59 protein-coding genes, 1 tRNA gene and 1 riboswitch (2 of these 61 running past the window's edge) are annotated in these 54,826 nt (G+C 74.8%); of the genes, 23 read left to right on the forward strand and 37 right to left on the reverse strand.

Annotated elements, in window-relative coordinates; all coding sequences use genetic code 11:
* Together ACGF7U_RS17970 and ACGF7U_RS17975 are read left to right on the forward strand one after the other, a co-directional pair.
* Positions 1-69, forward strand: partial view of a tyrosine-type recombinase/integrase gene (locus ACGF7U_RS17970; protein ID WP_393107851.1) — the 3' portion only. It extends 942 nt beyond the left edge of the window; only the last 69 of its 1,011 coding nucleotides appear in the window; its start codon lies off the left edge, out of view; it ends in the stop codon at positions 67-69.
* Positions 66-1,079 carry a hypothetical protein gene (locus tag ACGF7U_RS17975; RefSeq protein WP_393107853.1) on the forward strand — a complete coding sequence of 338 codons (1,014 nt, stop codon included), beginning with the start codon at positions 66-68 and terminating at the stop codon, positions 1,077-1,079. The genes ACGF7U_RS17970 and ACGF7U_RS17975 overlap by 4 nt, the downstream gene beginning before the upstream one ends.
* Positions 1,080-1,397: 318 nt before the next feature.
* Here ACGF7U_RS17975 and ACGF7U_RS17980 read toward each other — a convergent pair whose 3' ends face one another.
* Together ACGF7U_RS17980 and ACGF7U_RS17985 are read right to left on the reverse strand one after the other, a co-directional pair.
* A complete protein-coding gene (locus ACGF7U_RS17980; RefSeq protein WP_393107855.1) occupies positions 1,398-2,264 on the reverse strand; it encodes a bifunctional 5,10-methylenetetrahydrofolate dehydrogenase/5,10-methenyltetrahydrofolate cyclohydrolase in 867 nt (288 codons plus the stop codon).
* Positions 2,265-2,361: 97 nt separating this feature from the next.
* The gene (locus ACGF7U_RS17985; RefSeq protein ID WP_393107857.1) at positions 2,362-3,159 is read right to left on the reverse strand and encodes an endonuclease/exonuclease/phosphatase family protein; all 798 of its coding nucleotides are present in this window, start codon (positions 3,157-3,159) and stop codon (positions 2,362-2,364) included.
* Between the two features lie 213 nt (positions 3,160-3,372).
* Here ACGF7U_RS17985 and ACGF7U_RS17990 point away from each other — a divergent pair, with 213 nt between their 5' ends.
* From ACGF7U_RS17990 to ACGF7U_RS18000, 3 genes are all read left to right on the forward strand, one after another.
* Complete coding sequence (locus tag ACGF7U_RS17990; RefSeq protein WP_393107859.1) at positions 3,373-4,146, forward strand: sulfite exporter TauE/SafE family protein; 774 nt, start codon at positions 3,373-3,375, stop codon at positions 4,144-4,146.
* 56 nt (positions 4,147-4,202) lie between these two features.
* Positions 4,203-4,979: a GNAT family N-acetyltransferase gene (locus ACGF7U_RS17995; RefSeq protein ID WP_393107861.1), complete on the forward strand. Its 777-nt coding sequence runs from the start codon at positions 4,203-4,205 to the stop codon at positions 4,977-4,979.
* 266 nt (positions 4,980-5,245) lie between these two features.
* Complete coding sequence (locus tag ACGF7U_RS18000; protein ID WP_393107863.1) at positions 5,246-6,826, forward strand: VWA domain-containing protein; 1,581 nt, start codon at positions 5,246-5,248, stop codon at positions 6,824-6,826.
* Positions 6,827-6,928: 102 nt separating this feature from the next.
* On the opposite strand, the gene def is transcribed toward ACGF7U_RS18000, so the two are convergent.
* Both def and ACGF7U_RS18010 read right to left on the reverse strand, forming a co-directional pair.
* Positions 6,929-7,438 (reverse strand): peptide deformylase, encoded by a 510-nt coding sequence (gene def, locus ACGF7U_RS18005; protein WP_393107865.1) that lies wholly within the window; start codon positions 7,436-7,438, stop codon positions 6,929-6,931.
* Between the two features lie 10 nt (positions 7,439-7,448).
* Positions 7,449-8,237 carry a TetR/AcrR family transcriptional regulator gene (locus ACGF7U_RS18010; protein WP_393107867.1) on the reverse strand — a complete coding sequence of 263 codons (789 nt, stop codon included), beginning with the start codon at positions 8,235-8,237 and terminating at the stop codon, positions 7,449-7,451.
* 74 nt (positions 8,238-8,311) lie between these two features.
* Here ACGF7U_RS18010 and ACGF7U_RS18015 point away from each other — a divergent pair, with 74 nt between their 5' ends.
* From ACGF7U_RS18015 to ACGF7U_RS18030, 4 genes are all read left to right on the forward strand, one after another.
* Positions 8,312-9,295, forward strand: coding sequence for an ATP-binding cassette domain-containing protein (locus ACGF7U_RS18015; RefSeq protein WP_393107869.1), 984 nt, complete (start codon positions 8,312-8,314; stop codon positions 9,293-9,295).
* Positions 9,292-10,107: an ABC transporter permease gene (locus tag ACGF7U_RS18020; protein WP_393107871.1), complete on the forward strand. Its 816-nt coding sequence runs from the start codon at positions 9,292-9,294 to the stop codon at positions 10,105-10,107. Before ACGF7U_RS18015 ends, ACGF7U_RS18020 begins: the two co-directional genes overlap by 4 nt.
* 112 nt (positions 10,108-10,219) lie before the next feature.
* Complete coding sequence (locus ACGF7U_RS18025) at positions 10,220-12,955, forward strand: DEAD/DEAH box helicase (RefSeq protein WP_393107873.1); 2,736 nt, start codon at positions 10,220-10,222, stop codon at positions 12,953-12,955.
* Positions 12,952-13,788 carry an SWIM zinc finger family protein gene (locus ACGF7U_RS18030; RefSeq protein ID WP_393107875.1) on the forward strand — a complete coding sequence of 279 codons (837 nt, stop codon included), beginning with the start codon at positions 12,952-12,954 and terminating at the stop codon, positions 13,786-13,788. Before ACGF7U_RS18025 ends, ACGF7U_RS18030 begins: the two co-directional genes overlap by 4 nt.
* A gap of 23 nt (positions 13,789-13,811) precedes the next feature.
* Here ACGF7U_RS18030 and ACGF7U_RS18035 read toward each other — a convergent pair whose 3' ends face one another.
* Together ACGF7U_RS18035 and ACGF7U_RS18040 are read right to left on the reverse strand one after the other, a co-directional pair.
* Entirely contained in the window at positions 13,812-14,498 is a 687-nt protein-coding gene (locus ACGF7U_RS18035) for a TioE family transcriptional regulator (protein ID WP_393107877.1), read from the reverse strand.
* Positions 14,499-14,617: 119 nt separating this feature from the next.
* On the reverse strand, positions 14,618-15,100 hold the full coding sequence (locus tag ACGF7U_RS18040; RefSeq protein WP_393107879.1) for a MarR family winged helix-turn-helix transcriptional regulator: 483 nt from the start codon (positions 15,098-15,100) through the stop codon (positions 14,618-14,620).
* 52 nt (positions 15,101-15,152) lie between these two features.
* On the opposite strand from ACGF7U_RS18040, the gene pip reads away from it, so the two are divergent.
* On the forward strand, positions 15,153-16,112 hold the full coding sequence (pip, locus tag ACGF7U_RS18045; protein ID WP_393107881.1) for a prolyl aminopeptidase: 960 nt from the start codon (positions 15,153-15,155) through the stop codon (positions 16,110-16,112).
* Positions 16,113-16,145: 33 nt separating this feature from the next.
* The gene (locus ACGF7U_RS18050) at positions 16,146-16,652 is read left to right on the forward strand and encodes a pyridoxamine 5'-phosphate oxidase family protein (RefSeq protein WP_393108006.1); all 507 of its coding nucleotides are present in this window, start codon (positions 16,146-16,148) and stop codon (positions 16,650-16,652) included.
* A 161-nt stretch (positions 16,653-16,813) separates the two neighbouring features.
* On the opposite strand, the gene ACGF7U_RS18055 is transcribed toward ACGF7U_RS18050, so the two are convergent.
* Positions 16,814-17,470 (reverse strand): dihydrofolate reductase family protein, encoded by a 657-nt coding sequence (locus ACGF7U_RS18055; protein WP_393107883.1) that lies wholly within the window; start codon positions 17,468-17,470, stop codon positions 16,814-16,816.
* A 525-nt stretch (positions 17,471-17,995) separates the two neighbouring features.
* Here ACGF7U_RS18055 and ACGF7U_RS18060 point away from each other — a divergent pair.
* The gene (locus ACGF7U_RS18060) at positions 17,996-18,727 is read left to right on the forward strand and encodes a zinc-binding alcohol dehydrogenase family protein (RefSeq protein ID WP_393107885.1); all 732 of its coding nucleotides are present in this window, start codon (positions 17,996-17,998) and stop codon (positions 18,725-18,727) included.
* Between the two features lie 448 nt (positions 18,728-19,175).
* Here ACGF7U_RS18060 and ACGF7U_RS18065 read toward each other — a convergent pair whose 3' ends face one another.
* From ACGF7U_RS18065 to ACGF7U_RS18075, 3 genes are all read right to left on the reverse strand, one after another.
* Positions 19,176-20,054, reverse strand: a complete 879-nt coding sequence (locus tag ACGF7U_RS18065; RefSeq protein WP_393107887.1) for an alpha/beta fold hydrolase — start codon at positions 20,052-20,054, stop codon at positions 19,176-19,178.
* A 3-nt stretch (positions 20,055-20,057) separates the two neighbouring features.
* A complete protein-coding gene (locus tag ACGF7U_RS18070; RefSeq protein WP_393107889.1) occupies positions 20,058-22,757 on the reverse strand; it encodes an AAA family ATPase in 2,700 nt (899 codons plus the stop codon).
* Between the two features lie 74 nt (positions 22,758-22,831).
* Positions 22,832-24,028, reverse strand: a complete 1,197-nt coding sequence (locus ACGF7U_RS18075; protein WP_393107891.1) for a chorismate-binding protein — start codon at positions 24,026-24,028, stop codon at positions 22,832-22,834.
* Between the two features lie 123 nt (positions 24,029-24,151).
* On the opposite strand from ACGF7U_RS18075, the gene ACGF7U_RS18080 reads away from it, so the two are divergent.
* Positions 24,152-24,352, forward strand: a complete 201-nt coding sequence (locus ACGF7U_RS18080) for a DUF5999 family protein (protein WP_088993863.1) — start codon at positions 24,152-24,154, stop codon at positions 24,350-24,352.
* Positions 24,353-24,478: 126 nt separating this feature from the next.
* On the opposite strand, the gene gcvP is transcribed toward ACGF7U_RS18080, so the two are convergent.
* On the reverse strand, positions 24,479-27,301 hold the full coding sequence (gene gcvP, locus ACGF7U_RS18085) for an aminomethyl-transferring glycine dehydrogenase (RefSeq protein WP_393107893.1): 2,823 nt from the start codon (positions 27,299-27,301) through the stop codon (positions 24,479-24,481).
* A 73-nt stretch (positions 27,302-27,374) separates the two neighbouring features.
* A riboswitch (glycine riboswitch) is annotated at positions 27,375-27,473 on the reverse strand.
* 90 nt (positions 27,474-27,563) lie between these two features.
* Here gcvP and ACGF7U_RS18090 point away from each other — a divergent pair.
* The 5 genes from ACGF7U_RS18090 (at position 27,564) to ACGF7U_RS18110 (ending at position 30,771) form a co-directional block, all read left to right on the forward strand.
* Positions 27,564-27,926: a YybH family protein gene (locus ACGF7U_RS18090; RefSeq protein WP_393107895.1), complete on the forward strand. Its 363-nt coding sequence runs from the start codon at positions 27,564-27,566 to the stop codon at positions 27,924-27,926.
* Between the two features lie 112 nt (positions 27,927-28,038).
* The gene (locus tag ACGF7U_RS18095) at positions 28,039-28,296 is read left to right on the forward strand and encodes a hypothetical protein (protein ID WP_393107897.1); all 258 of its coding nucleotides are present in this window, start codon (positions 28,039-28,041) and stop codon (positions 28,294-28,296) included.
* A 206-nt stretch (positions 28,297-28,502) separates the two neighbouring features.
* Positions 28,503-28,925 (forward strand): hypothetical protein, encoded by a 423-nt coding sequence (locus tag ACGF7U_RS18100; RefSeq protein ID WP_393107899.1) that lies wholly within the window; start codon positions 28,503-28,505, stop codon positions 28,923-28,925.
* Positions 28,926-28,981: 56 nt separating this feature from the next.
* Positions 28,982-30,106 carry a sensor histidine kinase gene (locus ACGF7U_RS18105; protein ID WP_393107901.1) on the forward strand — a complete coding sequence of 375 codons (1,125 nt, stop codon included), beginning with the start codon at positions 28,982-28,984 and terminating at the stop codon, positions 30,104-30,106.
* Positions 30,103-30,771, forward strand: coding sequence for a response regulator (locus ACGF7U_RS18110; protein ID WP_393107903.1), 669 nt, complete (start codon positions 30,103-30,105; stop codon positions 30,769-30,771). Before ACGF7U_RS18105 ends, ACGF7U_RS18110 begins: the two co-directional genes overlap by 4 nt.
* 72 nt (positions 30,772-30,843) lie before the next feature.
* Here ACGF7U_RS18110 and ACGF7U_RS18115 read toward each other — a convergent pair whose 3' ends face one another.
* Entirely contained in the window at positions 30,844-31,716 is an 873-nt protein-coding gene (locus ACGF7U_RS18115) for an NAD-dependent protein deacetylase (RefSeq protein WP_393107905.1), read from the reverse strand.
* Positions 31,717-31,813: 97 nt separating this feature from the next.
* On the opposite strand from ACGF7U_RS18115, the gene ACGF7U_RS18120 reads away from it, so the two are divergent.
* Complete coding sequence (locus tag ACGF7U_RS18120; protein ID WP_393107907.1) at positions 31,814-32,473, forward strand: NAD(P)H-binding protein; 660 nt, start codon at positions 31,814-31,816, stop codon at positions 32,471-32,473.
* Between the two features lie 47 nt (positions 32,474-32,520).
* Here ACGF7U_RS18120 and ACGF7U_RS18125 read toward each other — a convergent pair whose 3' ends face one another.
* The 15 genes from ACGF7U_RS18125 to ACGF7U_RS18195 form a co-directional block, all read right to left on the reverse strand.
* Positions 32,521-33,237, reverse strand: coding sequence for a DivIVA domain-containing protein (locus ACGF7U_RS18125; protein WP_393107909.1), 717 nt, complete (start codon positions 33,235-33,237; stop codon positions 32,521-32,523).
* Between the two features lie 109 nt (positions 33,238-33,346).
* Positions 33,347-34,525 carry a globin domain-containing protein gene (locus ACGF7U_RS18130; protein ID WP_393107911.1) on the reverse strand — a complete coding sequence of 393 codons (1,179 nt, stop codon included), beginning with the start codon at positions 34,523-34,525 and terminating at the stop codon, positions 33,347-33,349.
* Between the two features lie 2 nt (positions 34,526-34,527).
* Positions 34,528-34,926, reverse strand: coding sequence for a group 1 truncated hemoglobin (locus ACGF7U_RS18135; RefSeq protein WP_393107913.1), 399 nt, complete (start codon positions 34,924-34,926; stop codon positions 34,528-34,530).
* A 675-nt stretch (positions 34,927-35,601) separates the two neighbouring features.
* Positions 35,602-36,192, reverse strand: coding sequence for a MerR family transcriptional regulator (locus ACGF7U_RS18140; RefSeq protein WP_393107915.1), 591 nt, complete (start codon positions 36,190-36,192; stop codon positions 35,602-35,604).
* 190 nt (positions 36,193-36,382) lie between these two features.
* Positions 36,383-36,847, reverse strand: a complete 465-nt coding sequence (locus ACGF7U_RS18145) for a bifunctional nuclease family protein (RefSeq protein WP_120730687.1) — start codon at positions 36,845-36,847, stop codon at positions 36,383-36,385.
* A 177-nt stretch (positions 36,848-37,024) separates the two neighbouring features.
* Entirely contained in the window at positions 37,025-37,726 is a 702-nt protein-coding gene (locus ACGF7U_RS18150) for a MerR family transcriptional regulator (protein ID WP_393107917.1), read from the reverse strand.
* A gap of 50 nt (positions 37,727-37,776) precedes the next feature.
* A complete protein-coding gene (locus ACGF7U_RS18155; RefSeq protein WP_393107919.1) occupies positions 37,777-38,229 on the reverse strand; it encodes an FHA domain-containing protein in 453 nt (150 codons plus the stop codon).
* Positions 38,230-38,444: 215 nt separating this feature from the next.
* The gene (gene gcvH / locus ACGF7U_RS18160) at positions 38,445-38,825 is read right to left on the reverse strand and encodes a glycine cleavage system protein GcvH (protein ID WP_393107921.1); all 381 of its coding nucleotides are present in this window, start codon (positions 38,823-38,825) and stop codon (positions 38,445-38,447) included.
* Positions 38,826-38,881: 56 nt separating this feature from the next.
* Positions 38,882-39,838: a DUF881 domain-containing protein gene (locus tag ACGF7U_RS18165; RefSeq protein ID WP_393107923.1), complete on the reverse strand. Its 957-nt coding sequence runs from the start codon at positions 39,836-39,838 to the stop codon at positions 38,882-38,884.
* A gap of 10 nt (positions 39,839-39,848) precedes the next feature.
* A complete protein-coding gene (locus tag ACGF7U_RS18170; protein ID WP_091106953.1) occupies positions 39,849-40,181 on the reverse strand; it encodes a small basic family protein in 333 nt (110 codons plus the stop codon).
* Positions 40,178-41,116 (reverse strand): DUF881 domain-containing protein, encoded by a 939-nt coding sequence (locus tag ACGF7U_RS18175; RefSeq protein WP_393107925.1) that lies wholly within the window; start codon positions 41,114-41,116, stop codon positions 40,178-40,180. Before ACGF7U_RS18175 ends, ACGF7U_RS18170 begins: the two co-directional genes overlap by 4 nt.
* Positions 41,113-41,754 (reverse strand): CDP-alcohol phosphatidyltransferase family protein, encoded by a 642-nt coding sequence (locus ACGF7U_RS18180; protein WP_393107927.1) that lies wholly within the window; start codon positions 41,752-41,754, stop codon positions 41,113-41,115. Before ACGF7U_RS18180 ends, ACGF7U_RS18175 begins: the two co-directional genes overlap by 4 nt.
* A 314-nt stretch (positions 41,755-42,068) precedes the next feature.
* Positions 42,069-42,539, reverse strand: a complete 471-nt coding sequence (locus tag ACGF7U_RS18185; protein WP_393107929.1) for a MarR family transcriptional regulator — start codon at positions 42,537-42,539, stop codon at positions 42,069-42,071.
* Between the two features lie 53 nt (positions 42,540-42,592).
* Entirely contained in the window at positions 42,593-43,771 is a 1,179-nt protein-coding gene (locus ACGF7U_RS18190) for a PP2C family protein-serine/threonine phosphatase (protein ID WP_393107931.1), read from the reverse strand.
* 140 nt (positions 43,772-43,911) lie between these two features.
* A complete protein-coding gene (locus ACGF7U_RS18195) occupies positions 43,912-44,658 on the reverse strand; it encodes an SAM-dependent methyltransferase (RefSeq protein WP_393107933.1) in 747 nt (248 codons plus the stop codon).
* A gap of 119 nt (positions 44,659-44,777) precedes the next feature.
* Between ACGF7U_RS18195 and ACGF7U_RS18200 the strand changes: the two genes are divergently transcribed.
* From ACGF7U_RS18200 to ACGF7U_RS18210, 3 genes are all read left to right on the forward strand, one after another.
* Positions 44,778-45,659, forward strand: coding sequence for a universal stress protein (locus tag ACGF7U_RS18200; RefSeq protein WP_393107935.1), 882 nt, complete (start codon positions 44,778-44,780; stop codon positions 45,657-45,659).
* 81 nt (positions 45,660-45,740) lie between these two features.
* Positions 45,741-45,953: a phosphatidylethanolamine-binding protein gene (locus tag ACGF7U_RS18205; protein ID WP_393107937.1), complete on the forward strand. Its 213-nt coding sequence runs from the start codon at positions 45,741-45,743 to the stop codon at positions 45,951-45,953.
* A complete protein-coding gene (locus ACGF7U_RS18210) occupies positions 45,950-46,429 on the forward strand; it encodes a hypothetical protein (protein WP_393107939.1) in 480 nt (159 codons plus the stop codon). Before ACGF7U_RS18205 ends, ACGF7U_RS18210 begins: the two co-directional genes overlap by 4 nt.
* Here the strand turns inward: ACGF7U_RS18210 and ACGF7U_RS18215 are convergent.
* Entirely contained in the window at positions 46,426-46,626 is a 201-nt protein-coding gene (locus tag ACGF7U_RS18215; RefSeq protein ID WP_393107941.1) for a hypothetical protein, read from the reverse strand. The genes ACGF7U_RS18210 and ACGF7U_RS18215 overlap by 4 nt on opposite strands.
* Before the next feature lie 125 nt (positions 46,627-46,751).
* On the opposite strand from ACGF7U_RS18215, the gene ACGF7U_RS18220 reads away from it, so the two are divergent.
* Positions 46,752-47,402, forward strand: a complete 651-nt coding sequence (locus tag ACGF7U_RS18220) for a hypothetical protein (RefSeq protein WP_393107943.1) — start codon at positions 46,752-46,754, stop codon at positions 47,400-47,402.
* A 46-nt stretch (positions 47,403-47,448) separates the two neighbouring features.
* On the opposite strand, the gene ACGF7U_RS18225 is transcribed toward ACGF7U_RS18220, so the two are convergent.
* The 9 genes from ACGF7U_RS18225 to fdh all read right to left on the reverse strand — a co-directional run.
* Positions 47,449-47,634 (reverse strand): hypothetical protein, encoded by a 186-nt coding sequence (locus ACGF7U_RS18225; protein WP_393108014.1) that lies wholly within the window; start codon positions 47,632-47,634, stop codon positions 47,449-47,451.
* Between the two features lie 75 nt (positions 47,635-47,709).
* Positions 47,710-48,987, reverse strand: a complete 1,278-nt coding sequence (locus tag ACGF7U_RS18230; protein ID WP_393107945.1) for a hemolysin family protein — start codon at positions 48,985-48,987, stop codon at positions 47,710-47,712.
* Position 48,988: 1 nt separating this feature from the next.
* Positions 48,989-49,186, reverse strand: coding sequence for a hypothetical protein (locus tag ACGF7U_RS18235; protein ID WP_089000292.1), 198 nt, complete (start codon positions 49,184-49,186; stop codon positions 48,989-48,991).
* Between the two features lie 41 nt (positions 49,187-49,227).
* Positions 49,228-50,991: a selenocysteine-specific translation elongation factor gene (selB, locus tag ACGF7U_RS18240; protein WP_393107947.1), complete on the reverse strand. Its 1,764-nt coding sequence runs from the start codon at positions 50,989-50,991 to the stop codon at positions 49,228-49,230.
* 3 nt (positions 50,992-50,994) lie between these two features.
* Positions 50,995-52,299, reverse strand: coding sequence for an L-seryl-tRNA(Sec) selenium transferase (gene selA / locus ACGF7U_RS18245; RefSeq protein WP_393107949.1), 1,305 nt, complete (start codon positions 52,297-52,299; stop codon positions 50,995-50,997).
* Positions 52,300-52,319: 20 nt separating this feature from the next.
* Positions 52,320-52,415 (reverse strand) — tRNA-Sec (locus tag ACGF7U_RS18250).
* A 45-nt stretch (positions 52,416-52,460) separates the two neighbouring features.
* The gene (gene nrfD, locus ACGF7U_RS18255) at positions 52,461-53,447 is read right to left on the reverse strand and encodes an NrfD/PsrC family molybdoenzyme membrane anchor subunit (RefSeq protein ID WP_393107951.1); all 987 of its coding nucleotides are present in this window, start codon (positions 53,445-53,447) and stop codon (positions 52,461-52,463) included.
* On the reverse strand, positions 53,444-54,502 hold the full coding sequence (locus tag ACGF7U_RS18260) for a 4Fe-4S dicluster domain-containing protein (protein WP_393107953.1): 1,059 nt from the start codon (positions 54,500-54,502) through the stop codon (positions 53,444-53,446). The genes nrfD and ACGF7U_RS18260 overlap by 4 nt, the downstream gene beginning before the upstream one ends.
* On the reverse strand, positions 54,492-54,826 hold the end of the coding sequence (gene fdh / locus ACGF7U_RS18265; RefSeq protein WP_393107955.1) for a formate dehydrogenase. The gene runs 2,962 nt beyond the window's last position; 335 of the gene's 3,297 nt are visible here — the last part of the coding sequence; its start codon lies off the right edge, out of view — the gene reads right to left on this strand; the stop codon is at positions 54,492-54,494. Before fdh ends, ACGF7U_RS18260 begins: the two co-directional genes overlap by 11 nt.

The raw sequence follows: 54,826 nt of genomic DNA on the forward strand, positions 1-54,826 counted from the left end.
GTGCGGTCCAACCGTACCAACCGGGCGTTGGCGGCGTTGGCGCCGGCCGGGCCGGGGTCGCGGTCGTGAGGGCGGGTGCGGCGCGCGCGGTGGCGGCGGCGTGGGTGCGGCAGTACGCGGCGCGGGAGCCGGGTGTGCAGGGTGCGTTCCTGTCGGGGTCGGTGCTGGCGATGGCGGCGGACGCGGTGTTGCCGCCGTGGTCGGACGTGGACGTGCTGGTGGTGCGGGCGGAGGCGGTGGAAAAGCTGGGCAAGTTCCGCTGGGGTGGGGTGCTGCTGGAGGTCACGTTCGTGACGTGGGCGGACCTGGGTGCGGCGGAGGACGTGTTGGGTTCGTGGGTGTTCGCGGGGTGCTTCCGTGGCGACGGGGTGCTGGCGGATCCGACGGGTCGGCTGGCGGGGTTGCGGGCGCGGGTGTCGGCGGAGTTCGCGGATCCGGTGTGGGTGCGCCGTCGGTGTGCCGGGGTGCGGGCGCGGATCGAGGCGGGGTTGCGGGGGCTGGAGGGCTCAGGGCCGTTGCACGAGCAGGTGACGGCGTGGTTGTTCCCGACGTCGTTGACGGCGGTGCTGCCGCTGGTCGCGGGACTGGTGGAGCCGACGGTGCGGCGGCGGTACGTGGTGGCGCGGGAGGTGCTGGCGGCGTACGGCATGGCGGAGCGCTATGCGGCGGTGCTGGAGCTGTTGGACGGCGGTGGGGTGTCGGCGGGGCGGGTGGCGGAGCACCTGGCGGGGTTGGCGTACACGTTCGACGTGGCGGCGGGGGTGGCGCGGACGCGGTTCCCCTTCAGCGCGGACATCACGGCGGCGGGGCGGCCGGTGGTGGTGGACGGTGGTGCCGCGCTGGTGGCGGCGGGCTGGCACCGGGAGGCGATGTTCTGGATCGTGGCGACGTACGCGCGGTGTCACGCGGTGCTGGCGGTGGACGCGCCGGAGCGGGGTGTGGAGCTGGCGCCGTTGTTCGAGGCGGCGGTGGCGGATCTGGGGGTGTTGTCGGCGGCGCAGCGGCGGCGGCGGGCGGCGGAGGTGTTGGCGTTTCTGCCGGGGTGGTGTTCGGCGGTGCGGGCGATGGTGGCGCGGTGACCAGGCGCCGTGCCGGGCGCGGTGGTTGGTCGGGTTGCGGGTGGTGGCGCGGCGGCGCCGTGTGTGTGCCTCGATCGGCAGCATGGCGGCCGGCGCGGCGAGCCGGAGCGTGCGGTGCGCGACGGTGTGCTCTCCTGGCGCGTCGGTCCAGGCCGCCCGCTCGGCGGGTCCGGGCGGGCGGTGGCCGGTCGGCCCGGCGGCGGGCTGTCCGCCCACCGTCCCGCCCGCCCGGTCCCGCCCCGACGATCCGCCGGGCCGTGGCGCGGCCGTGGGCCGCCGGGGCCGGGCACCGTGGGTGGATGGCCGGAGGGGGCGGGGTCAGGCGTGGCCGGTGGCGCGGCGGGCGGCGTCGAGGGCGTTGCGGAAGAGCATGGCGACGGTGGTGGGGCCGACTCCCCCGACGCGGGGGGTGATGGCGCCGGCGACCTCGGCGCAGGTCTCGGCGACGTCGGGCAGCAGGCGTCGTCCCTCGTAGCGGACGCCGCCGCCGATGACGACGGCGCCGGGGCGGACGTGTTCGGGCTGGATGATGCCGGGGACGCCGGCGGCGGCGATGAGGATGTCGGCGCGGCGGGTGTGGGTGGCCCAGTCGGGGACACCGGTGTGCACGACGGTGACGGCGGCGTTGGCGGTGGGGCGCTTCTGGGTGAGCAGCAGGGCGAGGGGGCGGCCGAGGGTGGCGCCGCGGCCGAGGATGACGACGTCGCGGCCGGCGACGGGGATGTCGTGGAAGGCGAGGAGGGCTTCGATGCCGGCGGGGGTGCAGGGCAGTGGTCCGGGCAGGCCGAGGGCGAGGCGGCCCATGTTGAGCGGGTGCATGCCGTCGACGTCGAGGTCGGGGTCCATGGTCTGCAGGGCCCGGTCGTAGTCGAGGTGGGCGGGGATGGGGTGCTGGATGAGCAGGCCGTGTACGTCGGGTGCGGTGTTGAATTCGGTGATGACGCGGTGCAGGTCGGCCTGGGTGGCGGTGGCGGGCAGGTGGACGTGGGGTGAGTCGAAGCCGAGTTCGGCGGCCTGGCGCTGTTTGATGCGGATGTAGCCGGCGCTGGCGTCGTCGTCGCCGACGAGGATGGTGGCGAGGCTGGGGGTGGTCCCGGTGGCGCGCAGGGCGGTGACGCCGGCGGCGACGTCGGTGAGGATGTGGTCGGCGACGGGGGCGCCGGGCAGGAGTCGGGCGGTGGGCATGGTGCTCCTCCGTCAGCGGGGGCCCAGGCGGTCGACCTCCGCTCGTGGAGCTCCCCGATGGTTGTTGCCCATCCCCTGGCCGCCAGTCGCGTCGGGTTCAGCTTGCCACAGTGGGGTGGCCGAGGTCGACCAGGAGGGGTCGGTGGTCGGAGATGGTGGACAGGGGCGTGTGTACGGCGGTGACGGGCGGCAGCCGGTCGATGCCGTGGCGGTCGGCGAGGATGTGGTCGAGTTGCACGCGGGGCTGCCCGGCGGGGTAGGTGGGGCGGCGGGCGAGGGGGCGCCAGCCGGTGAGGAGCCGGGCGGGTCCGGCGGGGAGATTCAGGTCGCCGAGGAGGATGCGGGGCGCGGGCAGGGCGCGTAGGGCGCGGACGGTCTGGCGCAGTTGGTGGGCGTTCCAGCCGGGGACGAAGGACAGGTGGGTGGCGGCGACGGTGAGCTGCCCGTGGGGGGTGTCGAGGACGGCGGCGAGGACGACGCGGGGTTCGTCGTGCAGGAGGGTGAGCCCGCCGCCGGGCCCGGGGACGTAGACGGGTGAGCGTACGGGGGCGGCGCGCAGTCGGGTGACCTGCCAGCTGCGGACGCGGTAGCGGGTGACGAGGCCGATGCCGTAGCAGGGTTCGCCGTGTCCGTCGTCGTCGTGGCGCAGGGGGCGGAACTGTTCGCCGGGGGTGCCGACGACGGCGGCGGCGAAGCGGTGTTCGTCGGCGCCGAGGGCGCGGGCGGCGATGGCGGTGAGGTCGAGTTTGCCGCTGCGGCTCTGGTCGCGGTCGACTTCCTGCAGGGCGAGGACGTCGGCGTCGAGGGCGGTGACGGCGGCGGTGAGCCGGTCGGGGTCGACGAGGCCGTCGGTGAGGGACCGGCCGTGCAGCAGGTTGAAGGTCGCCAGGCGCACGCTTGCACCCTACGTGGCCGTGGGAGGGTTGCCGGGTGTTGAAGGTGTTGTGGTGTTCGGTGGTGCTTTTCGTGGCGCTGGGTGCGGTGGGTGTGTGGTTGCGCCGGCGGCGGGGGCGGTGACCGGGCGCTGGGCGGTGCTGCGGCCGGGTGCTGGTGAGGCTGGCCACAGGTGGTCTCGTCGGGCGGGCGGCGGTGGGAAGAATGGCGGCCCGTGGATCCTCTGTCGCTGACCACCCTGCTCGCTGCGGCCGCCATGGCTGGTTGGGTCGATGCCGTGGTGGGCGGTGGCGGGTTGTTGCTGTTGCCGGCGTTGCTGGTGGCGGCGCCGGGGATGCCGGTGGCGTCGGCGTTGGGCACGAACAAGCTGGCGGCGATCGCGGGTACGGCGACGGCGGCGCTGACGTACGCGCGGCGTACGAAGATCGATTGGGCGGTGGCGGGGCCGTCGGCGGGGTTGGCGGTGTTGTGCGCCGGGTTGGGTGCGGCGTTGGCGGGGGCGGTGCCGGCGTCGGCGTACCGGCCGGTGGTGTTGGTGGTGCTGGTGTCGGTGGCGGTGTTCGTGGTGTTGCGCCCGCGGTTGGGGGTGGTGGCGCAGCCGCAGCGGCGGACCCGGTGGCGGGTGGTGGCGGTGGTCGCGGTGGCGGGTGTGGGCATCGCCCTGTACGACGGGTTGATCGGGCCGGGTACGGGGACGTTTCTGGTGTTGGCGTTCACCGCGTTGGTGGGTGCGGACTTCGTGCACGGTTCGGCGATGGCGAAGATCGTGAACGCGGGCACGAATCTGGGGGCGTTGGTGGTGTTCGCGGCGACGGGGAACGTGTGGTGGCTGTTGGGGGCGGCGATGGCGGTGTGCAACGTCGCCGGTGCGGCGTTGGGGGCGCGGATGGCGCTGCGGCGCGGTTCCGGGTTCGTGCGGATCGTGCTGTTGGTGGTGGTGCTGGCGTTGGTCGGCAAGTTGGGTTTCGACCAGTGGATGGCGGCCTGACGGGTCGCCGCCCACTGGTCCGGGGCGGACTCCGCCGGGTGTGTGATCATCGTGCGATGCCGGTACGCGCCGAACACGACCGCACCGTCCTCGCCGGGTTGCTGGGGCGGGACCCGGTGCTGCACGCGTACCAGCTGGGCGACCTGGACGACTTCTTCTGGCCGTACACCTCCTGGTTTCGTCGGGGCGAGGAGGTGGCCCTGCTGTACCACGGCGCCGACCCGCCGACGCTGCTGGCGTTCGCGGCCCCGTCGCGGGTGGCGGAGCTGGCGGTGCTGCTGCGCGAGATGGCGCCGGTGCTGCCGGCGCGGCTGTGGGCGCACCTGTCCCCCGGTCTGGTGCCGGCGCTGGCCGGGGCGTACGGGATGGAGGCGGCCGGCCCGCATTACAAGATGGCGTTGACCGACCGGGCCCGGCTGGCGGCGGTCCCGCCGGCGGGGGTGGTGCTGGGTGCCGCCGACCTGCCGGCGCTGCGTCGGTTGTACGCGCAGGCATACCCGGGCAACTGGTTCGACCCGCGGATGCTGGACACCGGCCAGTACGTGGGCGTGCGCGAGGGCGGTGAGGTGGTGGCGGTCGCCGGGGTGCACGTGTACTCGCCGGCGTACGGGGTGGCGGCGTTGGGCAATGTGACGACCCATCCCCGGGCGCGCGGGCGGGGGCTGGCCAGGGCGGTGGTGGCCGCGTTGTGTGGGCGGTTGCTGGACGGCGTCGCGCACGTGACGCTGAACGTGAGGGCGGACAACGGGCCGGCCGTGCGGCTCTACGAGCGGCTGGGTTTCACCCGGGTTGCCGACTACGGTGAGTACGCGTTGACGGCCCACGGGCGGTGACCGCCGGTTGTCCCGTGGCCACGGGCCGTGCGGGTGGGGTGCTCGAGCCGGGCGGCGCGGGGGTGCCTCCGGTCGGCGGCGCGGCCCGCACGACCGGCCGAGGGCCGACGTGAGAGCTCTTTCGCCTGCATGTCGGGGCGCGGTTGCGGGTCGGGAACCCGACGCTGAGCTGCGCTGGTGTCGGACCGGTGGGACCCGGCGCTGGCTCTAGCGTCTCCCGGCAGAGGTCGCGCGTTCCACGCGCGGCGGAGCTGAAGGAGCAACGCATGGCAACAGCAGCAGTGCCCTGGCGGCGAACACGGACGGTGAGCGTGATCGCCGGCGTGACGGCGGTGGTGACCGCGCTGGCGACCCCCGCGGCGGCGGCGCCGGGGGTGAGTCCGGCCCTCGTGGACCGCGACGCCGATCCGGGCACGACGATCGGTGTCAGCAAAGTGGTGTCCACCCCACCGATTCCGCCGAAGCCCGACGTGGTGCTGCTGGTCGACACGACCGGCAGCATGGGCGGGGCGATCGCCAACGTGCGGACCAACCTGCAGCAGGTCATCACGGACGTGCGGGCGGCGCAGCCGTCGGCGCAGTTCGCGGTGGCCTCCTACCGGGACACCGGCGACGGCGCGGAGCTGTTCCGGGTGCGGCAGGACCTGACCGACGACGCGACGGCCCTGCAGAACGCGGTGAACGGGCTGGCCGCGGGCGGCGGCGGGGACGTCCCGGAGGCGTGGGTGAACGCGCTGGTCGAGGTGTCCGAGGGGGCGGTCGCCTACCGGTCGGGCAGCAGCCGGATCGTGGTGCTGGTGGGTGACGCGCCGAGCCACGACCCGAGCAACGGGCGCACCCTGGCGCAGGCGACGGCGGCGTTGCAGGCCGACGAGGCGCGGCTGCTGGCGGTGAACGTCAGCGGTGGCGGTGGCGGCCTGGACGCCACCGGGCAGGCGACGGCGGCGGTGGCGGCCACCGGCGGGCAGTTGGTGGGCAGTTCCCCCGACACGGTGACCGCCGCCATCCTGGCGGGCCTGCGGGACCTGGACGTCACGGTCACCCCGACGGTGACCTCGTGCGACGCGGGCCTGTCGGTGGGCTTCGACGCGCCGTCGCGGACGCAGCAGTCGGGCACCGACGTGCCGTTCGCCGAGACGATCACGGTGGCGGGCGACGCCGCGCAGGGCGCGCAGTTGGGCTGCACGGTGGAGTTCCGGCTCAACGGCCTGTCCGGCGGGCCGGCGTTCACGCAGCAGATCCGCGTGCGGGTCAACGACGTCACGCCGCCGACGGTGCTCGTCGACGACCGGACGGTGGAGGCGACCAGCCCCGCCGGCGCGGTGATCGACTACCCGGCCACGGCGAGCGACAACGTCGACGGTCCGCTGACCCCGGCGTGCGTGCCGCCGCCGGGCTCGACGTTCCCGCTGGGGGCGACGACGGTGACGTGCACGGCCACCGACGCGGCCGGCAACAGCGGCAGCGACACCGCGGTGATGCGGGTGGTGGACACGACCGCCCCGGCGACGGCGTGCGTGCCGACGAACAACCCGAGCGGGGACAACACGCCCGGCTCGTACAACCCGGACGGGTTCTACGAGCTGACGTCGACGGATGTGGTGGACACGGCGGTCGAGGTGTTCATCGGTGACGCGGCGGACCCGAGCGTGCGGTTCGGGCCGTTCCCGGCCGGCACCAAGATCAAGCTGGTGCAGGCGCCGGGGGCCCAGTCGCGGGTGAAGGACGGCACCGGCGACATCGACTACAAGGTGACGCTGCGCGGCGACGCGCTGATCGTCGGCGTGGACGACGCGGGCAACGCCTCGACGCCGGCGGTGTGCCTGGTGGCTCCCCCGCCGAAGTGACGCCCCGTCGCGCGGGTGAGCCCCGCGGGTGACGTTGCGGCCGCCGGGCCCGTCGGGGTCCGGCGGCCCTTCGCGTACGCGGGCGGGTCGGCGCGCCCGGGTTCAGCGGCGGCGGCTGGGCGAGTCGAAGCGGCCGGCGCGGATCTCGCGCAGCGCCCTGCGGCGGGTGTCCCCGCGCAGGGTGTCGACGTAGAGGCGGCCGGCCAGGTGGTCGGTCTCGTGTTGCAGGGCCCGGGCGAGGAATCCGCTGCCCGAGATGGTCAGCGGTTCGCCGTGCTGGTCGAAGCCGTGGGCGGTGGCGTGCATCGCCCGTGGGGTCGGGAAGTAGAGGCCGGGGATGGACAGGCAGCCCTCGTCGTCGTCCTGCAACTCCTGCGACAGCTCCAGCGTCGGGTTGACCAGGTGACCGCGTTCGCCGTCGGCGTCGTAGACGAACACCTGGGCGTTCACGCCGATCTGGGGGGCGGCGACGCCGGCGCGCCCGGGCGCGCCGAGCAGCGTGTCCATCAGGTCGGTGACCAGGGCGCGCAGTTCGGCGTCGAAGCTGGTGACCGGCTCGCTCGGGGTGCGCAGCACGGGGTCGCCGATGATCCTGATGGGCCGCATCGTCATGCCGGCAAGGTTATCCGTCGCCGGTCGCGGCGGCGGCCCCCGGGCGGCCGGTGACGAGTACCTCGATGCCGTCGAGGATGCGCGCCAGCCCGAACTCGAACGCGCGGGCGGGGTCGGCGGTGCCCTGGTACTCCTGCCCGGCGGCGGTGCCGACGCGGGCGGCGAGGGGGTAGCGGCGCGGGTCGAGGGCCTTCTCGAGGTAGGGGGCGTGGGCCTGCCACCACTGTTCCTCGGTCATGCCGGTGCGCGCGGCGGCCTGGGCGGCCTCCACGGCGCTGCGCACGGCGCCGTGGACGTACCCGGAGACGAGGGTGACCACGGCGTCCATCTCCAGGTCGGTCAGGCCGATGCCGTCGACGGCGCGCAGTTCGTACTCGTAGCGGGCGATGACGTTGGGGCCCAGCGGCGGGCGGTTGGTGGCGACCTGCAGCAGCCAGGGGTGGCGCAGGTAGAGCGCCCAGGTCTCGCGGGCGACGTGGGTGAGGCGTCCGCGCCAGCCGCCGGGCACGTCGTCGGGGCGGGCGGTCTCGCCGTAGACGGTGTCGAGCATGACGTCGAGCAGCTCGCCCTTGCCGGGGACGTACGTGTAGAGGGACATGGTGCCGACGCCGAGGCGTTCGGCGACGCGGCGCATGGACAGGGCGGCCAGGCCGTCGGCGTCGGCGACCTCGATGGCGGCGCGGACGATCCGGTCGACGGACAGGTCGGGTCGGCCCTTGCGGCTGGCGCGTTCGCGGGTGCGCCAGAGCAGGGCGAGGCTGCGCGCGGGGTCGCCGGTGCCGCTGTACTCGGTCGTCATGCTCCGGCACTCTACCGTGCGCCGTACCGTATGGTGCACCGTACGGCGTACGAAACGAGTGGGTGGGGGCACGGATGCACCGGAACGGACCGGCCGTCGAGGCCGAGGGACTACGCAAGCGCTACGGCGACACCGAGGCCCTGGCCGGCCTCGACCTGACCGTGCCCGCCGGCACGGTCTGCGGGCTGCTCGGCCGCAACGGGGCGGGCAAGACCACGGCGGTGCGGGTGCTGACCACCCTGCTGCGGCCCGACGCCGGCACCGCCCGGGTGGCCGGCGCCGACGTTCGCCGCCACCCCGAGCGGGTCCGTGCCCGCATCGGGCTGGTCGGTCAGCACGCCGCCGTCGACGAGGTGCTCAGCGGTCGGCAGAACCTGGTGCTGTTCGGCCGGCTGCACCACCTCGACCGGGCCCGGGCCCGCGCGCGGGCCGCCGAACTGCTCGCCCGCTTCGACCTGACCGACGCCGCCGACCGGCCCGCCGGCACGTACTCCGGCGGGATGCGCCGCCGGCTCGACCTCGCGGCCAGCCTCATCCTCGACCCGCCGGTGCTCTTCCTCGACGAGCCCACCACCGGGCTCGACCCACGCGCCCGGGCGCAGGTGTGGGACGCCGTGCGGGGGCTCGTCGCCGACGGCACCACCGTGCTGCTGACCACGCAGTACCTGGAGGAGGCCGACCAGCTCGCCGACAGCGTCCGGGTCGTCGACGCCGGTAGGGTGATCGCCGACGGCACCCCCGACGAGTTGAAGGCCGCCCTCGGCGGCGACCGGATCGACGTGGTGCTGTCCCGCGCCGACGAGCTGGCCCCGGCCGCGCGGGCCGTCGCCGCCGCCGTCGACGCGCCCCCGCACGTCGACGCGGCGGCCCTGCGGGTCAGCGTGCCCGTCACCGGGCGGGTCGCCGCGCTGGCGGCCGTGCTGCGGGCACTCGACGACGCCGGGCTCACGGCCGCCGACATCGCGGTGCGCCGCCCCACCCTCGACGAGGTGTTCCTGCGGCTCACCGGCGACGACTCCCCCGCCGCCCACCCCACCGACGAGAAGGTGACCGCATGAGCGCGAACGTCCACCCGCTGCCGCACCGCCTGCGCTGGGCCGTCGCCGACGGCGTCACGCTGACCGGCCGGGCGCTGGCGCACTGGGTCCACCAACCCGCGCAGGCCATCGTCGGGCTGCTGTTCCCGGTGCTGCTGGTGCTGATGTTCGCCTACCTCTTCGGCGGCGCGATGAGCGTGCCCGGCGGCGGCGACTACCGCGAGTTCCTGCTGCCCGGCATGTTCGCCATGACGATGGCCTTCGGCATCGAGTCCACGTACGCGGCCGTGGCCACCGACACCGCCCGCGGCGTCACCGACCGGTTCCGGTCCCTGCCGATGGCCCCCTCGGCGGTGCTCACCGGCCGCGCCACCGCCGACCTGCTGCACGCCGCCGCCGGGCTGGCCGTCATGCTCGCCTGCGGCGTCGCCGTCGGCTGGCGGTGGCACGCCGGCACCGCGGCCGCCCTGGCCGCCGTCGGGCTGCTCCTGCTGCTGCGCTTCGCCCTGATCTGGGTCGGCATCCACCTGGCGCTCGTGCTGCGCAAGCCCGAGTCGGTGGCGGTGCTGCAGATCCTCGTCTGGCCCGTCGGGTTCACCTCCAACGCCTTCGTCGCCCCCGACACCATGCCCGGCTGGCTCGCCGCGCTCGCGCAGTGGAACCCGCTGTCGGCGACCGTCGCGGCCTGCCGGGAACTGTTCGGCAACCCCGGCTGGGGCGGCGACTCGTTCGCCGCGCAGCACGCCGTCGCCCTCGCCGTCGCGTGGCCGCTGCTGCTGATCGCCGTGTTCCTGCCCCTGGCGGTGCGCCGCTACCGCAGGCTCGGCCGGTGAGCGGCGCCGCGACCGCGCGCGGCATCGGGATCCGACCCGGCGTGGGGCGGGTCCGCGACGACCCGCCCCACGCCGAGAACCCGACCGCCGACCCGCAGATGGAAGGACACCCGTGACAATCGGCTCCCATGCCGTCACGTTCACCCCCGCCGACCCGCCCCGCGCCGCGACGCTGCTCGTCTGGTCGCCCGACGGCGAGCCCCCGCCCGACAGCCTCGGCGAACCTGTCGAGGCGACACTGGCGACGCCGCCGCACGGACACCCCGCACCGGTGCCCGCGCGGCGGGTGTCGGTGGCATCCGGCGTAGCGCTGCTGCTCACCGCCACGGTCACCGACCCGGCGGCCGCGTTCTGGGCTGCGGCCGCCCGCGAGGCCCTGCACCTGGCCGCCCGCGGCCTGCTGCTGCCCACGGTGACCCCCGCCGGGCACGACGCCTGGCGGGTCGGGCCGCTCACCGCCGACGACGAGGCCCGACACGCGCGGCTGGCCGCCGCGATGCCCGCCGCCGCGCGCGCGACGCCGGTGCCCGGACGCACCCCGACCTGGCTGCCCGACCCGCGGCGGCTGCTGCGCGACTTCCTCGACGCCGTCGCCGACACCCTGCCCCGCGCCGACGACGCCACCGGCGCGTGGGCGGCGCAGCCACCCACGCCGGTCGGGCGGCTGCGCGACTGGGCCGCCCGGGTCGCCGAACACGCCGACACGGCGGTACGGCTGTCGCTGCGCCTGGAACACCTCGACACGCCCGACGAGCCGTGGCGGCTGGTGGCCCAGGCGCACCGCCCGGCGGCGCCGGCGCTGATCACCGACGCCGCCGCGCTGTGGCGCGCCCCGGTCCCCGGCTTCCCGTCCGGGTCCCGGGACGCCGTGCTGCTGGCCCTGCGGCACGCCGCGCGGGTGTGGCCGCCGCTGGCCGGGCTGCTGGAGTCGGCGGTGCCGGACGCGCTGGCGCTGACCGACGCCCACGTCGTCGACCTGGCCACCGGCGCGGCCGCCCGCCTCGCCGCCGACGGGATCGACACGCACTGGCCGGCCGGGCTCGACCGCGACCTCACCGCCTCGGCGGTGCTGCGCGCCCCGGCCCGCCGCGTCGGCGGTGCCGGGCTGCTCGCCGAGCCCGGCGACCTGGCGCTGCACTGGCGGCTGAGCCTGCACGGCACGCCGCTCACGCCGGCCGAACTGGCCCAGCTCGTCGACGCGCACCGCCCCGTGGTGCGGCTGCGCGAACGGTGGGTGCTGGTACCCCCGGACCTGGCCCGCCGCGCCCGCGATCCGCACGCCGCGACGCTGGCCGCGATGCCCGCGCTGCGCGCCGCGCTGACCGGGGCGGCGCACGTCGACGGCGAGCGCGTCGACGTGACCGCCGAGGGTTGGCTGGCCGACACCGCGCGACGCCTCGCCGACGGCGACACCGCCGCCCCGGTGCCCACGCCGGCCGGGCTGACCGCGACCCTGCGCGACTACCAGCGCCACGGGCTGCGCTGGCTGGCCCGACTGACCGGGCTCGGCCTCGGCGGTTGCCTCGCCGACGACATGGGGCTGGGCAAGACCGTCACCCTCATCGCCCTGCACCTGCACCGGCAGGCCGACCCCGCCACCGCCGGCCCGACCCTCGTGCTGTGCCCCGCGTCGCTGCTGGGCAACTGGGAACGCGAGATCCGCCGCTTCGCCCCCGGCACCCCCGTACGCCGCTTCCACGGCCCCGACCGCCACCTCGACGACCTCGACGGCGGGTTCGTCCTCACCACCTGGGCCACCCTGCGCCGCGACGCGGCCCGGCTGGCCGCCCGGCGCTGGCCGCTGCTCGTCGCCGACGAGGCCCAACACGTGAAGAACCCGCACTCGGAGACCGCGACGGCGCTGCGCGCGATCCCCGCCGCCGCCCGGGTCGCGCTGACCGGCACCCCGGTCGAGAACGACCTCACCGACCTGTGGGCGATCCTGGACTGGACCACCCCCGGCCTGCTCGGCACCCTGGCGGAGTTCCGCGCCCGCTGGGTGAAGCCGGTGCAGACCGACCGCGACCCCGACGCCGGGCGGGACCTGGCCCGGCTGGTCGGGCCGTTCCTGCTGCGCCGGCGCAAGAGCGACCCCGGCGTCGCCCCGGAACTGCCCGGCAAGACCGAGACCGACCAGCCGGTCGCGCTCACCGCCGAACAGGCGGCCCTCTACCAGGCGTGCGTCGCCGAACTGCTCGACCTGATCGCCGGCACCGACGGCTTCGCCCGACACGGGCTGGTCGTCAAGCTGCTCACCGCGCTCAAGCAGATCTGCAACCACCCCGCCCAGTACCTGCGCCAGAGCGCGCCGCTGGCCGGCCGCTCGGGCAAGCTCGACCTGCTCGACGAACTGCTCGACACGATCCTGCCCGGCGGCGGCGCCGTGCTCGTGTTCACCCAGTACGTCGCGATGGCCCGGCTGCTGCACCAACACCTGAGCGACCGGGGCGTCGGCGCGCTGCTGCTGCACGGCGGGCTGCCCGTCGCCGCCCGCGACGACCTGGTCCGCCGGTTCGACGCCGGCGAGGCCCCGGTGTTCCTGCTGTCGCTGCGCGCCGCCGGCACCGGCCTGAACCTGACCCGCGCCGACCACGTCGTGCACTACGACCGGTGGTGGAACCCGGCCGTGGAGGACCAGGCCACCGACCGGGCGTACCGCATCGGGCAGACCCGGCCGGTGCAGGTGCACCGGCTGATCGCCGAGGGCACCGTCGAGGACCGCATCGCCGCGCTGCTCGCCGGCAAGCGGGAACTCGCCGAGGCCGTCCTCGACGCCGGACCGGCGGCCCTGGCCGCGCTCAGCGACACCGAACTGGCCGATCTGGTGACCCTCGGAGGCAACCGATGACCCCGCGCGGCTTTCCCGCCTTCGCGCCCGGCCGGGCCCGCCGGCCCCGCACCTTCTGGGGTGCGGCCTGGAACCGGGCGTGGGAGGCCGACGCCCTCGACGCCGGGCCGCTGCGCGCCGGACGCCGGCTGGCCGCCGCCGGACACGTCGGCCCGATCACCGTCAGCCCCGGCCGGCTCGCCGCCGCCGTGCACGACGGCGACACCGAGCAGGCGTACGCCACCCGGGTGCGCGTCGCGCCGCTGGCCGACGGCGACTGGGACCTCCTGGCCGCCGAGGTGGCCGCCCGCGCCGGGCACCGGGCGGCGCTGCTGGCCGGGCAGTTGCCGCGCGAGCTGGCGGACCTGGCCGGGGTGCGGCTGCTGCCCGGCCTGGGCGAGGTCACCCCGGAGTGCGACTGCCCGGAGTGGGACCACCCCTGCCGGCACGCCGCCGCCCTGTGCCACCAAGTGTCCTGGCTGCTGGACGCCGACTCCGCCCTGCTGCTGCTGGTTCGGGGCCGCGACGCCCGGACGCTGCTCGCCGCCGCGCCGGGCACCGGTCGCGTCGACGCGCCGCCGGGCACCGGTCGCATCGACGCGCCGCCGGGCACCGCCGCCGCACCGCAGCCGGCGGCCGCAACCCTCCGGCGGCCCGACGCGCCGGATACGGCGGGGACGGCGGCCGCCGAGGCGTACGCGCGCCCGGCGCCGCCCCTACCGCCGGCGCCGGGCCCGGCGGGCGCGCCGGTCCCGCCGCTGCTGCCGCCGGGCCCCGAGGTCGACGTCGACGCGCTGCGCCGTCTCGTGGCGGTGGCCGCCGACCGGGCGGCGGCGTTGCTGCGGCAGGACTGACGGCGGGTCGCGGCGGCCAGGCGCTACGGCGTGTCCAGATAGGTGTCGAGGGCGGCCGCGCCCGTCAGCATCGCCCGGCCCCGCGCCGTCAGCCGGTCGCGCCACTGCCGCAGCGTCGCCTGCAGCGGCTCCGGTCCGCCCGCCGTGCGTACCCGCTGCAGCACCCCGGCGATCTGCTCCAGCCCGTGCCCGCCCCGGCGCAGCTGGTGGGCCAGCAGCGCGTCGCGCACGTCGGCGGAGGTGTAGACGCGGTAGCCGGTGCGCGGATCACGCCGGGGCACGATCAGCCCGGCCCGTTGCCATTTGCGCAATGTCGCCGGCCGGATGCCGAGCCTGCGCGCCAGTGGCCCGATGAACGTCTCACCCGGCTCCCGCGCGCGCGGCGGCGTCAGGTCGCGAAGCGCCTCTTCCACGGCCTGCAGGGTGCGCCGGTCGTCGGCCAGTTGCGCGTGGCTCTCGTCGATCAGCCGCAGCGCCTCCTCGACCGCGCCGCCGTTCACGGCCCGCATGATCGCCGCCGCGGTCGCGTGACCGTGCGCGGGGATCAACGCCAGGAACGTGCGCAGCGCCGCCGCGTGGCGCGCGGCGTAGACGCGGTAGCCGTGCGGCGAGCGCTCGGCCGGCGGCAGTATCCCCGCCTCCTCGTAGTTGCGCACCGCCTGCGTGGACAGGCCGTGCTCGCGCGCCAGATCGATGGGCCGCAGCCGCATGTGAAGGTACGTCCTCGCCGACAGCCGGAAATGCCGTCGAAGTTTATCGCGCGGGCGCAACGATCCGGTCGAGGCAATGACGGCCTCGACACGGGACGCCGGGCTTTCCGGGTCGCGCTTCAGGCGGGTGGCGGCAGGCCCGCGTCGGCGATGCGCTGCCGCATCGGGCGTCGGCGCACGGCGGCGAGGACCTCGTGCAGCAGGTCGGCCAGCGGCACGGACAGCTCCGCGTCCAGCCCGCGCATCGCGGCGGTCGTCGCCGCCCACTCCGCCTCGATCACCGGCAGCAGGTCGCGGGCCCGGTCGCTCAGGCGCACGATGCGCTGCCGGGCGTCCGCGCCCGGGGCGAGCTCCACCAGGCCGGCGCGCGCCATCTGGGCCACGGTCTGGCTGGCCGCCGAGTGGGTGACCCCGACCCGGCGGGCCAGGTCACGGATGGACAGCGGCCCGTCGGCCACCAGCACCCGCAGCGGCGGGGAGAACCGGGGCCGGTAGTCGGCCAGGCCCCGCTCGGCGTACACCGCGGCCACGTCGCCGTCGAGCACGTCGAGGACGTGCCGCAGCAGCGTACCCACGGCCTCCCGGTTCGGCCCGTCAGTCACCCCGCTAATGTAACAGCGCTGTTGTATCGGTCGGGACGAGGGAGGACAGGCGATGACGCAGCGGAACCCGCTGACGGAGCCGTACGCGCACGGGATGCTCGACGTGGGCGATGGCCAGCTCGTGTACTGGGAGACCTGCGGCAACCCCGACGGCAAGCCGGCGGTGGTGCTGCACGGCGGGCCCGGCTCGGGCTGCGGGTCCGGTTGGCGGACCCTCTTCGACCCGGCCCGCTACCGGGTGACCCTGTTCGACCAGCGCGGCTGCGGGCGCAGCCTCCCCCACGCCGCGGACCCGACGGTGGACCTGTCCACCAACACGACCGACCACCTGATCGCCGACATCGAACTGCTGCGCGAGCACCTGGGGGTGGAGCGCTGGCTGGTGCTGGGCGCCTCCTGGGGGTCCGCCCTCGGCCTGGCGTACGCCCAGCGGCACCCGCGGCGGGTCAGCGAGCTGGTGCTGTTCAGCGTCACGGCCGGCACCCGGCGGGAGATCGAGTGGATCACCCGGGACATGGGGCGGGTCTTCCCCGCCGAGTGGTCCCGCTTCCGCGACGGCGTGCCGCCGGCCGACCGCGACGGCGACCTGGCCGACGCGTACGCCCGGCTGCTGGCCGACCCGGACCCGGCGGTACGGGACCGGGCCGCGCGGGACTGGTGCGACTGGGAGGACACCCACGTCGCCACCGTGCCCGGACACCGGCCCGATCCCCGCTACGCCGACCCGGTGTTCCGGATGGTGTTCGCCCGCCTGGTCACGCACTACTGGCGGCACGCGTGCTTCCTGCCCGACGGCGAGTTGCTGCGCGGCGCGGGGCGGCTGGCCGGTATCCCCGGCGTGCTGCTGCACGGCAACCTCGACATCAGCAGCCCGCCCGACATTCCGTGGCTGCTGGCACGGTCCTGGCCGGACGCGCGCCTGGAACTGCTGGACCGCGCCGGGCACGGCAGCGGGCACGGCATGGCCGAGCGGGTCGTGGCGGCGCTGGACGGCTTCGCCGACCGCCGCTGACGGCCCCGCGACGCCAGCCGTCGCCGTCGGCGGCTGGCCCCTGCGGACCAACGCCCGGACGAGTCCCCCTGCCCGCCCCGTCGGCCTCGGTGGCCCGTAGGCGCGCGATGCGTCAGCTCATGGCCTTCTTCACCGGCCGTCCTCGCCCGACCTCTCGTTGCCCGCGTGGCGACGAGAGGGCCGACCGGGCGACCGGTCTGGTATCTGTGGCAGGACCACGCGTTCTGGGTCCTCACCGGCCCGTGGACGAAGCTGTTCACCCGCGTCCGCGCCGATCCGCGCCTCGCTCTGATCGTCGGCGAGTGCGACCTGGCCACCGGGGTCGTCGGGCAGGTCATCGCCCGCGGACGCGGAGAACTCCTGCCGTTCGACGTCCCGCGCGGTGGACGCACACTCGCCCGGTACCTCGGTGCCGACGAGAACCGCTGGGACGAGAGGTTTCGTCGATATCTCCATGACGACCCGGATAGCCGAGGGACCGTGTGGCTACGGGTGACCGCCGAATCCGTGATCGTCGAGGATCTCAGCTATTCGGTCTGACGCGGCCGCGCCCGCCTCGTCGCGGCCGGGTCAGGGCTGCCATGGGTCGGTGCCGGGCGGGAGGTCGGGGCGAGTACGACCCGGTGGTCGCGGCCGCCGGGGGATGGTGTCGCTACGACGGCGCGCCGGGCGGCGCGGACCTCGCTCGGGCGCCGCCGCGCTCACGCCACGGCCTCGCGGCCGTCGCGCACCACGAACTCACCGGAGGTCGTGGTGCCGAGCCCGGTCCGGCGCAGGGTCAGCGCGACCGCACCCGCGCCGCCGCTGGCCACCTCCGACTCGGTGATGCGGTACGACGCCGGCGCGGCCCCCTCGGCGAACAGGCGCTTGCCCTCGCCGAGGACGACCGGGAACTGCAGCAGCCGGTAGGTGTCGACGAGCCCCGCGTCGTGCAGCGTGCGCACCAGCCGCCAGCTGCCGTGCACCTGCAACTCGCCGCCCGGCCGCTCCTTGAGCCGGCGCACCTGGGCGACGATGTCGTCGCCGCGCAGCACGGTGGTGTTCCCCCACGCGGCGGCGGCGTCGGCGAGCGTGTTGCTGACGACGTACTTCGGCCAGGTGTTGAGGGCGGTGGCCACCAGGTTGTCGGGGTCGGTGACCTGCGGCCAGTAGCCGCGCATCAACTCGAAGGTGGTGCGGCCGAGCAGGAAGGCGTCGGCCTGCCGGAACCACCGGTCGACGCAGTCGAGCTGCCCGGCCTGGCTGTGCGGCACGAGCCAGCCGCCGCGGGTGAAGCCGTCGCTGGTGTCCTCCTCGGCCCCGCCCGGGCCCTGCATGACGCCGTCGAGGCTGACGAAGGTGTGGACGCTGATCTCCATGGCTGTCTCCCTGGTGGGTAACTCCGTGCACGCGAGCGCGGGCCGCTTCGCCGCTCCCCCGGCGGAGGAGCTGCGAGAAGCCTCGCACCGACGAGTCTAGCTGTCAAGACAAAAAATATTGTCGGTGCGCCGTACGCCGATCCGGCGACGAGTCGGATGACGGCGAGGAACAGGGCAGCCCGCGGCTTTTAGCCGGGAGCCAACGCGAGGACGTGATGTGAGAGCGCTGGGGACCGGATGGGCGCGGGCGCCCGTTGCTCCGGACGGCGCGCGCCCGTTGCTCCAGACGGCGCGCGCGGCACCCACCCCCCGGGTGCCGGTGTCAGCCCAGCGCTTTTCGCAGCAGCGCCGTCAACTGGTCCTGCTCGTCGGGTGTGAGTCGTCCGACCGCCGTACGGGCGAAGGTGAAGGCTGTCGCGAACCGGTCGGGTCCTGGGATGCGGTCGAGCGGGAGGGCCACTACGACGGCGCTTTCGGCGTCGCCTCGACCTCCCCTACGTCCTCGGCTGGGACGCGGCAGGCACGGTGGCCGCGGTCGGGCGCAACGTCACCCGGTTCGATGTGGGCGAGCGTGTCAACGCCGCGACGATGCCGGTACCGCGGGGCGGCTTCTACGCCGAGTACGGCGTCGTCGAGGCGGAGTTCGTGGCGCGCGTGCCCGAGCGGATGCCGACCGAACAGGCCGGCGCGATGGCCTGGGATGCCCTGACCGCGCTGAGCGGCGTCGATCTGCTCGGCCTGCGGCCGGGCGAGACGCTCATGGTCTTCGGCGCAAGTGGGGGCATCGGGCACCTGGCCGTGCAGCTGGCGCGGCACAGCGGCATCCGGGTGTTGGCCGTGGCCTCCGGCGACGACGGTGTCGCCCTGGCCCGGCGGCTGGGCGCCGACGACGCCGTCGACGGTCGCAAAGACGACGTGTTGGCTGCGGCTCTCGAGTTCGCACCGGGCGGGCTTGATGCGGCTCTGGTCACCGTGGGAGGCGAGACTGCCGAACGGTCGCTCCGCGCGATCAAGAACTCGGGACGGATCGCCTGGCCGAACGGTGTCCTGCCCGTGCCCGCAACGTCGCTGGGCGCGACGGTGTCCTCCTTCGACGGGGACCGAAGCCGCACCGCCACCGATCGGCTGAACGCGATCATCGAGGCGAGCTCCTTCGAGGTCCACGTCGCCCGGACGTTCCCGCTGGAGCGAGTCGCGGATGCGCATCGCGCTCTGAACGATCACTACGTCGGGAAGTTGGCCCTCGATGTCAGATAGACGCAGGAAACGGTCATCCGACGTATGACGCAGGCTGCTCAGCTCTGCACGGTCGCCGCCGTGTCGTCTGCGAGGTAGCGGTGCGGCGAGGTTCTCGGGATGCCGGTCTCGGCAGAGATCGCGCGAGACCGGTGCCTCGACCCTTGAGTAGGCGCGCGTACTCGATGTTGTCGGCGCAGTGGGCGACGGGGCGGCCCTTGGCCTCGGCGACGACGCCGGGCGTTCGCGGTGCGTTCGGCAGTGCGGGCGTGCCATCTCGGCGAACAGCGCGAGCAGCAGGAACGCGATGCGACCCAACCGTCCGACGGGCGAACGCAGGGCACCCGTACGGTCGAGGGCGGTCGCGCCGGAGTCTCTCCCTAACGACTCGGCCGGACCGCCCTCGACCGTGACCGGGACCGGGCGCGGGGTGCGAGCGCATCGCGCCCGCACCCCGTCCGGGCAGGCGTCACCCGGCCGTGTGCGCGAGGATGGCGGTGGCCAGTTCCTCGTGCACCTCCGGCGGCAACGTGTGGCCCATGCCCGCCACGATCATCAGCCGCGCCCCCGGGATCTGCTCGGCGATGACCGCGCCGTGGCCCGGCTTGACCGGCTCGTGGCTGCCCTCGATGACCAGCGTGGGCGCCTTCACCTGGTGCAGCACGCCCACCGGCTCGAAGTCCGGCTTGGCCGCCGCGGCCAGCCGGTGGTTGGCCACCGCCGACAGGTCACCGGCCCGGTCGTAGATCCGTTCCTGCAGCCGACGCGCCGCGTCCTCGTCGAACGGCAGCCCGGTGCCGTGCAGCAGGCGCTGCTCGGCGATCATGCTCTCGATCCGGGCGCGCCGGTCCTGCGCCGGTGGGGCGGCCATCAGCGCGCGGTAGAAGGCCACGAACTCCGGCGCCGGCTCGGGCAGGCTCCCCTCGGACTGCGGCTGCCCCAGCAGCGCCCGCATGATCACCTGACCCTCGCCGCCGCCGAGCGGGGAGGAGCCGATGACGGTCAGCGAGCGCACCCGCTCCGGCCGCTCCACCGCGACGTACTGGCCGAGCAGGCCGCCCGCAGAGTGGCCGACCACGTGCGCGCTCTCCAGGCCGTGGGCGTCCAGCACGCGGTACACGTCGTTCTTGATGTCGTCCCACGTGTAGGGCTGCGTCGCGAAGTCGACCGTGCCCGACATGCCGGTGTCGCGGTGGTCGTACCGGATCACCCGTCGGCCGCCGGCGACGAGGCGGCCGACGAACTCGTCCGGCCACAGGACCCCCTGCGACATCGAACCCATGATCAACAGGATCGGCGCGTCCGTGACGGCCCCGAACTCTTCACTCCAGATGTTCACGTCATGCATGCCTCAAAGCATGTCCGCTTGCGCCACCGGTGCCTTCCGTAGAACTACCAGCCGCGCCAGTTCCGTACGCGATCCGATGCCCAGCTTCGGATAGATCTTGTACAGGTGGTACTCGACCGTGCGCGGGCTCAGGAAGAGCTGGGCGGCGATCTGCTTGCTCGACAACCCGTCGGCCACCAGGCCCGCGATGCGCAACTCCTGCGGGGTCAGCGCGTCGAGCACCGCCGAGGGTGGGGCCTGCCCGCTCTCGCCCGCCGCCCGCAGCTCACCCTGCGCGCGCCTCGCCCACGGCCGCGCGCCCGCCCGCTCGAACGTCTCCCACGCCGCCCGCAGATGCGCCCGCGCCTCGCCCGGCCGCTGCGCGCGGCGCAGGCGCTCACCCAGCAGCAGGGCCGTCCTGGCCGCCTCGAACGCGTTGGTGTGCAGCCGCAACGCCTCGCCGAGGGCGTCCTCGCTCGACTCGGCCAGGCCCCGACAGCGGGCCAGCAGGGCGCGCGACTCGGGTGTGGTGGCGTGCGCCGACCACCGCTCGTACGCCTCCAGCGCCGCCCGCGCACCCACCTCGTCACCCGCGCCCACGGCGGCCTCCACGCGCTCCGGCGCCGTCCGCCACGCCACGCTGGGATGCCCGGCACCCGGTCCCGCCGCGGCGATGGCCGTGAACCGGTCGTGCGCCGCCGCGTAACGCCCCAGGCCCAGGTCGAGCAGCGCCAGCGCGTACGCGGCGACCCCCGCCCGCAGACCCACCCGATGCGGCACGGCGATGGCCAGCGCCTCGCGGGCCCGCCGTTCGCAGGTCTCCTCCTCGCCCCGCAGCGCCGCCAGCACCGCGAGGTTGGCCAGGTGCGCGGCGACGGTGTTCTCGTAGCCGGCCTCGCGGGCCAGTTCCAGGCCCTCCTCGGAGACGGCCTGGCTGTCCGCCAACCGCCCGGCGAGGCGATCGGCTGTCGCCACGAACTCCAGCACGACCGGCAGCTGTCCGGTCATCCCCGACACCCTGGCCACCCGTCCGGCCCGCTCGGCCATCTCGGTCGCCTGATCCGACTCGCCCAGTTGGCTGGCCGCGGCCGCCGCCCACAGGTACTCCGCCGCCTCTGTGAGCTCGCCGACCCGCGTCAGCGCCCGCCGCAGCAGGCCCGGCCCGGCAGCGTCGCCGTCCAGCGTCAGGCCGATTCCGGCCACCGTGTCCCGCAGGAATCCCTCCGGGTGCGCTGCCGCCCTGCGCCCGAGCGCGATGACGGCCGTCGTGTCGCCGACGTACGAGGCGGCCTCCGCGGCGTCGGCCAGCATCTCCAGGGTGTCGCCCGCCGCCAGGATCCGCACGGCCTCGGCGGCGTTGCCGGAGTTCAGCTCGAAGCGGCCGCGGAGCTGGGCGATCTCCATGGCGAGGCGGGCGTCCGCGCCGGCGTGGTCGCGGGCCTCGGCCAGCAGCGACTCCGCCTGCCCCGGGCGGCCACCGAGCCAGGCCGCGACGGCGGCGTCCTTCAGGCGGGCGGCTCGGGCGGGCGGCTCGGGGGTCAGCTCGGCGGCCCGGGCCAGCGCGGTGGCGGCGGTGCCGTACCCACCGCGCTCGCGCGCCCGCTGGGCGGCGGCCACCAGCTCGGCGGCGACCCGCTCGTCCCGGCCCATGGCGGCGCCGGCCAGGTGCCAGGCGCGACGGTCACCCTCGGTGAGCTCCGCGAGCACGGCATGCACCCGGCGGATCTCGGCGGGGGTGGCCGCCTCGTACACCGCCGAGCGGATGAGCGGATGGCGGAAGCGCACGCGCGTGCCCGAGAGCTCGGCCAGGCCGGACTCCTCCAGCTCGGCCAGCGCCGTCCGCCCCGGCCAGGTCCCCGGGTCCTCGCCGGAGGGTGTCGCCCGCTCGGCGGACAACCGGTCGGTGGCGCGCAGGACCAGGTCGAGGCCGGCCTCCACGGCGGCGACCAGCGCGAGCAGCCGGGCGGCGGCGGGCAACGCGGCCACCTGATCGCCGAACAGCCGGGCACCACCGGGCAGCGGGTCGGGCAGCGGCTCGCGCCCGGCGAGCTGCGCGGGTGTCAGGCGGGCGGCGATCTCGCCCAGGGCGAGCGGGTTCGCGCGGGTCAGCGTGACGAGTTCCCGCGCCACAGCGGGCCGTACACCGCTGCGCGACGCCAGCATCTCGGCCGCCGCGGCTGCGGGCAGGCCGTTCACCTGCACCGTCCGGGGCACGCCCTTGACCGGAGCGTCGCCGCGCACGGCGAACAGCATCGCGATGTTTTCGGTCCCCAGCCGCCTGGCGGCGAACAGCAGCGCGTCGGCCGAGGCCCGGTCGACCCACTGGAAGTCGTCGATGACGCAGACCAGCCCGTCCGGCGCGGCGGCCTCGGCCAGCAGCGAGAGCACGCCGGCGCCCAGCAGGTACCGGTCGCCGGCGGTGTCCGCGGCGAGCCCCAGTGCCGCGCGCACCGCGTCGCGCTGCGGTTCGGGCAGCGCGTCGAGCGAGCCGGTCACCGGCCACAGCACCTGGTGCAGCGCTGCGAACGCGAGGTCGGCCTCGGCCTCGACGCCGGTGGTGCGCAGCACGCGCATCGTGCCGCCTCGGGCGGCCGCCGCGTCGAGCAGGGCCGTCTTGCCCACGCCCGCCTCGCCCCGCAACACCACCGCGCCGCCGCGGCCGTCGCGGGCCCGGGTGATCACCTCGTCGAGCGCGCTGATTTCCGCGGATCTGCCGTAGAGCACGATCACCGACTGTAGGAGATCCGCCCGCGGCCCCGTCCGCACGGGGCAGCGGGGTGCCCGCCGGCGAGCGCGGGTCAGCGCCCGCCGGCGAGCGCCGCGCGCACGGGGCCGGTCTTCGCGGCGGCCTCGGCGACCTCGGCGTCGGGGTCGCTGCCCCAGGTGATGCCCCCACCGGCCCAGACGTGCACGCGGTCGGCGTCCACGGCGGCGGTGCGGATGGTCAGCCCCAGGTCGATGCGCCCCGGGGCGACCCAGCCGAGGGCGCCCATGCTCGCGCCCCGCCCGACCGGCTCGAGGGCGGCGATGTGCTCCAGCGCGGCGAGCTTCGGAGCGCCGGTGACCGAGCCGCCCGGGCAGACCGCGCGCAGCAGGTCGGCCAGGCCGAGCCCGTCGGCGGGCGCCGCCGAAACGGTCGACTCGGCCTGCCACAGGTCGCACCAGCGGCGTACGGCGAACAGCTCGTCAACCCGCACGCTGCCGGTGCGGGCGATCCGGGCCAGGTCGTTGCGCTCGAGGTCGACGATCATGACGTGCTCGGCGCGTTCCTTCGCCGAGGCCAGCAGCTCGGCGCGGCCGGCGGCGGTGGCCGGCCGGGTGCCCTTGATCGGCCGGGTGACCAGCCGCCCGTCGGCCAGCTCGACCAGCGTCTCCGGGCTCGCGCAGCCGATCGCCCAGCCCGGCCCGATCAGGGTGCCGCCGTAGCGGGCGCCGGGCAGCGCGGCCAGCCGGCCCAGGGCGGGCAGCGGGTCGCCGGTGTACGGGGCGGCGGCGTGCCCGACGAGGTTGACCTGGTAGACGTCGCCGCGGCCGATGGCGGCGCGGACGGCGGTCACGGCGTCGGCGTGCTGGCGGGGGGTCCAGCTCTCCGCCCACCCGCCCAGCCGCCACCGGACGGGCGAGGCGGGCGGCGCGCCGGCCGGACCGTGGCCGTAGACGACCACGGCGACCTCCGGCAGCGCCGGGACCGGGTTGGCCGCCCCGGGCGGCGCGCCGAGCAGGGCGGCGCCGGCGGCGGCGGAGACGTAGAGGGCCGCCCCGCAGGCGCCGGCGGGGTCGTGGCCGGTGGCGGGGCGCGCCAGGTCGTGCAGAGGCAGGCCGTGCGCGGCCAGGAACTCCTGTGCCAGCGCCGCCGGGTCGCCGCCGTCGACGGGGCGCCACTGCCAGCGGGCCCGCTCGACGAGGGTGCGGCGGCACGCGGCCGGTGCCGCCGGCACATCGACCGCAATCGTCCGTGGGAGCGTTTCCACGCCGTCCGGCCCATTCTGCCTCATCCGTTCAGTGGATTTCCCGAAAACCACGCGCATACCTGCTCGATGCCGGCCACTTTCGCTTGGTACTGTGCGTCACTGGTCATGTGAACCATGACACAGTGCCCCCACAGTCCGGAGATCCCGATGTGCCAGCACCAACCCACCTGCCCCTCCGCCGAAGCGACCGACCGGGAAGCCGCCCGGGTCATCGCCTGCTTCCCTGAGCAGGGCTGGAGCCTGCTCTGCAACGGTGTCATCGTCTTCGAGGACACCGGCGAACTGCTCCCCGACGGCAGGACCATCGCCCCGCACCGCGGCCCGGCCCGACACGCCCTCGTCGCCTAACCTGTCACGCTCCGTCACGCACCATTTTGGCGTCGACCCAGGCTAGTCCCCCGGTTCGGGACACCCGCCGCCCAGGTCGGCGCACCCGCCGGGGCGGCACCACGACCGCCCCGGCGTGACGCGATATCAGCTCTCGAACGCCTCCGGCGCCGGGCAGGAACACACCAGGTTCCGGTCGCCGTACGCGCCGTCGATGCGCCGCACCGGCGGCCAGTACTTCCCGGCCCGGTCCACCCCGCCCGGGTACGCCCCCACCGACCGCGGGTACGGGTGCGGCCACTCGTCCCCGGACACCATCGCCGCCGTGTGCGGCGCGTTGGCCAGAGGATTGTCGCCGGCCGGCCACTCCCCGGAGCCCACCTTGTCGATCTCCGCCCGGATGGCGATCATCGCGTCGCAGAACCGGTCCAGCTCGGCCAGGTCCTCGCTCTCGGTCGGCTCCACCATCAGCGTCCCCGCCACCGGGAACGACATCGTCGGCGCGTGGAAGCCGTAGTCGATCAGCCGCTTCGCCACGTCGTCCACGCTCACCCCGATCGCCTTCGTCAGGGGCCGCAGGTCCAGGATGCACTCGTGCGCCACCAGGCCCTTGTTGCCGGCGTACAGCACCGGATAGTGGGCGCGCAGCCGCGCCGCCACGTAGTTTGCCGCGAGCACCGCCACCCCGGTCGCCCGGGCCAACCCCGCCGCCCCCATCATCCGCAGGTACGCCCACGGGATCGGCAGGATCCCCGCCGACCCGTACGGGGCCGCCGAGATGGCCGGCCTGCCGTCGACGTGCGCGCCGAGCGGATCGCCGGGCAGGAACGGCGCCAGATGCGCCCGCACCGCCACCGGCCCGACACCCGGCCCGCCGCCGCCGTGCGGGATGCAGAACGTCTTGTGCAGGTTCAGGTGCGACACGTCCGCCCCGAACCTGCCCGGCTTGGCGAACCCGACCAGCGCGTTGAGGTTCGCCCCGTCGACGTACACCTGACCGCCGGCCTCGTGGACCTTCGCGCACAGTTGCGCGATGCCCGTCTCGTACACCCCGTGCGTCGACGGGTAGGTCACCATGATCGCCGCGAGGGCGTCGCGGTGCTTGTCGATCTTCGCGTCGAGGTCGACGAGGTCGACGTTGCCGTCGACGTCGCAGCCCACCACGACGACCCGCATGCCGGCCATCACCGCGCTGGCCGCGTTCGTGCCGTGCGCCGACGACGGGATCAGGCACACGTCCCGGTGCCCCTCGCCGCGACCGCGGTGGTACGCCCGGATGGCCAACAGACCGGCCAGCTCGCCCTGCGAGCCGGCGTTGGGCTGCACGCTGACCGCGTCGTAACCGGTCACCTCCGCCAGCCACGCCTCCAGCTGGGAGATCATCTCCCGGTAGCCGGCGGTCTGCGCCCGCGGCGCGAACGGGTGGATGTGAGCGAACTCAGCCCAGCTCACCGGCTCCATCTCGGTGGTGGCGTTGAGCTTCATCGTGCACGACCCGAGCGGGATCATCCCCCGGTCCAGGGCGTAGTCGAAGTCCGACAGCCGCCGCAGGTAGCGCAGCATCGCCGTCTCCGAGTGGTGGCTGCGGAACACCGGGTGGGTCAGGAAGTCCGACGTGCGGGCCAGGTCGGTGGGCAACGCCACGTCCACGTCGCCGCCGACGGCGTCCACGCCGAACGCGGCCCACACGGCCGCCAGGTGCGCCGGCGTGGTCGTCTCGTCGCAGGAGATCCCCACCCGGTCGGCGTCGACCAGCCGCAGGTTCACCCCCCGCCGCGCGGCGGACGCCACCACCTCGGCGGCCCGGCCGGGCACCGTCGCGGTGACGGTGTCGAAGAACGCGACGTCCGCCACGCCCACCCCGCCGGCGCGCAGCCCGGCCGCGAGCCGCGCCGCCATCTCGTGGGTACGCGTCGCGATGGCGCGCAGCCCGTCGGGCCCGTGGTACACGGCGTACATGCCGGCCATCACCGCGAGCAGCACCTGGGCGGTGCAGATGTTGCTGGTCGCCTTCTCCCGGCGGATGTGCTGCTCGCGGGTCTGCAACGCCAGCCGGTACGCCGGGTTGCCGTCGGCGTCGCGGGACACCCCCACGAGACGGCCGGGCAGCATCCGCTCCAGCCCCGAGCGCACCGCCAGGTAGCCGGCGTGCGGCCCGCCGAAGCCCATCGGCACGCCGAAGCGCTGCGTGGTGCCGGCGGCGATGTCCACGCCGATCTCCCCCGGCGGGCGCAGCAGCGTCAGGGCCAGCAGATCCGCCGCCACGGTCACCAGCGCCCCCACGGCGTGCGCCGCCTCGACCAGGCCGGTGTGGTCGCGCACCGCCCCCGACGCCCCCGGGTACTGCAGGTGCAGGCCGAAGAACTCCGCCGGCAGCTCGTCGCGCTCGACGTCGACGACCCGCACGTCGATGCCGAGCGGCTCGGCCCGGCTGGTGATCACCGCGATGGTCTGCGGCAGCGTGTCGGCGTCGACGACGTACACCGGGCTCCTGCTCTTCGACGCGCGGCGGGCGAGGGTCATCGCCTCGGCCGCCGCGGTGCCCTCGTCGAGCATCGAGGCGTTCGCGGTGGCCAGCCCGGTCAGGTCGGTGACCATCGTCTGGAAGTTCAGCAGCGCCTCCAGCCGCCCCTGGCTGATCTCCGGCTGGTACGGCGTGTACGCCGTGTACCAGGCCGGGTTCTCCAGCACGTTGCGGCGGATCACCGCCGGGGTGTGCGTGCCGTGGTAGCCCAGACCGATCATGGACACGGCCACCGTGTTGCGGGCGGCGAGGGCCCGCAGCTCGGCGAGGGCGTCGTGCTCGGTGGCCGGCTCCGGCAGGTCCAGGGTGCCGTGCCAGCGGATCACCTCGGGGATCGCCGCGTCCATCAGCTCGTCGATCGAGCCGTAGCCGACGGCCTCCAGCATCCGGCGCTCGTCGGCCGGTTCGGGACCGATGTGGCGGGCGGCGAACTGCTCTGCGGTCATGGGCGGCGCTCCCCTGAGGCGAGGTCGACAGGTCGGCCTCCCCCTCTGTCGCGCCGCGCAGCGCTCCACAGTGCCTGCCCACGAGGTCCTTTTGCCTGAGAGGTTCCGGGGAGGATTTGCCCCTTCGGCGCCGCCCGGGATGCTGCTGGGCGGTCTCTCCCACGTGGGTGGTACCGGCATGGTCAACGCTACCAGCGCCCCGTTCCCCGGCGGATGTCGTACCCCCGCAGGACGATCACGCTGAGCTGTAAAGGTGTGACAGATGCCCGAGTCCGCGAAGCATCCCGAACCCGCGACCACCCCCGAGGACCTCGGCCGGCTCTTCGTCGCCCGCGCCAACGCCGGTGACGTCGACGGCCTGCTCGCCCTCTACGAGCCCGACGCGGTGCTGGCCACCCCCGCCGGCCCGGCCACCGGCACGCAGGCCATCCGCGCCGCGTTCACGGCACTGCTGGCCGACCGGCCCACCTTCACCCCCGGCGAGCCGCGCCCGACCCTGCGCGCCGGGGACCTGGCGTTGACCTCCACCCGGCTCGACGGCGGCGGCCTCACCGTCGAGGTGGCCCGCCGCCGCCGCGACGGCACCTGGCGGTGGGTCATCGACCAGCCCCGCGCCGCCGGTTGAGCTGGCGACGACGGCACGTCGGGAGCTCCACCGGCGCCCCCAGCGCGTCCTGCCGCCGGGCTTGAAGACGGACAGGGCTGTCGCGGCCCACAGCAGGGCGAGGAACAGCGCCATGGCGGCGACCAGCAGGATCCCGGTCCGGCCGGGCTCGGCGGCGGGCTCCTCGGTGCGCGCCGCCAGTTCGTCGATCCACGGGCCCTCGAACGTGGCGAGGACCGGAAGGCTGAGCGCGATGATCAGCTTGGCCAGGACCCACCGGTGCTTGATCAGCCCCCAGGGCGTGCCGAGCGACACCACCGCGCCGGTGATGATCGCCAGGAAGACGCTCGGGATCGCCAGGGCGACGTTGAACGTGTCCATCAGCACGTAGGCGCCATGCCGCACCTCGTGCCGGTCCGTGCTCACCCCCACGACGGACAGGGCGAGCATCCCGAGAGAGACGCCCAACCAACCCACGCCGATGCCGATGTGCAGCGTCAGCCACACCTTGCGAGACGTCCGCCCGAGCCGCGGGAAGCGCGGTTTCAGCCCGATCGTGATCATCGTCGACAGCAGCATGCCCAGCCACGGCAACTGGTGGGCGAGCAGGAACAGGAACTGCGCGGGGATGAAGAGCAGGTGGAAGACGATCAGCAGCCGCCGAGCGCGCACGGCGGTCGCGGCGCGGCGCAACGCGAACCAGCTGCCGAAGGAGAGCACCACGGCGACCGCGTATCCCACCGTCCCGGCGCTCTGGAACAGGGGGTGATCAGCATCCTGCCGCAGCGCGATCAGCGCCCCCGCGACGAGTGCGAAGATCCCGAAGGCGAACTGCAGACTTCCGGGGCCGGACCATCGGCGCAGCCGTTCCTGGATGACCATGCGACCAGCGTTGCCAACGGTGCCGTGCCGCGGCGTCGGCCGATCCGGGAAAGCCGGTCATTGGATCGGCGGTGTTTCGCCGCCGCGGCGTACAACTTTCCGCCGACGCGCACACCGGTGCCGGCGCCTAGCCTGTGAGCACGATGAGAACGCGCGACCCGCACCCGGCGACGCCCTGGTACCGCCGCCGCCCCGTGAGCGATACGGCAATGGCGCTGCTCGTTGCGGTGTTCACGGCGACCGGTGGGTTCGGCACCAACGACTTCTTCGGTCCGACGCTCTCCGGACTCGACGACCGCGTCCCGCCGCCGTGGCTCGGCGTCCCCCTCGCGGCGGCAGTGGGGCTGCTGACCAGGTGGCGGCGCAGGCTGCCGGTGACCCTGCTGGCGGGATCACTGCTGGCGAACGCTCTCGTGTCGGCCCACACGGCCGTCGTGGTCGCCCTCTACACGCTGGGTGAGCGCAGCACCGCGTGGCCCAGGGTCGCCGCCGCCACGCTGGCGTCCACCGTCGTGGTGGCCGTGCCGATCTGGCGGTTCGCCGGCGCCGACGGCGCTATCCCGATCAGCATGGCGGTGTGCGTCGCGCCGGTGCTCCTGGGCCTGTACGTCGGCACCCGCCACGAGTTGATGCAACGCATCCAGGAGCGGGCGCAGCGCGTCGAACGCGAGCAGCAGCAGCGCATCGCCCAGGCCCGAAGCGACGAACGGGCTCAGATCGCCCGAGACATGCACGACGTGGTCACCCACCGGGTCTCGTTGATGGTGCTGCAGGCCACGGCCCTGGAGGCCACCAGCGGCGAGGACGCGGTCACCATCGCACGACAGATCGGCGCGACCGGCCGCGAGGCGCTCGCCGAACTCCGCGCCCTGGTGGCGGTCCTGCGCCACGACGACGACCTCCCGCTCACCCCGCAGCCGGGGCTCGCCGACCTGGACGTCCTGATCGAGGAGTCCCGGCGCGTCGGCATCCCCGTGACCCTCGACGTGACGAACCCGGCCGGGCGGCGGCCCCCGCTGCTTGTGGAACACACAGCCTACCGGTTCGTCCAGGAGGCGCTGACCAACGTGCACAAACATGCGCCGGGGGCACCCACCCGCGTACGGATCCAGCAGACCGCGCGACTGCTGCGGCTGTCGGTCCGCAACGGCCGGGGGCGGCCGGTCACGAACGCGCCGCTGCCCGTCGGCGGCCACGGGTTGCTCGGGCTCGCCGAGCGGGTGCGGCTCGTCGGCGGCGCGTTCACCGCCGGCCCCACCCCCGACGGCGGCTTCGAGGTCACCGCCGAGGTGCCGACCTTCCGAAGCGAGCAGCGATGACCACGTCCACCGCTGCGATCAGAACGCTGATCGTCGACGACGAGTGGATGGTGCGTTCGATGCTGCGCACCATCCTGCAGGCCGCACCCGACATCACGGTGACGGGCGAGGCGTCCGACGGCGTCGAGGCCGTCGACGTCGCCCGCACGCTGCGACCCGACGTCGTGCTCATGGACATCCGGATGCCACGCGGCGACGGGCTGACCGCGACCGAGCGGATGGCCCGACTCGACCCGCCACCACACGTCGTCGTGCTCACCACGTTCGACCTCGACGAGTACGTGCACACCGCGCTCCGCAACGGCGCCGTCGGGTTCCTGCTGAAGGACGCGTCGGCCGGCGACATGCTCGCCGCGGTACGCGGTGCGGCGCGCGGCGACGCGATGATCTCCCCGCGCGTCACCCGCAGGCTGCTGCGGACGTTCGCCGGGCCGGCACCGCAGCGGCGCAGCGACGCCGAGCAGCGGCTCACCGTGCTCACCGGCAAGGAACGAGAGGTGTTGGTCGCCGTCGGCGGCGGCCTGTCGAACACCGAGATCGCCGCCACGCTCTACATGAGCGAGGCGACGGCGAAGACCCACGTCAGCCGGATCCTCGCCAAGCTGGGCCTCGCCAACCGGGTGCAGGCGGCGATCCTCGCCCACCGCGCCGGCCTGCTCGACTGACCGCGGCACCCGCGCAGCTCCCACGCGGACTCCCCGCACCGCGTCGCTCGCCGTCACCGGGGCGCGCGCGGGCTACGGCACCACGGTCAGCCCGGCCGGCGCCACGCCCAGGCCACCGTCCCCCACCGTCCGGTCGGCCAGTGCCGGCAACAACCGGCCCAACGGCTCGTCGATGGTCAACGCCGCGTACCCGTCGCCCCGCGTCGGCCCCTGGTTGACGATCACCACCGGTATGCCGAGCTTCGCCGCCCGCAGCACGAAGCGGCGTCCCGACATCACCGTCAACGACGACCCCAGCACCAGCAGCAGCCGCGCCCGCTGCACCATGTCGAAACAGCGGGCCACCCGCGGCGCCGGCACCGTCTCGCCGAAGAACACCACGTCGGGCTTGAGCACGCCCCCACGGCAGAACGCGCAGTCGACCGTACGGAACCGGGCCACCTCGTCGTCGGCGAGATCCACGTCACCGTCCGGGTTCACCGCCGCGACCCGCGCGTCGAACCCCGGGTTCGCCTCCCGCAGCCGCCGGTCCAGTTCCTCCCGCGACGTCTGGTTGCCGCAGTCCAGGCACACCACCTCGTCGAGGCGACCGTGCAACTCCACCACCCGCGGGCTGCCCGCCGCGGTGTGCAACCCGTCCACGTTCTGCGTGATCACCCCGTCGACCAGGCCACCGCGCTGCAGGCGGGCCACCGCCCGGTGCCCGTCGTTCGGCGCCGCGCGCGCGATCACCCGCCACCCCAGGTGGCTGCGTGCCCAGTAACGCCGCCGCGCGTCCGCGTCCCGGGTGAACACCTGATAGGTCATCGGGGTGTGCCGCCGCGCCGCCCCGCTGGGCCCCCGGTAGTCCGGGATACCCGACTCGGTGGACAGGCCCGCACCGCTCAACACCACGACACCACCGCCGGCCACCAGGCCCGCCAGCGTGTCGATCGTCTCCGTCACCCGTCCATGCTGCCTCAACGACCCGCGCCCCGGCGAGCACGCCGCCGGCCCCCGCGACCCCGCCCGCCGCACCGCGGCGGCGACTAGGTTGGCAGGTATGCGCGTCGTCATCGCCGGAGGCCACGGCAAGATCGCCCAACTCACCCACCGGGAACTCGCCGGGCGCGGCGACACCGCCGTCGGCCTCATCCGCAACCCCGAGCACGCGGCCACGCTCACCGCCGCCGGCGCCCATCCCGTCGTCGCCGACCTGGAACACGTCGGCGTCGACGAACTCGCCGGCCACCTCGACGGCGCCGACGCGGCGATCTTCGCTGCCGGGGCCGGCCCCGGCAGCGGCGCCGCCCGCAAGGACACCGTCGACCGGGCCGCCGCCGTGCTGCTCGCCGACGCCGCCGAACGCGCCGGCGTCCGCCGCTACCTGCTGGTCTCCTCCATGGGCGTCGAGGACGAGCCGCCCGCCGGCACCGACGAGGTGTTCGCGGCGTACCTGCGGGCCAAGAAGGCCGCCGAGGACGACCTCACCGGCCGCGACCTCGACTGGACGGTGCTGCGACCCGGCCGGCTCACCGACGACCCGCCGACCGGGCGGATCACCCTCGCCCGGCACGTGCCGCCCGGCGCGGTCACCCGCACCGACGTCGCCCGCGTCCTGGTGGCCCTGCTCTACGAGCCCCGCACCGCCGGGCTGGTCCTGGAACTGGTCGGCGGCGACACCACCATCGCCGAAGCGATCGCCTCCGTCACCACCGGCTGACCGCCCGGGCCGGCCCCGGTGGCACGGACCGACCCGGACGACCGACGTCAGCGCTGACCGTGCCGGGGCAACGCGCCCTGCGCGGCACCCGCCCCGACGGGCGGCGCACCACCCGGCCCGACCGGCGGCGCGCCACCGTCACGGGCCAACCGCTCCATCGTCCGGGCCAACTGCTCGGTGCCGTCGTCGAGATGCCGCGCCGCCGCCTGCATGTGCGAGATCATCATCTCGCCGTAGATCCGCAGCGCCTCCCGGGCCGCCACCCCGTCGTCGAAGTTCGGCCCGGCCGCCGCGCGGTAGTCCTGCACCGCCCGCTCCGCCTCCTGCCGGGCCTCCTCCGCCGCCGCCCGCATGTAGCTCTCGTACTGCACCCGGGCGTACTCGGCGACCCGCCGGGCGTAGTCGTGCGCCTGCGCGATGATCTGCTCGGCCTCCCGCTGCGCCGCCGACAGCAGGTTCACCTCCTTCGCCGCCGGCACGGCCGCCGCCGCCGGCGCGCTCGGAAGCACCCCATGCCGGTGCAGCTCCAGATGGTCGTTGAGCCGCTCGTTCTCCGCCCGCAGATTCGCGATCTGCGCCGCGAGCAGGTCCAACTCGTCAGCCACCTGCATCCGGAACCGGTCGACATCGGCGTTGTCGTACCCCCGGCGGGTGAACGAGGCCGTGCCGAACTCCCACCGCCGCACCCGGTCGGCGGTCATCCGCACCTGCACACCGCCCGAGACGTGCACACCGTCGTACCTGCTGATCGGGGTAGCGCTCACCGGGACCGCCTCTCGTTCGCGACTGCGGGGCTCGCAAGCTCACTCCTCGCGCTCACGAGGGTCGCTGTTTCGTTCGCGACTGCGGGGCTCGCAAGCTCACTCCTCGCGCTCACCGGGCACCTCCGGAATTGTCAGGAGCGGACGCCTGCTCCATGGCCGTCCGCCACGCCGGGCCGTACCAGTGCGTGCCGAGCCCCTCGTGGTGCAACTGACCGGCGTGGTAGCCGGCCCGGGCCAGCGCCGACAGTGAATGCGACACCATCTCGTCCGAACCGCACACGTACACGTGCCGCGAGCGCCAGTCGCCGTCGGCCAACGCCCGGTCCACCGGATGCGTGAACTCACCCGGACGGTGCAGGTCCGCACCCACCACGTACGTCACGGTCAACCACGGGAACGACGACACGAACTTGTCGATCGCGTCGCTGTCGTAGAACTCGCTGCGCGAGCGGGCACCCACGTACAGGTCCACCCTGCGCCGCGAACCCTCCGCCGCGACCTGCTCCACAAGGGCCTTCACCGGCGCCCAGCCCGTGCCCGAGGCCAGCAGCAGCAGGTCCGCCGACCCGGCCGACCACAGGGTCAACCGGTCACCCACCGGCGCCGCCAGGTGGATCTGGTCCCCCACCGTGCACCCGTACACCAGACGCGACGACACCGCGCCACCCGGCGCGGCCCGCACGTGCAGCTCCAACGTGCCGTCCGCCCGGGGCGCGTTCGCCGGGGAGTAGTACCGCCACGACCGCACCGCCGGATGCGACACCCCGATCGACTGGCCCGGAGCGAACGGCAGCAGGTACTGCGGCCGCAACGTCAGCACCGCCACGTCGAAGCCCCGCCGCTCGTGACCCACGATCTCCGCCACCCACCACGGCGGGTTCACCGCCTCCGCGGCCTGCGCGGCGTCGATCATCACCTTGGACACCAACCCGTACGCGGCGGCCCAGTCCTGGGCCAGGTCCTCGGTCCACTGCTCACCGAGGAAGTGCCGCAACGTCGCCAGCAGCGCCTCCCCGACCGCCGGATAGTGCTCCGCGCGCACCGCGAACTTGCGGTGGTCGGCGCCGAGGTCGGTCAGGAAACCGACCAGCCGGTCCACCTGGTCCACGTTGGACACGATGTGACCCAGCGCCGTGACCAGACGGTCCCGCTGCCCCGCCATGTTCGTCGGGAACATCTGCCGGGTGTCGGGATGCGCCAGGAACAGCGTCGAATAGAAATAGAGCGGCACCTGGTCGCCGTGCGCCGCGACCAGGGACCAGCTCTGCTTGAGCCGGGCGGCGTCCACGCTCAGGCGCCCGACCCGTCGCCGGCGGCCACCACCTGGTCCTGCACCTGCGCCAGCACACCCTGCACGTCCGTGATGATGTCGGCCGGAACACCCAGCTCGCTCAGCGTCGCCGTCAGGTGCGCGCCCACCATCGCGTAGTGCTCCACCGGGATGTTCAGCGGCTGGTGCGCCTCGGCGAGGCCCCGCCCGGCGTACTCGTTGGGCCCGCCCAACACCACCGTCAGCATCAACGCCAGGTGCCGGCGCTGACCCACCATGTCCACGTTGGAGAAGTAGCCGGCGAGTTCCGGATCCGCCAGCACCTTGTCGTAGAACAGCTCCACCGCGGCCTTCACCGAACTGGCGCCACCGATGCGCTCGTAGTGGGAGATGGGGGTGGCCTCTTCCGTAACCGTCACGGTCGTTCCTTCCGCTTGAGGGGTTCGCGCGGGGTGGGCGCAAAGGGGCAGACGGTCCGCCCGGCGCGCGACGCCAACCGTTTGGTGACACCGGCATCAGCCGAACCGCGTGTGGGACCATAGCGTGTCGTGCCGCCGCGGTCACTGCCGCCCTATCAGATGTCCGACACCGCCGAACACGCGGAGTCACATTCCGCAGGACGTCGGTTCTACAGTGGGACCACGGCTTGACACGCTCCGTCATCGTCGGCGCGCCCCGCGCCCCGCGCCCCGCGACGCTCCACACCGGACCCGAACGGCCGGCCGACCCCAACCACGGCGTCCCCACACGGCTGACCACCACAAACACCCGGCTCGGCCGATGGCGTGACGGCGCAGACGCGCCCCGGGCGCACCACGTCGCCGCATCGAGGGGCCTGCCACGGACACAAGTCGCCCGAAAGCCGCCTACATACCCTGCGTCATCACCAAACAGGAGAAAAGCCCGGGCGGGTCAGGTCACCGGATCCCACCTGGCAGTTCGCACGACCGGGCCACACGACCCCGGCGAGCCCCACCGGTCCCGACACCGCAACCGCCAGCCCGACCGTACCCGGCCGCGCCGCAGCGACCCCGCCGCACGACCGTCCAACCGAGCGGTCGCTCAGCCCAGCGTCGCCCAGCCGCAGCGGCCGCTCAGCCAGCCCGGCGTCGGGCCCGGCGCGCCGCCAACTCGTCGCCCACCCCCGCCGACGTCACCGGCGGCCCCGCCGGCGCCGACGTCGCGGGCTCTGCCGGCAGATGCGACAGCGACCCCTGGATCTCCTTGAACGCCCCACCGATCGCGATGCCGAACACCCCCTGGCCGCCCTGCAACAGGTCGACCACCTCCTCCGGCGACCGGCACTCGTACACCGTCGTGCCGTCGGAGATCAACGTGATGCCCGCCAGGTCTCCCACCCCACGCGACCGCAGCGCCTCGATCGCCTTCCGGATGTTCTGCAACGACACCCCGGCGTCCAACAGTCGCTTCACGACCTTCAGGACCACCAGGTCCCGGAACGAATACAACCGCTGCGTGCCCGAACCCGACGCGTCCCGCACGCTCGGCACCACCAACCCGGTGCGCGCCCAGTAATCCAACTGGCGGTAGCTGATCCCCACCGCGTGGCAGGCCGTCACACCTCGATAGCCCACGGCGTCGTCACCCTCGGTCGCCGATCCCGGCGGCGCCACACCCGGCTCGTCCAGCTCCGTACCCGGATCGGGATCTCGCGGCTCGTGCATCCGGACAACCTCCCCGCCAGTGCGGTGACACGTCGTTTCCGGGACGTGCACCCCTCGACACGGCAACCCTATAGCCGCCCTCAGGAATTGCCCCGGAGAAACCGTCGCGACACGCCGCGCCACGACAACGAAGATCACCCAATGCGCCAGGGCGTCACGTTGGGTGACGCCCTGGCGGGAAGGAACGGACTCAGCCGGCGAAGTCCTCCGGACGCACCTGATCCAGGAACTCGCGGAACTTCTCCACCTCGTCCTCCTGCTCGTCGGGAATCACGATCCCCGCCTCGCTGAGGACCTCTTCGGCACAACGAATCGGCGCACCGACCCGCAACGCCAAGGCGATGGAATCACTCGGCCGGGCCGACACCCGCACGCCGTCACCGATCAACAGATCGGCGTAGAAGACGTTCTCCTTCAGCTCGGTGATCTCCACCGCCCGCAACGGCGCCTTCAACGCCGCCAACACATCCCGCAGAAGATCGTGGGTCAGCGGCCGGGCCGGCTTGACCCCCTGCTGCTCGTAAGCGATCGCCGTCGCCTCGACCGCGCCGATCCAGATCGGCAGATAGCGGTCCCCCTCGACCTCCCTGAGCAGGACGATCGGCTGGTTGCTGGGCAGCTCCACCCGAACTCCGACCACGCTCAGCTCGCGCACCGCCGCCTCCGTGTCGTTGTCACCTACGCCGCACCGTGCCCTTCCCTGCACGGTACACGGACCGCGACACGGCCGTCCCATGCGCTACCTGCACCACGCCCGCGCCAGAAAGGGGTTACCCCGGCAAGCCTACGACACGCTTCCCGGGACAGATCTTTCCCCACGACCCCCGCCGGATCACCGACCCAACGTCGACCGCAGCCCCACCCGCACCAACGCCGCGTGCAACTGCTGCGACAACGCCACCAACTCCCGCGCCGTCTCCGCCGCACGCGCCCGCGCCGCCGGATCACTCTGCCGCGCCAACGGCGCCACCAACTGCGCGAACAAACCGACCTCCCGGTCCGCCGCCGTCCGATAGGCCCGCAGATGCCGCGGCTCCAACCCGTACGCCGCCAGACCCGCCACCGCCCGAGCGATGATCAACGCATCGTCGTCGTACCAACCCGGCGGATCCGACACCAGCACACCGAGCCGCTCCAACTCACCCAGCGTCGACTCGTCGATACCACTGCGCGCCACCAGATCCGCCCGGCCGAGCCGCACCTGCGGCGACTCGACCGGCGCATCCGACGCCCGACCCGGCACCTCGCCACCCGGACCCACCGCCACCAACGTCGGCCGCTGCCGACCCGGCGACTCCCCGGACGCGTCCCACTGCGCCAACTGATCACGGATCACCCGCAGAGGCAGATACTGGTCCCGCTGCGCGGTCAGCACAAAACGCAACCGCGCCACGTCATCCCAGCTGTACTTCCGGTAACCCGCCGCCGTCCGCTGCGGCTCCACCAGGCCCTCGGCCTCAAGGAACCGCAACTTCGAAATGGTCACGTCCGGAAAATCCACCCGCAACTGGCCCAGCACCTCACCGATGCTCATCAACGGTTGGGCACGGGCCGCCCCGGGCGGCGTGGAGGCCGCAGGCTCGTTCACCCCCGGCCGGCCTCCGCCTCCGGGCGCGGACCGGCGATGAACACCACCCGGAACTTGCCGATCTGCACCTCGTCACCGTTGCTCAACGTGGCCGCCTCGACCCGCTCCCGGTTCACGTACGTGCCGTTCAGGCTCCCCACGTCCCGCACCGTGAACGTGCCACCGTCACGGTGGAACTCGGCGTGCCGCCGCGACACCGTCACGTCGTCCAGGAAAATGTCACTGTCGGGGTGCCGGCCGCTCGTCGTCACATCGTGGTCCAACAGGAACCGGGCACCCGCATTCGGACCACGGCGAACCACCAGCAGCGCCATACCCGGCGGCAACGAACCGGACATCCGGCTCGGCACCACATCGGTGTCCGGCCCTTCCAGCACTTCGTCGAGCGAACCGAGATTGAGCGTCGAAGTGACGTCGAGCGGGGGGAACTCGTCGCCTGGGCGCGTCATGGGACCACCTCACGGATCTGTTCGGTCGGCGTCGGGTAATGGCGGGTCTGGCCGCCGGGCACTCCAACACCCGGCGGCTGGCTCCCCGTGCCCGGGAAGGCAATTCCGCAACGCTCAACTATTGGGTTCTCGGTCGACTGGGCGAGCCTAGCCAGCGCCGAAATGCAGGGCAACCGGACGCGCGGACACAGCCACCGCGCCCGAAGGGGACGCACTCAGCTCTCGGTGAGCTCACGATACGCGTCCGCGGACAGCAGCCCGTCGACCGCCGCCGGATCGTCCGGGGTGATCTCCACCAACCAACCCGCACCGTACGGATCAGTGTTGATCACCTCAGGGGTGTCGCCGAGCGCCTCGTTGCGCGCCGCCACCGTACCGCTGAGCGGGGCGTAGATCTCCGACACACTCTTCGTCGACTCGATCTCACCCAACGACTCACCGGCCGCCACCACCGCACCCTCATCGGGCAGCTGGACATACACGATGTCACCCAGGGCGTCCTGCGCGAAGTGGGTGATGCCGACCCGCACCGGGCCGCCACCGTCACCCGCCACCCACTCGTGCTCGGCGGTATACCGCAGATCCTCAGGAATCACCAGACGCGTCCTTCACCATCGACGCACCGGACAACCACCGGTGCGAGCCGCGCCGGTCAGGAGACCGGACGGGCGTGTTCCAGCTTGATCGGCGCGTGCAGCGCCGAAACCTCGGCAGCCTCACGATCCTCAACGATCAACTTACCGCCGTCACCCGTCACCGACGCCACCACCCCGCCAGGAATGTTCAACGCCGTACGCATCGTCGCCGGATCGCCGATCACCGTGATGGTGAACGGACCCGTCAACCGACGCCCGTCCACCACCAACGACCCGCCCTCCCCGTCCAGGAAGTACGTCGACGCGATGATCCGCACCGTCGCCCGGTCACCCCCGGAGATCTGCATCGCCTCCGCGCCCGCGCCCCGCAGCTCCTGCACCGCGTCCAACACCCGCGACGCCGAGATCGGCTTCTCACCGGCCTCGAACCGCACCGCCAACCCCGGACCCTTCGCCGGCAACGTCCCCGCCAGGATGCCCAACTCGTCGGCACGCCGCGTCGCCTCGTCCAACGCCGCCTGCCGCCCCTGCTCACCCGAACGCAACTGCCGCTGGCTCTCCTCCAGCGCCGCGATGTCCTGCCGCAGCCGGACCTCCCGCGAGTTCAGGTCGTACAGGATCCGGACCAGGTCCTCCTGCCGCGTCGCCGCCACCGTCGGATCCGTCGACGTCGACTTCAACTGCACCACCAGCGTGAAGCCCAGCAACGCCAGCAGCGCCGAGATCATCACCCCGGCCGAACTCACCCGCCGCGGCGGCGACCCCGCGGCCTCCGCCGCCGACCCGCGCGCGCCGGCAGCCCGGCTCAGGTCCACCGTCGCGCCCTCGTCCGGCTCCGCCACGTCCGGATCCGCCGCCGGCGCCGACCGCTGCGGCGCCAACGGGCTCAACTCGTCCGGATCCGGCGCGTCCGGCCGCGGATCCGGCTCCCCCGCCGGGCCCGACGGCCGCTCCGGCCCCGCCGGCTGCGGCCAACCCGTGCCCGTCTCCGTGTGCTCGTCGCTGCTGCTCATCGCCACAAACCTACGCCCGGAACAGGTGCCGACGGATCGCCGCCACATTCCCGAAGATCCGCACACCGAGCACGACCACCACGCCCGTCGACAGCTGCCCACCCACACCCAGCTGATCGCCCAGATAGACGATCAGCCCCGCCACCAGCACGTTGGAGATGAACGACACCACGAACTGCTTGTCGTCGAAGATCCGGTCCAGCTTCGCCCGCACCCCGCCGAACACCGCGTCCAACGCCGCCACCACCGCGATCGGCAGGTACGGCTGCAACCCCGCGGGAACCGTGGGATCGAGCCACACCCCGAGCACCACACCGGCGAGCAACGCCAGCACCGCGATCATCGACCACCTCCGGAGGGGCTGGGAGACGTCCTCGAACCGGACGGCTGAGGACCGGCGGAACGGTCCGCCCCCGACGGCGACGGACTCGCGCTCACCGGAGGCTCCGCGTAGCGTAGCCGCGGCTCCGGAGCGGCCGGCAGGGTGAGGTCCTCCGCCTCCCGAACCCCGAACGACAACCCCGTGTCCTCGGCCACCTTCCGCATCGTCAACGCGCTGCGGCTGTCCTCGAACCGGTCCCGCATCGACCCCGGACCGATCGCCGACACCTCGTACGGCCCCGTCACGGGCCGGAAGTCCACCAGGATCGCCTGCCCCGCCGACCGGATCGTCGACGTCGCCGTCAACCGCTGCCCGTTGATCGCGATCGCCTCCGCGCCGGCGGCCCACAGGTCGTTGGCGATCCCCTGCAGGTCGCTGTAGATCACCCTGGACGGACCCACGTCCCTGCCGGTCACCGCGTCCGGATTCTGCGGCGCGTCCGCCAGCCGCACCACCACACCGTCACCGCGCACCCGACCCAGGCCCGTGCCCGCCTCCAGGTTGCGCAACCGCGCCGCCTCCGAGCCGCCCAGCGCCGCGGCCCGCTGCCGCGCCACCTCCGCCCGCAACTGGTCCGCCCGCGCCGACAACTGGTCGGTCTCGCTCTCCCGCTGCTTGATCTGCTCCACCAGCCCGGACCGGGCCTGACTGCGCCCGGGCTCGGCCTCCAGCGTCTGCCGGTACGCCACCGCGAACAGGAACCCCAGCAACACCGCCACGACCAGGCTCACCGACCGCGCCGACCAGTGCCGCCAGCCCGACGGCGGCGCCTGCCGCTCCCGGCGCCGGGCCGCCGCGTCGGCGTACCCCGGATCCAACGGGTTGCGGAACAGTTCGGTGAGGAAGTCCGGGGCGTACACCCGGTCGGAGCGCCCCTCGCCCGGCGGAGGCGTCATGCCGACGCTCCCCCGGCCCGCACGGCCCTGACCAGCCGGCTCGCCTGCACCACGTACATCGCGCCAGCCACCCAGTAGAGCACCAGGCCCCACCACGCCAGCCCCCAGCCGATCGCCCCCGCCACCGCGGCGGCGTCCGGGACCGCCGCCGCCAGCAGCAGCACCGGGAACGCGGCCAACAGCAGGAACGTCGCGGTCTTGCCCACGTAGTGCACCGGCGGCGGGCCGTACCCGAACCGGCGCAGCACCGCCAGCGACCCGAGCAGGAGCAACTCGCGGGCCAGCAGCGCCGCGGTGAACTCCCAGGGCACCACGCCCCGGGCGGTGAAGCCCACCAGGGTGGCGAGGATGTAGAGCCGGTCGGCGGCCGGGTCCAGCAGCTCGCCCAGCCGGCTGACCTGGCGCATCCGGCGCGCGACCCACCCGTCCACCCAGTCCGTCGTGCCGCCGACGGCCAGCACCACGATCGCGGCCACGTCGGCGTGCGCGACGAGCAGGAGGTAGAGGAAGAGCGGGACGCCGAGCAGCCGGACGAAGCTGATCAGGTTCGGCAGGGTCAGGACGCGGTCCCCCACGGCCGGTGCGCTCGTGCCGGCGCCGGCCTCCGGGTGCTCCGAGCGAGCCGGCCGACGCGACACCGAACCTCCTCCGCCGCACGTCCGCGCCGCCCGACCGAGGACGGGCGGCGCGGAGGCACGTGCACGCTGTCGGGCCGGCTGACGCCGGCACCCCCTGCGGTCCCTGCCGGGACCGGCACCTGACTCGGCCCGCGACCGTGACGATCTCGGGCCGGCTGACTGCGCTGCCACTATATCGGGCCCTTCGTCGCCCTCCGGGCCTCAGGCGCTGCGTGCCGCCGGCGCTCCGGTCGTTCGGGTCGGGACCGTCACTACCCCTAAGGCGTCCTAGGATACTAGAGGGAAACGTTGAACCAGGGCGGGCGCGGACGACGTCAGGCGGTACGGACCGAGGCGTCCGGCTGCGGCTCCGCCACGGCCGCCGCGGCGGCCTGCTCGAATGCCTGCAGGGCCAGCAACAGCTCGTGCTGCGCCCGACCCGGCATCCGGTCCAGCACCGCCTGCACGGCCCGCTGGCGGCGTTCCTTCAACTCGCGCAGCAGCGTCTCGGCCGCGGCGGTCGGCACCAGCCGCACCTCCCGCCGGTCGCGGGGGTCGGCCGTCCGACGCAGCAGGCCGATGGCCTCCAACCGGTCGCAGAGCCGGCTCGCCGAGGACGGTACGACGTCGAGCAACTCGGCCAGGCCGTTGACGTTGGTCTCCGGCCGGCTGCTGATCAGCGACAGCACGCGCAGCTGGGTCGGCGAGACGGCCATCTGGTGCCGCGACGCGGCGGAGTCGAGCACACCGACGAGCGCCTCGGCGGCGGCGTCGATCGCCGCGGCGAGATCCGGAGGTCGTTCCACCAGGTGTCCCCTGCGATCGTCCCGCTCGTGCCCAGCCGTCCCGGCGACGGCTCTCACCCGTCGCCCCGGCCGCCGGAACCGCGCCAGTCCAGGCAGACCACGACCGCGTCGTCGCCGAGATCGGTGTCCGCGTGCCAGGCGTGCAGTTCGCGCATCACCGTACCAACCGCCTCGGCCGGCGGTTGCAGCCGCGTGGAGCGCATCGCCCGCGCCATCGCCCGCTCGCCGTACGCCCCCCGGTCACCGGGATCGGCCGCCCACACCCCGTCGCTGACCACGAACAGCCGGTCCCCCGGCTCCAGGTCGAATTCCTGGACGTCGTAGCGGGCCTCGGCGAACATGCCCAGCGGCAGCTGCTGCTCCAGCCGGATCGGCGTGACGGTGCCGCCGCGTAGCCGCAGCAGGTGCGGCGAGCCCGCGTCCACCGCCCGCACCCGACCGGTCACAGTGTCCAGTTCCAGCAGGAGCGTGGCCACGTGGCGGCGGCCGCGGTGCTGGTAGAAGACGGTGTCGGAGGCCAGCTCGGCCTGCTCGACGAGACCGCCGCCGGAGCGCCGGGCGTTGCGCAGCGCGTTCACGGTGACGGCCGTGAGCAGCGCCGCGGCCAGCCCGATGCCGGAGCCGTTCAGCACCGTCGTCGTGAGCCGGTCACCGTCCACGGACCAGTCGAAGTGGTCCCCGCCCACCGTGTACGCCGGCTCGAGCTGGCCGGCCAGTTCGAACGCGCCATGGCTGACGCTGCGGCCCGGCAGCAGCTCCCACTGCATCTCGGCGGCCATGCTCAGCCGCTCCCGCCGGCGCACCCGGCGGTAGCGGTCGGTCTCCCGGTCCGCCGCCCGCAGCACCACGGCCAGGTCGCCGGCGATGTCGGCCGCGCGGTCCACCGTGTCCGGGCCGGGCGCCACCGGCAGCTCGACCAGGAGCACGCCCAGCCGCTCCCCCCACACCGACAGCGGCAGGTAGAGCCGGCACCGGCCCGCCTCGTCCGCGTCGGTCACCGGCTGTTGGCTGCTGAAACAGCGCTGCGCCATGCTGCGGCAGGCGAGGAATCCCCCGTCGGGCAGCTCCGGATCCAGCACCGGCCACAGCCCGCTGATCCGGTAGTCGGCGATGAACACGTCCGTGCGGGACGCGCCCAGGCTGGCCCGGAGTGCCTGGTCCGCCGCCTCCACCACCCGGTCGGGTGGCGCCGTGCGCAGCGCACGCGAGACCTGGCCCGGTGCCTCCAACATTGATCACCCTCCGGAACCCTTGCCGTAGGGCAAGCATCATACGGAGGTGGCCCCGGCGACCGGTCGGCCGGGCGGCCGACGACGCGCGACCGGCCGCCCGGTGGCGGGCGGCGACCGGGCGCGGCGGCGGGCGAGGCCGGTCAGCCGGCCGAGCGGACGGCGACCGCGCCGTGAAAGGCATCCGGAACCTGCGCCGGCGGGCCGTCGGGGCGCCACCGGGTGATCGGCACAATGCCGTCCGCGGTGGGCGTCCAGCGGCCGAGCAGCGGCGCGAACGCGGCCGGCGGGCGCATCCGGAACGACGGGCCCATCATCGCGAGGGCCTCCGGGTAGGCGGCCAACTCCTCGGTGTCGAAGTCGACCGCGAGCAGGCTGCCCGGCGCCGTGGCCTCGTAGAGCTCGTCGAGGGTGCGGGCCAGCGTCTCGTCGTCGAGGAACGCGGCCAGGCCGAGGAAGACCACCCCGACCGGCCTCCTCCCCCACCCCGGCAGGAACCGGTGCAACTGGGCGCGGTCCACCGTGCCGATGTCGGTGGCGTCGCCGAAGCCGTAGCCGGCCCGGTCGCTGCCGGCGAGCAGGCGCTGCCCGAGGCGGATGGTGACCGGGTCGACGTCGGTGTAGAGCACCGTGGCCTCCGGGGCCACCTCGTGCACGTTGCCCATGGTGGGCACCCCGGCACCGAAGACCAGGAAGCTGTCCGCGCCCTGCGCGACCATCGCCCGCACCGCACGGCCCAGGAAGGCGCGCAGCTCGCGGAAGACCGGCGCGCACGGCCCGTACGCCTGCTCGAAGGCGCGGGCCGCCGCCACGTCCACCGGGAAGTGGTGCTCCCCGCCGAGCCAGAAATCGATCATTCGCGCGGTGCTCGGCTGGTCCGGCTCCACCATCGACGACGCTCCCTCCCCGGCGGTCGTCGACAGCGTACCGACCGGTCGTCCTGGGCGGTATCGCCCCGCCGACAGCCGCCGGACCGCGATACTGGCCGGGAACCGGCGGGAGGTGGGCGGTGAACTCGGCGAACGGCGCGGCGGTGGTCGTCGGCGTGGACGGCTCGGAGTCGGCCCTGCGCGCCGTACGGCTGGCGGCCGTCGAGGCGGAGCGCCGGCACCGCCCGCTGCGGATCGTGCACGGGTTCATCTGGCCCCTGCTGCACGTGCCGGTGGACGCGCCCGCCGCCGGCCCGCCCGGCGCCGGGCTGCGCCAACAGGCGGAACAGCTCGTCGCCGCCGCGACCGACGAGGCCGAGGCGACCGTGCCCGGGCTGCGCATCTCCGGCGAGATCATCGACGGGGAGGCCGCCGCGGTGCTGCTCGGCGAGTCGCCGACCGCCGCCATGATCGTGCTCGGCGACCGGGGGCTCGGCGGCTTCTCCGCCCTCGTGGTCGGCTCCGTCGCCGTGCAGGTCGCCTCGTACGCCGACTGCCCCGTGCTGGTCGCCCGCGGCACGGACCGCCCCGACGGGCCCGTGGTGGTCGGGGTCGACGGCTCCGAGACGTCCCGGCTCGCCGCGGAGTTCGCCATCGAGGAGGCGTCGGTGCGCGGCGCCGAGCTGGTCGCGGTGCACGCCTACCGGCACCCGGCCTCCAGCGGCCCCGGCGACATGCAACCCCTCGTGTTCGACGAGAGCGAGCTGCGCTCCGAGGAGGAGCGGGTGGTCGCCGAGTCGCTGGCCGGGCTGACCGAGCGCTCGCCGCAGGTGCCGGTCCGCCGGGAGACCGTCCGGGGCCGCGCCACGACGGTGCTCGCCGAGGCGTCCCGGTCGGCCCAACTGCTGGTGGTGGGCCGGCAGGGACGCGGCGAGCTCACCGGGCTGCTGCTGGGCTCGGTGAGCCAGTCCGTGCTGCACCACGCCGACTGTCCGGTCGCCGTCATCCGCGCGCCCCGCTGAGCCGGCCGCGGGGTTGGCCCCGGCGCAGACGGGTAGACGACCGCGGTACGCCAACGGCGAGGACGACCGGAGGAGGCAGTGATGCCAGGACCACGGCCGGGCAGCAACGCGTACGACAAGCAGCGGGCGCGCATTCGCGACGCGATCGACGATTCCGGACGGCGGGTGCCGGACCGCAAGGCGAACGAGGTCGCCAACCGGATCCTGCAGTCCGACCGTGGGCAGCGGGGCGTGGTACGCGGTGACCGGGTGTACGGCCCCAAGGGCAAGCGAGAACCGGGCGACCCGAAGTGAGGGCGCGGCTCCTGGCCGACGGGGCGATCGCCGGCGCGGTCGGCAGCGCCGCCCTGAACGTGGTCAGCTACCTCGACATGGTGCTCCGGGCGCGGCCCGCGAGCAGTACCCCGGAGGACACCGCCGGGCGGCTGGCCGGGGTGGCGCACGTGGACCTGGGGCCCGAGGACCGGGCGGCGAACCGCCGCTCGGGCCTCGGGCCCCTGCTCGGCTACGGGTTGGGCGTCGCCGCGGGCGTCGGGTACGCCCTGCTCGCCCGGGGCCGCCGGATGCCCCTGCCGCTGGCCACCGGCGTGCTCGGCGGCGGCGTGATGACGATGTCCGACGGGTCGATGACGCTGCTCGGCGTCACTGACCCCCGCACCTGGCGCCGCTCGGACTGGGTGGCCGACATCGTGCCGCACCTCGCGTACGGCGTGGCGGCCGCAGCCACGTGGAACCGGCTGCGGCCGCCCGTGTCGGGCCGGGGCGGCTAGCCCCCGGCACTTTCGTCGTCGGCGACCGGCTCCATCGCCGGCCCGTACGGCGAGACCTGCCCCCGCGGCACCGGCCGGCCCTCGTCGCCACGCGACGAGCCGCGGTTGAGCGGGTGGCCGGTCGGGCGCGGGCCCTTGCTGTCCTGGCTGGTGGCGCCCTTGTTGTTGCGGCGGAACTCCTCCTGCTGCGGGTTCACCACTGGTCTCTCTCCTTCCGGGATTCGACCGGGTCCGGTACCGGTTACCCGGTGCCGTCTGCGGCATGCCGGCCGGGGCGGACGGCCGCGGGGATGACCCGGCCCGCAGCGGGTACACCCCGAGGATGGGCGACGACCGGAGGGTGGCGCGGATCCTGCTGGAGCGGCGGGGCAGCACGTACGCCGAGGACGCGGGCATCCGGCTCGCCGACCGACCCGGCCCGCTCTACCAGCTGCTGGTGCTCGCCACGCTGCTGAGCACCCGGATCCGGGCCGGGGTCGCGGTGGCCACCGCCCGCGAACTGTTCGCCGCCGGCTACCGGACCCCGCAGGCGATGGAGGCGGCGAGCTGGCAGGACCGCGTCGACGCGCTGGGCCGGGGCCACTACCGCCGCTACGACGAGCGGACCTCGACGATGCTCGGCAACGGTGCCCGGCTGTGCCTGGACCGCTGGCGCGGCGACCTGCGCCGGCTGCGCCGCGAGGCGGGTGGGGAGCCGGCGGCGCTGCGCCGCCTGCTGACCGAGTTTCCCGGCATCGGCCCGACCGGGGCCGACATCTTCCTGCGCGAGGTCCAGGTGGTCTGGGCGGACCTGCGCCCGTACGCCGACCGGCGGGCGCTGTCCGGCGCGGAGCGGCTCGGCCTGCCCGGCTCGCCGGACCGGCTGGCGGGGCTGGTGCGGCCGGGCGACTTCGGCAGGCTGGCCTCGGCGCTGGTGCGGGTGGCGCTCGGCGAGGAGTCCCCCGGCGAGGTCGCCCGCGCCGCCGCCCGATGAGGCGCCCCGACCCGCCGGGTCGACAGGCGTGCCGCGTGCGGCGGGTTCACTTGACGGTCTTGTCGCCCGGCTTGGTCAGGTGCCACACCAGCAGCGCCGCGAGCAGCGCGAGCACCACGAGTCCGCCGGAGACACCGCTGCCGTCCTCCTCGCTGCGGCCGGTGGTACCGAAGTAGATCACCGCGAGCCCGGCCAGCACGGTGACGAACGTGCGCATCCCTCGGTCCTTCACGTACCGGACGGTACGGCCGTCGCCCGCCCGGGTGTGGCCGGTTCGTCCGGGTTCACCCGACCGTGGTGGGCCCGGTCAGGGCGCGGCGGAGAAGCCCCGCAGGCGGACCCGGCGGATCGTGCGGCCGGAGACCTCCACCACCTCGACGGTCAGCCCCGGCAGGTGCACCGTCTCCCCCGGGCCGGTCGGCAGGTGGCCCAGCCCGGCCAGCACCAGCCCGGCCACCGTCGTGTACTCCCGCGACGGCCGGAACTGCAGCCGCACCCCCACGTCGGCGAGGTCGTGCAGCGGGAAGTCGCCGGACAGCAGCAGCGAGCCGTCCGGTTCCCGGGTCACCCCCGTCACGTCCCGGTCGGTCTCGTCGTACAGCTCCCCCACCACCTCCGCCAGCAGGTCCTCCATGGTGATCATGCCGTCGACCCCGCCGTGCTCGTCGACGACCACGGCGAGCTGCTGGTGGCACACCCGCAGCCGGCGCAGCGCGTCGGACACCGGCAGGGTGCCCGGCAGCAGCAGCGGCGGCCGGGCCCGGTCGCCGACCGTCACGGTCCCCGCCTCGACGAGGTCGCGGATGTGCACCACCCCGCGCACCTCGTCGAGCCCGCCGGGCCCGACGACCGGGGCGCGGGACCGCCCGGCGGCGGCGAGGCGGCGCAGCCCGTCGGCGGCGGGCAGGGTCGCGGGGAGCACGGTCACGTCCAGCCGGGGCACCAGGATCTCCCGCAACGTCCGGCCGGCGATGTCGAACGCGCCGGTGAGGATCTCCCGCTGCTGCGCGGACAGGCCCCGCTGGCTGACCAGCATCTCCCGCAGCTCGTCCTCGGTCATCTCCGTCCGGCTGGCCCGCGGATTCCCGCCGGCGAGCCGCACCACCACGTCGGTGGCCTTGCTGAGCAGCCAGACGGCCGGCCGGGACAGCCGGGCCAGCAGGTCCAGCGGGCCGGCGCTCAGCAGCCCCCAGCGTTCCGCGCGCTGCATCGCCAGCCGCTTGGGCGCCAACTCCCCGACGACCAGGGTGACGAAGGTGAGCAGCACGGTGACCAGGACGACCGCGGCGCCGCGCGCGGCCCCGCCGAGGAAGCCCAGCGGCCCGACCAACGGCTCGGCCAGGGAGACCGCGGCGGCGGCGGAGGCGAGGAACCCGGCCAGGGTGATGCCGAGCTGGATCGTCGCCAGGTAGCGGTTGGGGTCGCGGAGAAGCCGGGCCAGCCGCTCCCCGGAACGGCTGCGCCGTCCCAGCTGCCGCACCTGCCCCTCGCGCAGCGTCACCAGCGCCATCTCGCTGCCCGACAGGGCCGCGTTGACGAGCACCAGCACGGCCACCAGCGCGAGCTGCCCGAGCAACGGCCCCATGTCAGTCGACCTCCAGGTCGTCGAGGGAGATCTTGTGCGTCATCAGCCACCGGGCCAGCGCCGACATCCCGAACAGCCACAGCGGTGCGGACTCGGTGGTGCCATTGGTGGCGAAGATCGCGAAACGCAGGTCCGGTGCCCGGTACGCCTCGATCCGCCACTTGTGCTGCCTGTCCCGCCAGACCGCGGAAGGGTCCATGGGCGTCACGCTAGGCGACCAACGGCCCCACCGGGGCGGCTTCAGGACCCGGCCGCGACCACGACCCGGGCGTCGTCGGGCAGTCGCCGGGTCGCCCCCCGGCGGTCCAGCAGCTCCAGCAGCGGCACGGCGACGCGGCGGGTGGTGTCCAGCGCCTGCCGGGCGGCGCTGAGCGTGAACGGCTGCGGCAGCCCCGCCAGCACCCGGACCGCCTCGTCGACCGCGCCGGGCAGCAGCACCACGTTCTCGGCGAGCCGCAGCAGCGCCCCGGCGCGCACCGCCGCGCCGATCTCGCGGGGCCCCAACCCCAGCTCGGCGAGGCGCTCGGCCTCGGGGGCCCGGAACGGGCGCTCGGCGTACTCGGCGCGGACCCGGGCCACGGCGCGGGCCACCGGTTCCGGCAGCGCGTCGGCGGCGGACGCGGTGACCCGGCCGGCGTGCGTGCGCAGCGGCGGCCGGACCAGCGCCTCGACCAGCGCCCGGTCGGGCAGGTCGAGGCGCTGGCGCAGCAGCTCTACCGGCGCGCCCGGCTCCAGCGGGTGCTCCCGGGCGTGCCGGGCCACCTCCTCGGCGAGCCGGGCGCCGAGCCGCCGCCAGTGCTCCGGGTCGGCCAGCCAGTCGCCCGCGACGGGCCGGCCGGTGACCTCGACCCCGGTGCGGCGCAGGTCGCCGGCGCGGGCCAGCCGCCGGCGGCGCAGCTCGCCGGCCAGGTCCGGCCTGCCGTCCACGGTCGCCAGCACGCCCGCGCGGGCGGCCGCCGCGCCCCGGCGGGTCAGCGGCGGCGGGGCGACGTCCAGCACGGTCACCCCGCCGGCGACGTGGTGCCGGCCCGGGTCGCGCAGCAGCGCCCGGTCGCCGATCAGCAGCGGCAGCGGCCGGGCCAGCCGCAGCCGGACGGTGTCCGGGCCCAGCGGCCGCACCCGGGCGGGCACCGCCGCCGCGCCGACGTGCAGGGTGAGGGTGGCGGGCAGCTCCGCCGCCGGGTCGCCGGCCAGCCGGACGTCCAGCAGGTCGGTGCGGTGGAACCGGCCCGGGGTGAGCAGCGCGTCGCCGCGCCCCACCCGCTGCCGGGGCGTGCCGCGCAGGTTCACCGCCACCCGGGCCACCGCGGCGACCTCGTCCCGGGCCGCGCCGAGGCGGTGCAGGCCGCGCACCCGCACCGGCTCCCCGGTCGCGGCGAGCTCCAGCTCGTCGCCGACCCGCAGCCGGCCGGCGCCGAGGGTGCCGGTGACCACGGTGCCGGCGCCCCGGACGGTGAACGCGCGGTCCACCCACAGCCGCACCGGGGCGTCGACCGCCGGGGACGGCAGCCGGGCGGCGAGCCGGTCCAGTGCCGCCCGCAGCTCCGGCAGGCCCGCGCCGGTCACCGCGCTGACCGCCACCGCCTCGACCGCGCCGAGGGAGGTGGCCGCCAGCTCCGCGCGGGCCCGGGCCGCCGCCGGCGCCGGATCCGCCAGGTCCGCGCGGGTCACCACCAGCAGGCCGTACGACACCCCGAGCGCGTGCAGCGCGGCCAGGTGCTCGGCCGACTGCGGCATCCACCCCTCGTCGGCGGCGACCACGACAAGCGCGGCGGGCACCGGGCCGACGCCGGCGAGCATGTTCGGCACGAAGCGCTCGTGCCCCGGCACGTCGACGAACGCGACCGTCGCGCCGGAGGGCAGGGTGGACCAGGCGAAGCCGAGGTCGATGGTCATGCCCCGGCGGCGCTCCTCGGCCCACCGGTCGGGCTCCATCCCCGTCAGCGCCCGGACGAGCGTCGACTTGCCGTGGTCGACGTGCCCGGCGGTGGCCACCACGAACACGTCTCAGTCGTCCCCCGGCACCCGCAGCACGGCGGCGCGGACGGCGTCGTCGGCGTCGGCGGGAACGCAGCGCAGATCCAGCAGCAGCCGGCCGCGGACGACCCGGCCGAGCACCGGCGGGTCCCCGACGCGCAGCGGCTCGGCGTACCGCTCGGGCAGGCTGAGCGCCCACGACGCCAGCTCGACGCCGGGGGCGCCGCCGCCGCCGACGACCGCGCCGGCGGGCACCACCTCCGCCTTGCGCCCGTCGGCGGCGAGGGCGTCGCGCAGCCGCTCGGTGCGCCCCCGCAGGGCGCCCGGGTCGGCGTGCAGCGCGTCCCGGGTGGGGGTCGCCGGGTCGGCGAGGGTGGCCGCGAGCGCGGCGAGGGTCAGCTTGTCCACCCGCAGCGCCCGCGCGAGCGGGTGCCGGCGCAGCCGTTCGACCAGGTCGGCGGCGCCGAGCAGCAGCCCCGCCTGCGGCCCGCCGAGCAGCTTGTCGCCGCTGGCCGTGACCAGGGCCGCCCCGGCCCGCAGGGTGCCGGCGGCGTCGGGCTCGTCGGGCAGCAGCGGGTCGGGGGCGAGCAGCCCCGAGCCGATGTCGGCGACCACCGGCACGCCGAGGGTGGCCAGCCGCCGCACCGGCACCGCCGAGGTGAAGCCGGTGACCTGGAAGTTCGACGGGTGCACCTTGAGCACGAAGCCGGTACGCGGGCCGATCGCGGCGGCGTAGTCGTCGAGCGTGGTGCGGTTGGTGGTGCCCACCTCGCGCAGCCGCGCGCCGGTGCTCTCCAGCAGGTCGGGCAGGCGGAACCCGTCGCCGATCTCCACCAGCTCGCCCCGGCTGACCACGATCTCGGCGTCGGCGGCGAGAGCGGTGGCGGCGAGCACCAGCGCGGCCGCGCCGTTGTTGACCACGTGCACCGCGCCCGCGTCGGGCACCGCCGCCGCGAGGGCGTCGAGGGCGTCGCGGCCGCGCCGGGCCCGCCGGCCGGTGCGCAGGTCCAACTCGACGTCGGTGTGCCCGGCGGCGGCGTTGACCGCCGCGACGGCGGCGGGCGACAGCGCGGCGCGGCCCAGGTTGGTGTGCAGCACCACCCCGGTCGCGTTGAGCACGGCCCGGGGGCCGGGCGCGGGCAGGGCGGCCAGCGCGGCGTCGCGTACCGCCTCGGGGACGATCTCGCCCCGACGGGCCCGCTCCTGCGCGCCCCGGACGGCGGCCTTGACGCGGTCCCGGCCCAGGGTCGCCGCGGCGGCGGCCAGCCGGGGGTCGGCGAGCAGCGCGTCGGTGCGCGGCACCCGTCGGCGCGGATCAGCGGCGACGTCCCCCATGGCCCCCTCTTCCGGCAGCTTGGCGGAGACGGACGGGAATCGAACCCGCCTGGCCCGGATCCCGGACCACACCGGTTTTGAAGACCGGGAGGGGCACCAGCCGCCTGAACGCCTCCACGCAGCAGTGAACCACAGCCCGCGCGGGCGGGCGCGGTCGGGCGTCAGCCCTCGGCGGCGCGCCGCCGGGCGATGCGGTCCCGCTGCGGCACCACCGTGTACTTCGGATCCTTCGCCGAGGCGACGCCACCGTGGAAGATGCCGAAGCGGGTGGCGACCGACGCGCCCAGCAGCGCCGCCCCGGACAGCGCGGAGACCGTCCGGCTGCGCCGCCCGAGCAGCGCGCCGGCCACCCCGGCGGCCGTCAGCGCCCGCCCGACGCGCAGCAGCCGGCCGGCCCGCCCATTGCGGTAGGGCTCGCTGAGCAGCCCGAGCCGGGTCTCCACCCGGTGTGAGCCGAACAGTTCGAGGGCGGCGCCGGCCACCGCCATCCGCCGGGCCGGACCGGCCTGCGCGGTCGGCGCGGCGATCAGCCCCACGCCGGCGCCGCTGGCCAGGGCGCTGCCCGCGAAGATGGTGGGCAGCTCCGGGTACGCCTCGTGCCAGGACGGCACGGCCGTGTCGGCGAGCAGCACCCCGGTGTACGTGGCCAGCGCTGGCGCGGTCACCGCGGCGGCCAGCCCGGCGGCGTGCCCCACCGGTGGCAGCACCCGGCGGGCGAGCCCCGGCAGGCCCCGCTCGGGCAGCCACGCGGCGCCCTCGGCGACCGCCGCGATCCCGGCGGCCGGGCCGTACGCGCTGAGGATCCAGGTGCCCACGGACATCGGCGAGGTCGGCTTGGCCACCCGCAGCATGTGGTGGAACCGGGCCGGCCGACCCAGGTCCCTGATCAGGAAGACGGCGCTGGCGGTGACCGCCGCCAGCGAGGTGACCCGGCCGGCGCGGCGCAGCGCGGGCCGGCCGGTGACCTGCCCGCCCGCCGCGAGCAGCGACGAGCCGGCCGCCAGCCCGCCGGTGAACAGGTACGCGGCGATGTCCCACTTCCAGACGGGGGCCTTGAGGATCGGCCGGCCGTAGTAGGAGGTGAACTCGGCCTCGGGGACGGCGAGTTCCTCGCCGCCGCGCCGCCGCCGACCACGCTGCTGACTCACGAGGAACCTCCGACGAACGCGGCGACGGCCGCCGCCGCCATGGCCAGGGCGGCCAGGCCGGCCCGCTTCCACATCTTCGGCAGGTCCCGGGTCGTGACCACCGGGTCCGGCGGCAGGCCGTACACCTCGGGCTCGTCGAGCAGCAGGAAGAACGCGCCGTCGCCGCCCACCCCGTCGTCGGGGTCGTGCCCGTAGAGCCGCGCCTCGGCGACGCCCCGCTCGTGCAGGGTCGCCACCCGGGCCGCGGCCCGCTCCCGCAGCTCGTCGAGGGGGCCGTACTGGATGGACTCGGTCGGGCACGCCTGCGCACAGGCGGGGGTCTTCCCGGCGCCGATCCGGTCGTAGCACAGGGTGCACTTCCACGCCCGGCCGTCGCCCGCGCGCTGGTCGATGACGCCGTACGGGCAGGCCGAGATGCAGTAGCCGCAGCCGTTGCAGATGTCCTCCTGCACCACCACCGTGCCGAACTCGGTGCGGAACAGCGACCCGGTGGGGCAGACGTCCAGGCAGGCCGCGTGGGTGCAGTGCTTGCAGACGTCGGACATCATCAGCCAGCGGAAGTCGGTGCGCCCCTCCGTGCCGCCGGCGCGCCCCGGCGGCTGCGCCCCGGGCATGCCCAGGAACTCGGGCCCGGCCGGCGCGCTCCCGGGGCCGGCCATCCGCGCGGCCGCGTCCGCGGAGCCCGGCGGCACACCCGGATCGGTGCCGGTCGGGTTGCCGGTGCCGGCGGCCGCGGACGAGGCACTGACCGACCCGCCGGCCGGGGTGCCGGCGAACGGCGGACTGCGGTGCCCGGCCGGGCGGGGCTGTTCGACGAACGCCACGTGCCGCCACGAGTTGGCGGTCAGAGCGCCCGTGTTGTCGTACGACATCCCGAGCAGGTCCAGCCCCGAACCGGGGACGTCGTTCCACTCCTTGCACGCCACCTCGCACGCCTTGCAGCCGATGCAGACGCTGGTGTCGGTGAAGAAACCCATCCGGGGCGGGGCGTCGGCCCAGCCGGCGTCCGGGGCGGGATCGAGCGGCCCGGACAGGCTGTTCGGGTCAGGAAGCACCGCGGCCCTCCCCGCCGTCGCCGGCCGTCTCCGCCCGGACCGCCCCCGGCGTCACGGTCGGCGGCGGGTGGCCGGGTTCGATGCCGGCGCGCCGCCGGTAGTCCGCCACCAGGTCCCGCAGGGCCGCGCCGGTGGGCCGGCGGCCCGGACGCACGTCACAGGTACCGATCTTGCTCTCCTGGATCAGCACGTTCGGGTCCAGGGTGATCCCGAACAGGTCGTTGGCCGAGTCGCCCGTCACCAGGCCCTCGAACCCGAAGTGGTACGGCAGCCACACCTGGTGGATCACCCGGCCGTCCACCCGCAGCGGCGTCAGCCGGTCGG

Source organism: Micromonospora sp. NPDC047670, assembly GCF_043204915.1.
Classification (GTDB): Bacteria; Actinomycetota; Actinomycetes; order Mycobacteriales; family Micromonosporaceae; genus Micromonospora.

Bases quoted from the DNA above. Each gene is read 5' to 3' on its own strand.
- ACGF7U_RS18055 (WP_393107883.1), bottom strand. From the start codon at position 17,470: ATGGAGATCAGCGTCCACACCTTCGTCAGCCTCGACGGCGTCATGCAG.
- ACGF7U_RS18170 (WP_091106953.1), bottom strand. From the start codon at position 40,181: ATGATCGCGGTGCTGGCGTTGCTCGCCGGTGTGGTGCTCGGGGTGTGG.
- ACGF7U_RS18190 (WP_393107931.1), bottom strand. From the start codon at position 43,771: ATGTTGGAGGCACCGGGCCAGGTCTCGCGTGCGCTGCGCACGGCGCCA.
- ACGF7U_RS18090 (WP_393107895.1), top strand. From the start codon at position 27,564: ATGCCCGAGTCCGCGAAGCATCCCGAACCCGCGACCACCCCCGAGGAC.
- ACGF7U_RS18140 (WP_393107915.1), bottom strand. From the start codon at position 36,192: ATGCACGAGCCGCGAGATCCCGATCCGGGTACGGAGCTGGACGAGCCG.
- ACGF7U_RS18015 (WP_393107869.1), top strand. From the start codon at position 8,312: ATGCACCGGAACGGACCGGCCGTCGAGGCCGAGGGACTACGCAAGCGC.
- ACGF7U_RS18205 (WP_393107937.1), top strand. From the start codon at position 45,741: ATGCCAGGACCACGGCCGGGCAGCAACGCGTACGACAAGCAGCGGGCG.
- def (WP_393107865.1), bottom strand. From the start codon at position 7,438: ATGACGATGCGGCCCATCAGGATCATCGGCGACCCCGTGCTGCGCACC.
- ACGF7U_RS17995 (WP_393107861.1), top strand. From the start codon at position 4,203: ATGCCGGTACGCGCCGAACACGACCGCACCGTCCTCGCCGGGTTGCTG.
- ACGF7U_RS18035 (WP_393107877.1), bottom strand. From the start codon at position 14,498: ATGCGGCTGCGGCCCATCGATCTGGCGCGCGAGCACGGCCTGTCCACG.
- ACGF7U_RS18155 (WP_393107919.1), bottom strand. From the start codon at position 38,229: ATGACGCGCCCAGGCGACGAGTTCCCCCCGCTCGACGTCACTTCGACG.
- ACGF7U_RS18175 (WP_393107925.1), bottom strand. From the start codon at position 41,116: ATGACGCCTCCGCCGGGCGAGGGGCGCTCCGACCGGGTGTACGCCCCG.
- ACGF7U_RS18010 (WP_393107867.1), bottom strand. From the start codon at position 8,237: ATGACGACCGAGTACAGCGGCACCGGCGACCCCGCGCGCAGCCTCGCC.
- ACGF7U_RS18120 (WP_393107907.1), top strand. From the start codon at position 31,814: ATGCGCGTCGTCATCGCCGGAGGCCACGGCAAGATCGCCCAACTCACC.
- ACGF7U_RS18235 (WP_089000292.1), bottom strand. From the start codon at position 49,186: ATGGACCCTTCCGCGGTCTGGCGGGACAGGCAGCACAAGTGGCGGATC.
- ACGF7U_RS18110 (WP_393107903.1), top strand. From the start codon at position 30,103: ATGACCACGTCCACCGCTGCGATCAGAACGCTGATCGTCGACGACGAG.
- ACGF7U_RS18000 (WP_393107863.1), top strand. From the start codon at position 5,246: ATGGCAACAGCAGCAGTGCCCTGGCGGCGAACACGGACGGTGAGCGTG.
- ACGF7U_RS18150 (WP_393107917.1), bottom strand. From the start codon at position 37,726: ATGAGCATCGGTGAGGTGCTGGGCCAGTTGCGGGTGGATTTTCCGGAC.
- ACGF7U_RS18065 (WP_393107887.1), bottom strand. From the start codon at position 20,054: ATGCATGACGTGAACATCTGGAGTGAAGAGTTCGGGGCCGTCACGGAC.
- ACGF7U_RS18230 (WP_393107945.1), bottom strand. From the start codon at position 48,987: ATGGGGCCGTTGCTCGGGCAGCTCGCGCTGGTGGCCGTGCTGGTGCTC.
- ACGF7U_RS18220 (WP_393107943.1), top strand. From the start codon at position 46,752: ATGGGCGACGACCGGAGGGTGGCGCGGATCCTGCTGGAGCGGCGGGGC.
- ACGF7U_RS17980 (WP_393107855.1), bottom strand. From the start codon at position 2,264: ATGCCCACCGCCCGACTCCTGCCCGGCGCCCCCGTCGCCGACCACATC.
- gcvP (WP_393107893.1), bottom strand. From the start codon at position 27,301: ATGACCGCAGAGCAGTTCGCCGCCCGCCACATCGGTCCCGAACCGGCC.
- ACGF7U_RS18075 (WP_393107891.1), bottom strand. From the start codon at position 24,028: ATGAGGCAGAATGGGCCGGACGGCGTGGAAACGCTCCCACGGACGATT.
- ACGF7U_RS18165 (WP_393107923.1), bottom strand. From the start codon at position 39,838: ATGAGCAGCAGCGACGAGCACACGGAGACGGGCACGGGTTGGCCGCAG.
- ACGF7U_RS18020 (WP_393107871.1), top strand. From the start codon at position 9,292: ATGAGCGCGAACGTCCACCCGCTGCCGCACCGCCTGCGCTGGGCCGTC.
- selA (WP_393107949.1), bottom strand. From the start codon at position 52,299: ATGGGGGACGTCGCCGCTGATCCGCGCCGACGGGTGCCGCGCACCGAC.
- pip (WP_393107881.1), top strand. From the start codon at position 15,153: ATGACGCAGCGGAACCCGCTGACGGAGCCGTACGCGCACGGGATGCTC.
- ACGF7U_RS18095 (WP_393107897.1), top strand. From the start codon at position 28,039: ATGGCGGCGACCAGCAGGATCCCGGTCCGGCCGGGCTCGGCGGCGGGC.
- ACGF7U_RS18080 (WP_088993863.1), top strand. From the start codon at position 24,152: ATGTGCCAGCACCAACCCACCTGCCCCTCCGCCGAAGCGACCGACCGG.
- ACGF7U_RS18195 (WP_393107933.1), bottom strand. From the start codon at position 44,658: ATGGTGGAGCCGGACCAGCCGAGCACCGCGCGAATGATCGATTTCTGG.
- ACGF7U_RS18030 (WP_393107875.1), top strand. From the start codon at position 12,952: ATGACCCCGCGCGGCTTTCCCGCCTTCGCGCCCGGCCGGGCCCGCCGG.